We start from the raw sequence: 57,134 nt of genomic DNA, 5'->3' as shown, positions 1-57,134 counted from the left end.
CTGCATCTCGCGCCTCGCGCTGAGAGATGCCTTTCGGCGCGGCAGCCTCGTCGAGCTGCCCACTCCATGGCTGGAGCTGACGCGCGCCTATCGCTTCGTCCACCATCGTGACCGCTTCATCACCCAGGCGATGCGCGAATTCGTCGCCGGTTGCCGCAACCTGAGCGGCAGCGCCTCACGCAGTGACGAGATCATCCTGCCGCAGGTGCCGTGATTCGCACACGCTCGGCCTTCAGCAACCGAGCCTGCTGACACTACTTCCTCACGCCATGGGGTTCAAAAGAATAGCGAGCACTCACACACAGACGCCGCCAGCGTTTCCGCTGGCGGCGTCCTGGTCTCTGCATGACGGGGGAGTGATCAGTGAGTCAGGCCGGTGAAACGCGCCTTGATCTCATCAGCGCTCTCGTGGGAGAGGTCCTTGTCGACGGTTTCCGTCACCAGCTTGGCGACCGGCTTGTCGAGCTTGTCGCGCAGCGCCCCCAGGAACTTGGGCGCGGCGGCGATGATCAGCTGATCGAACTTGCCGTCATTGGCCGTCTGCTTGAGGTATTGTGCGACTTCCTTGGCGAAGAAGTCCTGATGCTTGTCGGAGGTCGCGCCATCATCGCCAGTCTGATGCAGGCTGCCGTGCCCGCCGCTGGATTCACCCTTGCCACCGGTTCTCAGGTCACCGGTATGCTGGCGGCTTTCAGGATGTACGAGGCTTTCCACTTCGGTGACCTTGCCAGCGGCACGGGCAAAGATACGTGCACGTGCGGCATCGGCAGCAACGATGTAAGTAACCATTTACACACTCCCTGTCTCTCGTGAGGCGTCGTTGATGAAGAATGACGATCATCGCTTCGCTTTCAATTGACTACATGCTGGCACCCTTGCGCACATTCAACCCTTGCCGCTCATTTCCCGCACACCGCCCCGCCAGCCCGACGCCTGAAGGTCGACAGGAAAGCAGATAACCAAAAACGCCAGGGCCGCCCCGAAGGGCGGCCCTGGCGTCTAATGCCTGTCACTGGCGACTGACAGGCTCGCATGCTGACGGCCTTACCAGGCTTGCCAATCCAGCTCCTCCGATGCGACGGGGCTGGCAGCGCGGGGACGGGAGCCCTGTACGGACAGGGTGCCTGCGCTGCGCGGCGCCATTGCGGGCGGCTGTGCAGGGCCATCCAGACGGAAGCGGCCCACCATCTCGGCCAGACGCGCCGACTGCTCGGAGAGCGCATCCGCTGCCGCGGCGGATTCCTCCACCAGTGCCGCATTCTGCTGTGTCACCTGATCCAGCTCGGCCACCGCGCTGGAGACCTGTCCGACACCGTGATTCTGCTCCTGGGTGGCATGGCTGATCTCGCCGATCACCTCACTGACACGCATCACGCTGGCAACGATCTCGTTCATGGTGCTGCCGGCCACCCTGACCTGTTCAGCACCATTGCGCGTACGCTCGTTGGCGGAGCTGATCAGCGTGGCAATTTCCCGCGAGGCCTCGGAAGAGCGCTGGGCGAGGGTACGCACCTCACCGGCCACCACCGCGAAGCCACGCCCCTGCTCGCCGGCGCGGGCCGCCTCGACGGAGGCATTCAATGCCAGCAGGTTGGTCTGGAAGGCGATGGAGTCCATGACACTGACGATCTCGGTGATCTTGCGCGAGTCGTCATCGATGCCCTGCATGGTGGTGACGACCTCTCCGATCACCTCGCCGCCGCGACGCGCGACCTCACTGGCCGACTTGGCCAGCCCGTCAGCTTCATGTGCGGAGTCCGCGGACTGGGCGACGGTGCCGGAAATCTGCTCCATCGAGGCCGAGGTTTCCTGCAGATTGGCCGCCGCCTGCTCGGTACGTGACGACAGATCCTGGCTGCCCTGGCTGATCTCGGCGGCGGCGGTCTGCACCGCGCCGCTGGCGAGGCGAATCTCGCTGAGCACGCCATTGAGAGTCGAGACGAAGCGATTGAAGGCATTGCCGATCTCGGCGACTTCATCACGCCCGCTGACCTGAATGCGCCGCGTGAGATCGCCCTCGCCCGCGGCGATATCCACCAGTGCATCACGCACCAGCGCCAGGCCGCGCAGACTGCGGCTGGCGATCCACGACATCACGGCGGCCGCCCCCAGCAATACCAGCAGCGTCATGGCCAGTGTGGTCCACAGTTGGGCATAAAGCGGTGCATCCGAGTCGGCCACATCCAGGGCCAGCGCCAGACGCCAACCGGTGTCTCCCAGCCCTGCCGAATCCAGCTCGGCACTGAACATGCGGTAATCACGCTGCTGGATATCGACCACCAGTGCCGACTGGCCAGCGGCCACCAGGCGATTGCTGCTGGCCAGGGCCTCGGGCGTCAGCGCCGATGCGAGTGCACTCATCGGCTTGAGCACGAGGGCATCATCCGGGTGGGCGATCAGCGTGCCGGTATCGTCGATCAGGAAGGCGAAGCTGTTGGGCGTCGGAGAGAGTTCGGCGACCGTGCGGGTGATGAACGCCAGCGGCAGATCACCACTGACCACGGCGACCAGCCGTGAGCCGCGATAGACCGGCGCCGCCACGCTGATTTCCAGTTCGCCACTGGTGGCACCGACATAGGGCGCCGTGATGATGGGCTTGCCGGTCGCCACCGCCGCCTGATACCAGCCACGTTGGCGCGGGTCATAACCTGCCCGCCCCGGGCGCCCATCGAAGTAACGGAAGCGACCATCAGGGAAGCCGACATAGGTCTTGCTGAAGTCGCCCTGCTTCATTGCCTGGGTCAAGGCGGCATCGGGGAAGTTCTCTAGGCTACTGGCCGCGATGCCGCTCACCGCATTGATATGCACGCTGAACCACTGACTCAGCTGGGCGGCGTTCGATCTCAGCAACTGTTGCTGGTAGTCGCTCTCATCGGCATGCGTATTGCGGAACGTGGTCCAGGCATTCAGGCTGCTGACGACCACCAGCGCCACCAGCACTATCGCCACACAGGCTAACGTGATGCGCGCACGTAACGAGGCAAACATCGCCACTCCTTGGTTCAAATCCATCGGGAAGGGGGCCGGGGGCGCCAGCGCAGAGCGCGTCGGTCTGCCCCTCGGTGGCAAGGCATGCAGGCATGCGGTGTACCGGCGTCATCATCGGTACGTGCCGCCCTCTGTATCGGCATGCCCGGCCTTTCCTTTACCCCGCCAGCCACATGCAACGCTCCTCCATCGTCGCCAGAACCGACACTGGCGTCGCGACTCCCGGACATGACGTCGATGGCGAAGTGCGTGCTAACATCCGCCCAACGCGGGGTGCCGCCTGCCCGTCTGCCACCGCTCCCCTCATCCTGTGGTCTTTTCTCGGAGAAGTTTCGATGCGCAATCTGCTCCTGATGCGCCGCCCGCTGCCCCGGCGCGTGCTGGTCACCGCTCACCTGATGCTGCAGCTGGGATTGCTGGCGGCTGCCAGCGGCTGGACACTGCAGCACTTGACGCCCATCGGGCCTGACAATTCGCTGGTCGCGCAGTGGCCGGTACTGGCGCAGGGTGTCGGCGGTTTCCTGCTGGCCTTCGTGATGACGCGCCTGCTGTTCGAGTTGCTGATGGCGCCGCATCACCTGCTGAGCATTCGCGGGGCCAATCACACCCTGGATGCCGCGGCGCTGGTGACGCGCTCCATCTCGCGCCGCCCGGCAGTGCACGACAATGACGACAGCTGGGTCGGCAAGCCACGCAGCGTCACCTGGCCGCGCGAAGGCGAAGAAGCCCCCGCTGCCACAGCGGCGGCGACGACATCTGCCGATACACCTGCCGCTGCATCGCCCAAGGCCGCGGCCAAGCCGCAGGAGCCAAGCCTGGGCAGCGATGAAGAGCTGCCAGACACCCACAGCAGCGAAGTACGCCGCACCGAGCCCAGCCTCTAAGCGAGCCTCTTTATTCAGCGGAATGAGTTGATAGTGAGCACCCACTGACTGCCTTGCGGCTCACACACGAAAACGCCCCGCGTGATGGGAATCACGCGGGGCGTTTTCTGTTTACGGCTTACAGCATCCGATCAGTCCGTGGCCTCAATGCCCCAGAATCTGGCTGAGGAACAACTGGGTCCGCTCGGACTGCGGGTTGTTGAAGAACGGCTCCGGCGCGTTCTCTTCGATGATCTGGCCCTGATCCATGAAGATGACGCGGTCGGCGACGGTCTTGGCGAAGCCCATCTCGTGGGTCACGCACAGCATGGTCATGCCTTCATTGGCCAGTTCGACCATGACATCCAGCACTTCCTTGATCATCTCCGGGTCCAGCGCCGAGGTCGGCTCATCGAACAGCATCACCTCCGGGCTCAGACACAGCGAGCGCGCGATCGCGACACGCTGCTGCTGGCCACCGGACAGCTGACCGGGGAACTTGTGGGCCTGATCGGCGATGCGCACGCGCTCCAGGTACTTCATGGCTTCGGCTTCCGCCTCGCGGCGCGGCCGCTTCTGCACCCAGATCGGCGCCAGACAGCAGTTCTCGAGCACCGTCAGGTGCGGGAACAGGTTGAAGTGCTGGAACACCATGCCGACGTTGCGACGGATCGCCTCGATCTGCTTGATGTCCTGGGTCAGCGGCATGCCGTTGACCACGATATCGCCTTCCTGATGCTCCTCGAGATGATTGATGCAGCGGATCATCGTCGACTTGCCGGACCCCGAAGGGCCACAGATGACGATACGTTCGCCCTTGCGCACGCTCAGGTTGATGTCGCGCAGCACGTGGAAGTCGCCGTACCACTTGTTGAGACCCTTGAGCTCGATCATCGGGCGCTCATCGGCGCCGGTGTTGCCCTGCGAGGCGGATGTTGTCGTTGTCATGATGAAGATTCCTTGGCGCCGTGATCAGCGCTTCTTGTGACCGGTATGCAGCAGGCGCTCGAGATACTGGCTGTAGCGCGACATGCTGAAGCAGAAGACCCAGAAGACCAGCGCCACGAAGGCGTAGCCCTCGATGGAGTAGCCCAGCCATTTGGGGTCGGCGAGACCGGCCTGCACGATGGCGAGCAGATCGAAGAGCCCGATGATCAGTACCAGCGAGGTGTCCTTGAACAGGGCGATGAAGGTATTCACGATGCCGGGAATCATCAGCTTGAGCGCCTGGGGCAGCACGATCAGCCCCATGTTGCGCCAGTAGCCCAGCCCCAGCGCCATGCCGGCCTCGGTCTGTCCCTTCGGGATCGCCTGCAGGCCACCACGCACCACTTCCGCCATGTAGGCACTCTGGAACAGGGTGATGCCGATCAGCGCGCGCACCAGCTTGTCGAGATTGACCTCACCGGGCACGAACAGCGGCAGCATCACCGAGGCCATGAACAGCACCGTGATGAGCGGCACGCCGCGCCAGAACTCGATGAACACCACACAGATGCTTTTCACGATCGGCATCTCGGAGCGACGCCCCAGCGCCAGCAGGATCCCCAGCGGCAGTGCCGCCACGATACCCACCACGGCCAGCACCAGTGTCAGCATCAGGCCGCCCCACTCGTGGGTACCGACGATCTCGAGGCCGAAGCTGCCGCCATGCAGCAGGAAGTAGGCGATGAAGGGGAACACCGCCAGGCTGACGATGGCGACCCAGCCCTTGGCCGGCAGCTTCGGAATCGCCAGCCAGGCGATCAGAGCCGCAAAGACGGCGAAGACGATATCGACCCGCCAGGTTTCCTCACTCGGGTAGAAGCCGTAGATGAACTGATCGAGACGCGCACTGATGAATACCCAGCAGGCGCCCTCCCCCGTGCAGTCCTCTCGTGAGGTGCCGCTCCAGCTGGCATCGATCAGCGCCCATTGCAGGCTGGGCACCACCAGCAGATAGACCAGATACAGCGCGAACAGCGTGAACAGCGTATTGATCGGTCCGGCGAACAGATTGCTGCGCAACCAGGCCACCGCGCCGATGCTGTCGCTCGGCGCCGGACGGGAATCGATCATCTTCTCGGTGACCCGTGACAGGGTCTTTTCAATCGACATGGGCAGACCCTCAGCGCTCGACCAACGCCATGCGGGCGTTGAACCAGTTCATGAACATGGAGACCAGCAGACTGATGGTCAGATAGACCAGCATCGTCATGGCGATCACCTCGATGGCCTGACCGGTCTGGTTGAGCGTGGTACCCGCGAAGACCGAGACCAGATCGGGATAGCCGATGGCCGTGGCCAGCGACGAGTTCTTGATCAGGTTCAGGTACTGGCTGGTCAGCGGCGGGATGATGACGCGCAGCGCCTGCGGCACCACCACCAGACGCAGTGTCATGCCACCGGACAGCGACAGCGCCCGTGACGCTTCGGTCTGGCCGTGCGGTACCGCTTCGATGCCGGAACGCACGATCTCGGCAATGAAGGCAGCGGTATAGACCGACAGCGCGACCCACAGGGCGAGGAACTCGGGGACGACCGTGATACCGCCACGGAAGTTGAAGCCCTTGAGCTCCGGCAGCTCCCAGCTCAGCGGCATGCCCATCGCGAAGTAGGCCAGCAGCGGCGCCACGATGATCAGGCCGAGCGAGATCCAGCCCGCCGGCAGGCGCTGACCGGTACGTGCCTGACGCTGACGGTTCCAGTAGCTAAAGATGCCGCTGGCGACGACGGCCAGCACGAACACGGCAATCACCACCGAGAAACCGCTGGAGGTGATGGGGGCCGGCACGAACAGACCGCGCACGTTGAGGAAGAACGCCTCACCCAGCGACAGAGAGCCACGCGGACTCGGCAGGGTTCTCAGGACGGCGAAATACCAGAAGAAGATCTGCAGCAGCAGCGGGATGTTGCGGAAGACTTCGATATAGACCGCCGCCAGCCGCGAGATCAGCCAGTTGGGGGACAGGCGCGCGACCCCCATGACGAAGCCGATCACAGTCGCGGCGATGACACCCAGTGCGGATATCAACAAGGTATTGAGCAGGCCGACGATGAAGGTATCGCCATAGGTGGATTGCTCGGAATAGTCGATCAGGCTCTGCAGAATGCCAAAGCCTGCGGTGTTGTCCAGAAAGGCAAAGCCGGTGGTGATGCCACGGCTTTCGAGGTTGGTCAGGGTATTGCTGACGATGATCGCCAACACACCGAACACGCCTGCCAGCATCAATAGCTGGAAGATCAGTGCCCGCTTGGCCGGGTCACGCCAGAATGGCGGCTTGACCGTGGCCGGCGGGCGAGAAGCAGGTTGTGTCATACAGGCAATCTCCGCCGGAAAGCTATGCGACTTCCGCCTGCCGTCCTATCGAACGGCAGATCAGTTATCTCTCGGCACTCGATGAATGGGTCACGAGGCACAGGCTGGGCCTTATTAACTGGGCCCCACATGACGCTGGCCAGAGGAATCGGAGCAAGCGCTCACTTCCCCTGGCCAGCGTCCTTGCTCAGCCTGTCATGAGGGGCAAGGCCCACCCGCAGTACAGGGCGGGCCCGCGCATCAGCGAACCGGCGGGGCGTACTGGACGCCGCCATCGGTCCACAGTGCGTTCAAGCCGCGCTCGATACCCAGTGCGGAGCCGGTACCGACGTTGCGCTCGAACATCTGGCCGTAGTTACCGACCTGCTTGATGACCTGGTAGGCCCAGTCAGCCGGCAGCCCCATGGCTTCCCCGTAGTTGCCATCGGCACCGACCAGGCGCGCGACGTTCGGGTTGGTGTCCGACTTCTTCTCTTCGATGTTGTCGGAGCTCAGCCCCATCTCTTCGGCGTTGATCTGGGCGAACAGGGTCCATTTGACGATGTTGAACCACTGGTCATCACCCTGACGGACGACGGGGCCCAGCGGTTCCTTGGAGATGACTTCCGGCAGCACCATCGCGGACGCCGGATCGGAGAGCTTGATACGCAGCGCGTAGAGCTGGGATTGGTCGGAGGTCAGGACGTCACAACGACCGGCTTCGAAGCCCTTGACGGTCTGGTCGGAGGTATCGAAGACGACCGGCTCGAAGGACATGTCGTTCATGCGGAAATAGTCCGCCAGGTTGAGCTCGGTGGTGGTGCCGGACTGGATGCAGACGGCTGCCCCGTCCAGCTCCTTGGCACTGGAGACGCCCAGGTCCTTGCTGACCATGAAGCCCTGACCGTCGTAATAGTTCACGCCAGCGAAGTTGAGGCCCAGTGAGGTGTCACGGGTCGCCGTCCAGGTGGTGTTGCGGGACAGGACATCAATCTCACCGGACTGCAGCGCGGTGAAACGCTCCTTGGCCGTCAGCGGTACATAGCGCACCTTGCTGGCATCGCCCAGCACGGCTGCCGCGACGCCGCGGCAGACGTCGACATCGAGGCCCTGCCAGTTACCGGCGTCATCCGGTGCCGAGAAGCCCGGCAAGCCGGTGCTGACGCCACACTGGACAAAGCCCTTTTCCTTGACGCTATCCAGGGTCGCGGCACTGGCGCCTGTCGCCATGGAGGCGGCCAGGACAGCGGCGCTAGCGATCAGCAGTGGCTTCTTGTTGTTATGCATCGTGATTCCCTCGCGAAAGTCTGGAGTCCGCTCGATCAGCCTCGAGTCAGAAGTGGTGCAATGCATTGCATGGCACCTATCGACAATAGCAAGCCGCGTTCCAATTTCCGCCTATCGCGTGATCCGCTGCGTTCAACGCTGAAAAAAGCGCTAAAACCCAGTGTTATAGGCCAAAGCCTCGGGATGGGGCGGCGGATCATTCCGCGCGATTGCCGCGCAGTTAGGCTCATGGCGAGACCAGTTCGCCTCATATCGGTGCAAAATAAAAACGGCCGTTTCATTGCGAAACGGCCGTTGGCGGTGCAGCGATGTGGCGCGAGTGGCAGATTGCGACCAATGTCTCGGTCTGACTGACTCAACGCTTGTTCATCCCATCAGGCACGTTTTCGTGCCTGATGGGACTCCCTTGCCACCGCAAGGTGCATGCAGATCACTTCTCCAGCAGGCGCTGCATGAAGGGCGGCAGCACCAGGGCGGCGCGATGGCCTTCGACGGTATAGAAGTCACGCGCGAAGGTGGCGGCAGCGGCATCTTCCTCGCGGAAGGACTTCACGTCACATCCTTTGCCCGCCAGGGTGCAGCTCCACCAGCCGGACGGATACACCGGCTGCGGGAACGGCAGGGTCGCGACGCTATCAAAGCCCGCTTCGCCCATGTCGTTGCGCAGGTCCTTGATGATGGAATCGGTGTGATAGAGCGGGGACTCGCTCTGCTGCACCATCAGGCCACCCTGCTTGAGGATACGATGGCAGCGCTTGAGGAAGTCGGTCTTGAACAGACCTTCCGCCGGGCCGACCGGGTCGGTGGAATCGACGATCAGCACGTCGATGCTCTCGTCCGGGCAGTTGTCGACCCACTTGACGCCATCCTCGAACAGCAGCTCAGCGCGCGGGTCGTCATTGGACTCGACCAGCGCCGGGAAGAATTGCTCGGAGGCACGCGTGACCGCCGGATCGATATCGATCTGGGTGACCTTCTCCACGCCCGGGTGCTTGAGCACCTCACGCAGGGTGCCGCAATCGCCACCGCCGATGATGACGACACGCTTGGGGTCTGCATGAGCGAACAGCGCCGGATGCGACATCATCTCGTGATAGAGGAAGTTGTCACGGTCAGTCAGCATCACGCAGCCGTCCAGCACCATCAGGTTGCCGTAGGTCTCGGTGGCATAGACTTCGAGGTGCTGATAAGGAGTCTGCTCGTCATGCAGCTTGTGGCTGACCTTGAGCGAGAAGGCGCTGCCGTGGCGATCGAAGATTTCGGTAAACCAGGAGCCATCGAGACGTTCGGTCATGGGGGACCCTCGCATTGGATATCACAGACGGGATATCAAGGTATGGATAGAGACGGCACGATGGCCATCGGAAATTGCGCCAATCAGCACTGCGACAGCGTCAGGCCGGCAGTTCACGGCCCGCATGACGACCATACGGCGTGATGTCGTGATACGCGACATGCCGGGCAAGCGCCAACATGGCGCAGGCGCTGCACCATAGCCAAAGACGGCCGGAGTGGAAAGTGTTGATGCATGACAATTTCAGACAGGCCGCGTATCGATGACACGCGGCCCGGGGGAGAGGCTCAGCGAGAAGCCGGCCCGAGGCGGACCAGATGCAGAATCAGTCGGACGCACTGGAACACTCCCAGTCCGATGAGGATGCCGGCGAGGTCCGCCAGTGCATCCAGCACCTCAGCGCCGCGATAGGGAATCGCCAGCTGCAGACATTCGATGGCGACGCCCAGCAGCAGCAGGAGCGGCAGGATGAGCAGGCTGGTCAAGCCCGCCAGCCGTGTCGTCAGCGCCAGCAACGCGAAGGCGGAGAAATGCTGCAGCTTGTCCCAGGGGAAGGTCTGCTCCGGGTGCGGCACGCCCGGGGAGAGCGTGCCGAACAGGATCAGCAACAGGCACAGCAGCGCCACGAATGCCCAACCGCGGCGCGGGACGAGACGCTGCTCGACCGGCGTCATGTTGACACCCCCGCTGCCCGGCGCCCTTCTGCTTGCCGCCCTGCTGCTTGCCACCTTCTATAGGCAGCAACAGGGGTGACAGCAGAGAAGACCATGACGGGCACTCCCATCAGCCGCGGGCGACCGGTGTCGCATTGGCGGCGTCATCCTGATGGTAGGCCGGGCTCAGCTCGTGCAGCGCGTCCATCAGGGCATTGACGTTGCCCGGGTCGGTGAACTGGCTGATGCCGTGACCGAGGTTGAAGATGTGGCCCGGGCCCTGGCCGTAGCTGTCGAGGATACGCCCGACTTCGGCACGAATGGCGGCCGGCGTACCGAACAGCGCATTCGGGTCCAGGTTGCCCTGCAGGGCCACACGATGGCCGACACGCTCACGCGCATTGGACATCTCGGTGGTCCAGTCGAGGCCGACGGCATCACAGCCGGTGGCGGCGATGTGTTCGAGCCACTGGCCACCATTCTTGGTGAACAGGATCACCGGTACACGGTTGCCTTCGCTGTCCGGCTTGAGGCCAGCGACGATCTGCTCCATGTAGCGCAGCGAGAACTCGAGGTAGGCCGGCGTGGACAGGGTGCCGCCCCAGGTATCGAAGATCTGCACCGCCTGAGCACCCGCGGCAATCTGGGCGTTCAGGTAGTCGGTGACGGCCTGCGCCAGGGTATCGAGCAACTGATGCATGGCTTCCGGATTGGAATACATCAGGCCTTTCACATGACGGAAGTCCTTGCTGGAACCGCCCTCGACCATATAGGTGGCCAGTGTCCACGGGCTGCCGGAGAAACCGATCAGCGGCACGCGGCCGTTCAGTTCACGGCGGATGGTGGACACGGCACGCATGACGTAATCGAGATCACGCTCGACATTCGGCACGCTCAGCGCCGCGATTTCCTCGGCAGTCCGCACTGTCTTGCGGAATTTCGGGCCTTCGCCAGTCTCGAAGTAAAGGCCCAGCCCCATGGCATCCGGGATGGTCAGGATGTCGGAGAACAGGATGGCGGCATCCAGCGGGAAGCGCTCCAGCGGCTGCAGCGTCACCTCGCAGGCACGCGCGGTGTCCATGCACAGGTCCATGAAGCCACCGGCCTGACCGCGGACTTCGCGATATTCCGGCAGATAGCGGCCAGCCTGGCGCATCATCCAGACGGGAGTACGGTCGACCGGCTGACGGGCCAGCGCGCGCAGGAAGCGATCATTCTTCAAGGTCATCGGAATCACACATCAGCTCGGGGAATGTCTCGGCATTCTATCAGAGCCTGAGAAAAATCCCGCCCATCGTGGTGATGCAACAAATGCATTGGCAAATCGCCCCGCCTTTATAGTTCCTTTGCTGGCGTCATCCGACCATTGTGGTGGTGGCGGCAACAACGCTTTTCCATACAGAGCGATGAGTCATCGGCCACAGACTGGTAAACTCGCCACATGACTGCATGCTGGCCGCCGGTATCTCGAGCGACTCATCGAGACATTGCCGGACCACCGCATGCCCGCGCTTTTTCAGCCCGGCGATTGTTCGGGCGTTCGAGGTGAACAGTGACCATTCGATTCATCGCCGCCTCGCGGCTGCCAACGCCCTGGGCGACCTTCACCATGCACGGTTTCGAGGATGAGACCACCGGCAAGGACCACATCGCCCTGACTCTGGGCGACATCGATGACGGCGCGCCGGTGCTGGGCCGCGTGCATTCCGAGTGCCTGACCGGCGACGCCCTCTTCTCGATGCGCTGTGACTGCGGCTATCAGTTGCAGGAAGCGCTCAAGCGCATTGCCGCCGAAGGTCGCGGCGTGCTGCTCTATCTGCGTCAGGAAGGCCGCGGCATCGGTCTGCTCAACAAGATTCGCGCCTATGAGCTGCAGGATGGCGGTGCCGATACCGTCGAAGCCAATGAGCGTCTCGGCTTCGGGGCTGACATGCGCCGCTACGATATCTGTGTGCCGATGCTGGAGCATCTCGGCGTCAGCACTCTCAAGCTGATGACCAACAACCCGCGCAAGGTCGATGCCCTGACCCGTGATGGTGTCACCATCAGTGAGCGCCAGCCGATCACCACCGGCCTGAATCCGCACAACGAGCACTATCTCTCGACCAAGGCGGGCAAGCTGGGCCACATGATGGCACTGGATGATTTCACCCAGGCAAGCGACGTGGATATCGAGCGCAGCGAGTAGCCGCGCGCAGGGGGAGCCTGATGGGCTCCCCCTTCCTTTATAGGCAGATTGACTGGCTGGCACAGCGAGCGTGACATGACGACGTCACCCGCCAGGGAGTAGGCTGGAGTCGAACCCGCGCCGGAGACATCGCCATGCGCAAAGACTCAGCGGCTGCATCATCACAGCCTTCTTCATCGCACCCTCAGTCATCACAGCCTTCGTCAACACGGCCCGCCTCGACACCTCCTCAGGCATCGCCCTCTTCCAGCGCATCGCCTGCCGATGACGCAGATTCACGCGACACCTCCGCGACGCCTGCTCTCTATACCCGGCTGGAGGAATGGCTGCACAGCGCCAGCCACGGCATCGGCGCCGTCATGGGCCTCGTCGGCATGATCGTGCTGATCGTGATGGCCAGCCTCGCTGCCGAAGTCGACCCCTGGAAGATCGTCAGCGTCAGCCTCTACGGCCTGACCCTGGTGGTGCTGTATGCGGCCTCGACGCTCTATCACGGTATCCGTCATCCGCGCCTGAAATATGCCTTCCAGCTGCTGGATCACTGCGCCATCTATCTACTGATCGCCGGCACCTATACGCCCTTCCTGCTGGTCAATCTTCGCGGCCCGACCGGCTGGACCCTGTTCGCCATCATCTGGTCGCTCGCGCTGGGCGGCATCTTCCTCAAGCTGCGCTGGCCTGAACGCTTCAGTGCCCTGCGCGTGAGCGTCTATCTGCTGATGGGCTGGTTGATCGTGTTCGCCTCGCCGATGCTGGTCGAGAAGCTCTCCGAGACGGGGCTCATCCTGCTGGTCGCCGGCGGCATCACCTATACCCTGGGCGTGATCTTCTTTCTGATGACGCGCCTGCGCTATCACCACGCCATCTGGCACCTGTTCGTGCTTGGCGGCAGTACCTGCCACTTCTTCGCCATCTATACCGCAGTGCTGCCGTATTCCGTGTGACGTGATCGGGAACCGCCACGTTGGCCGACGCTCTTGAGAACACGGCACTGAGAACACGGGCAAGCCACCTCAAAAAAGCGGGAAGGGTCGTCATGACCCTTCCCGCTTTTTTTCGCGATTTTTTTGACGCTTCAGGGCTCGTATCTCACAGGGCTATCTTCCTGAGGGGCAAAGACCGGCAAGCGATACCGGGTGCCACGCCCGACACCGTAGCTTTCCAGTACCTGCTTGGCGGTCAGATCGGCGAGATCGCGGGCGGCGGTAGGGTCGGAGGTATCGACCAGGGCGCGGTATTCGGCGCGCCCCACGCCCTCTTCGTCGTCTCGCTCCAACAATGTCAGTACCAGCTCGCGCTGGCGGGCATTCAGCGGCGTACGCGCGTGCTCCAGCCACAGTCGCTCGGCGCGCTGGACGCGCTGGTAATGGAAGGCCGTCCGACGACCGGCGTCACGCAGACGCATAAGCCACCACTCGGCCCAGACATTCATGTCACCGGGCGCTGCATCCTCCACCTCACCATTGAGCGCGCGGTCCAGCTGCGGCGGCAGCTGATGGCTGCTGGCCGAGGTCTGGGGCTTGCCGAGATAACGCTGCTCCAGCTCGCGCAATTCATCCTGATGCTCGAGCACCACCGAGAACAGCGCCTGGCGGCGCCAGCAGAGTTGCTCCAGCGCTTCCGGCTCCCAGCGCTCGGCGACCTTGCCGACAAACTCGCCCTGCTGCTGCAACGCGGCCAGGGCATCGATTCGTGTCAGCCAGCGCATCAGCAGCAAGCGCCCGATCAAGCCGTTGCCCAAGGCCAGCGGTGCGAGCGCCTGCCAGTGCGCATGCAGCTGCAGGGCATTCAACACCCCTGAGTTATCCACATCCGGTTCTTCCGTCGCCAGACGCTGCCAGAAGACATCCAGCTCCCGGTCCAGCGCATCGGGATTCTCCGCTGGGGCGCGATAGCGCAAGCGCTTGAGACCGTAACGACCGCTGACCGCTTCGTAGCGCGCCTCGCGCCATGCACCGAGTGGCTGACCACTGCTGCGCGGCAGGAAAGGCCCCAGACGCCGATGCCACTCGAGCACCTGTTGGCGGGTCAGCGGCTGAAATGCCGTGCGCACGACTTCCAGCGTCACATCCACGAAGACGTCGACACCAGGCGCCGGCCCGCGCGGTGACTCCTGATGGCCGGACTCCAGCCCCAGCGCCTGATACAGCGCATCACGCAACGCCGCCCGCCCGAGCACCACGCCGGACAGCTGGGCACTGGCTTCCATCTCTTCGCTGAGGAGCGTCGCCTCGAGACGCAGGCGTTGTCGGGGATAGAGATTCTGTCCCTGAGCGACTAGCGGCGACATCACCGCCTGGGTCGCCGCCAACTGCCCCATCAAGGGCATGACCTCCAACCGCCCCCGTGGCCAGTCAGGCTGCTGCCAGATCCACATAAGTTGTTATTCCCATTGAGGTTTTCATCAACATCTTATCAAAAAGATCCGCAATAAACCACATATCGAATCAATTAATGATTCGCAAAATAGACAGGATGCGATCATCGCTTTTTATTTGATCAATATCATGTCATGAAAATCTAATAAACCTCTCAACCCCATGATTTTCATCGGATATGTCGCCACTCACAACGCATGAGTACTGCCCTCGCCCACATCACGATCAACACTTGACCACCATTACGAAAACAACCAATTACCGAATCATTAATAGATACGCAAAAGATTCAACAGCGCATCATTCACCACCGGATGCCTGAAACCCGCCCTCGATCGAGGGCCTGCCTCGCGCCGCCCTGCCTCGAACTGACCTGTCTCGAACTGGCCTGCCTCTAACCGACCTGAGTCAGCCCGCCACCAGCAGCCTGGGACGCGCCCCAGACAGTTGACGCCGCTGAACGAGCAGGGCGCCCCCTCAACCTCGTCAGGCGCCCTGCAAGCGCCTCTGAGGCCCAGAAACGCAAAAGGCACCACCCTGATATCAGGATGGCGCCTCGTGGCGTGTGCGCGCTCTCAGAGCGCTCTCATGGCTTTACTACAGGATATGCAGGACAGGTCAGCCCGTCAGCTTGGCCTGTGGCGGCGTTCGATGACGTTTCCGGCAACAGGGCTCAGTGTTGCTGACGCTCCTCGGCGGCCTGTTGCTCGCGCTGGCGGGCCCGCTCGCAGGCAGGACGCGCTCGCACCTCTTCGCCCCAGTGCTCAAGCACGGCCGGCAGAGGTTGCCCGGCCATCTTCGCCCAGCTGAGGGTCTGGGCGAGAAAGATATCGGCGACACTGAATTCCTCGGCCACCAGCCAGCCCTGGCCATCGAAGCGGCGCTGAAGTGTCTTGAGAGCACGCTGGAATTCCCATTGGGCTGTCTGCTTGATGGCATCACAGCGCTGGTCCTCCGGCAGCGCGAAGGTGTGCTTGGCCAATGTCCACAACGGCTGCTCAAGCTCGGTGGTCAGAAAACTGAGCCATTGATCCATCTGGGCCTGCCCGGCCAGCGATTGTGGTAGCAGGCGCCCCTCACGCGCCGCCAGGTAGCGACAGATGGCACTGGACTCGAACAGAGACAGCTCACCATCCACCAGGGCTGGTGCCTTGCCATCGGGATGAATGGCCAGATATTCAGGGCTGTGCCCCTCACCGGCCTTCAGATCCAGACTATGAATCCGGTAATCGAGCCCCAGTTCCTCGAGCGTCCAGGCGACCCGCAGCGAGCGGGAATTCGGATAGCTGTAGAGAGTCAACATGGTCGGGCGCACTCCGTGGCGTTGCGGTGGTGACTGGCGCAGGTGAAGGCTTTCGCGCCAGCCAGGCCCTGGCTGCTTGAGCAGAGGGCTTGATGGTCATCCAGCATGGGCGGGAAGTCGCGGAGTTTCCATGCATCCTTCGCCGTCTCGCCGCAGGCAGTCACGCAACGAAAAACGCCTGTGGACAACTCGAACTCTCGAGTCATCCACAGGCGTTTCGGTATTGCATGCCACCAGGATCAGCTGCCGAGGCGAGCCTCGATACTGGCGCGGATGCCGGCGGCATCCAGACCGCAGTCACGCAGCAGCTCGACCGGCTTGCCATGCTCGACGAAGCCATCCGGCAGCCCCAGCAGCAACATGGGTTGAGCCAGTCCCGCGTTCAGGTAGAGCTCGGCCACGCCGGCTCCCGCGCCACCCGCGATGGCATTCTCTTCGACGGTCACGACCAGGTCATGCTCCGCGGCGATCTCGAGCAGTGCCTCGCGGTCCAGCGGCTTGATGGAGCGCAGGTTGAAGTGGGTCGCGTCCAGCGCCTCGGCGACCTCGGCCACCGGCGTGTTCATGCTGCCCACGGCGACGATGGCGACACGCACCTCGGGGCTGCCGCTGATACGACGGCGATATTCCCCCTGACCGATGGCCATTGGCGTCAGGTCGGCATCGGTGGCCACCCCCGGCCCGGTACCGCGCGGATAGCGCACCGCAGCCGGCCCGGGGTGGGCCAGTGCCGCGCTCAGCATGCCACGGCACTCGGCTTCATCGGCCGGCGCCATCAACACCAGCTCCGGCACGCAGCGCAGGAATGACATGTCCAGGCTGCCGTGATGCGTCGGGCCGTCTTCACCGACCAGACCGGCACGATCGATGGCAAAGGTCACGTCCAGTTTCTGCACCGCGACATCGTGGATCAGCTGATCATAGCCACGCTGCAGGAAGGTGGAATAGATCGCCACCACCGGCTTCATGCCTTCACAGGCCATGCCCGCTGCCACTGTTACCGCGTGCTGCTCCGCGATGGCGACATCGTAGTAGCGATCAGGATATTCCTTCGAGAAGCGCACCAGATCCGAGCCTTCCCGCATGGCCGGCGTGATGCCGATGACGCGCGCATCCGCGGCGGCGGCATCACACAGCCAGTTGCCGAAGACACTGCAGTATTTCTGCGGCTTGGGAGCCGGCGCGTCGGTGACGGCAGGCGCCTGCTCGGCTGCCTGAGGCGCTGCCTTCTCGAGCTTGGTGATGGCGTGATAGCCGATCGGGTCACGCTCCGCCGGCAGGAAGCCCTTGCCCTTGCGCGTCACCACATGCAGGAACTGCGGGCCATCCAGATCACGCATGTTGCGCAACGTCTGCACCAGCGCCGGCAGGTCATGGCCGTCGATGGGGCCGATGTAGTTGAAGCCCATCTCCTCGAACAGCGTCGCCGGGCTGATGAAGCCCTTCATGTGCTCTTCGGTACGCTTGGCAAGCTCCAGCGCACCCGGCAAGGGCGACAGCAGTCGCTTGCCGTTGGCGCGCATCTGGGTATACGGCTTGCTGGCCAGAATACGTGCCAGATAGCTTGCCAGGCCGCCGACGTTCTCGGAGATCGACATCTCGTTGTCGTTGAGCACGACCAGCATATTGGCCTTCACGTGCCCGGCATGCGCCAGTGCCTCGAACGCCATGCCAGCCGTCAGGGCGCCATCGCCGATCACCGCACAGGCACGCCGTGACTCACCCGCCGTGCGGGCGCCGAGCGCCATGCCCAGCGCCGCACTGATCGAGGTGCTGGAATGGCCCACCCCGAAGGTGTCGAACTCGCTCTCGGCACGCTTGGGGAACGCAGACAGGCCGTTGTACTGGCGCATGCTGTACATGGCTTCACGACGGCCGGTCAGAATCTTGTGCGGATAGGCCTGATGACCCACGTCCCACACCAGACGGTCATGGGGCGTTTCCAGCGCATGATGGAGGGCCACGGTCAGCTCGACCACACCGAGCCCGGCACCGAAGTGCCCGCCGGTACAGCCGACGCTGTAAAGCAGGTAGGCGCGCAGTTCGTCAGCCAATTGGCGCAGCTGTGCCGCGCTCATGGCGCGCAGCGCTTGAGGTGTCTCGACCGCATCGAGCAGTGGCGTCGCGGGGCGCGCCTGAGGTATCTCGTCAAACAGCTTCATAGGCGTCAGGAATCAGTGGTCTCGCTCGATCATGTAGCGCGCCAGCACCGCGAGTGGCTCTGCGGCCTCTCCCAACGGTGCCAGGGCATCCAGGGCCTCTTGCAGTAGCTGACCTGCTCGCTCTTGAGCACCTTCGAGTCCAAGCAGCGAGGGATAGGTCGGCTTGTCGCGCGCAGCGTCAGCACCGGCCGTCTTGCCAAGCGTTGCGGTGTCGCCCGTCACGTCCAGGATGTCATCCTGGATCTGGAAGGCCAGGCCGATAGCCGAAGCGTAGCGCTCCAGGGCAGCAAGACGCGAATCCTGCTCGTCGACTGCCACCAATCCGCCCAGACGGACCGCGGCGCGAATCAGCGCGCCGGTCTTGTAGGCATGCATGCGTGACAGCGCCTCTACCTCACGGAACTGCCCGACCGCCTCGAGATCCAGCGCCTGACCGGCCACCATCCCGCGCCGCCCGGAGGCCTCGGCCAGGGTACGCACCAGGGCAGGTGTCCGTACATGGCCGGTCGTCGCCATCACTTCGAAGGAGAGCGTCAACAGGGCATCGCCCGCGAGTATGGCGGTCGCCTCATCGAAGGCGCGATGCACGGTGGGACGGCCACGACGCAGGTCGTCATCGTCCATGGCCGGCAGGTCATCATGGACCAGCGAATAGGCATGCACCAATTCGAGCGCCGCTGCCGCCGCGTCCAGCGCAGCGCGGTCAGCGGCCTCTTCATCGCAGCCCAGGGCACGACCCACCGCATATAGCAGCACGGGGCGCAGACGCTTGCCGCCACCCAGCACGCTGTAGCGCATGGCGTCCTCGAGACGCTCACTCACCGCCGCACTGCCGGGAGTCAACAACGCCTCAAGCACGGCCTCACTGCGCGCCTGTCCAGAGCGGATCAGCTCGCTGGCCTGCGATGCAGTCGGCGTGACTTGCGTATTCAATCCACCTGACATCACCAGTCCTTCTCCTCGTCCGCTTCACCCGCCATGCTGCCTGCGGCATCGGGCGCCGTAAACGCCGTGGGCGTCAGCGCTCCCTCCGGGCCTTCCACCAATGCCTGCAGGCGCAACTCGGCGCTGTCGAGCCGCTGCTGCGCCTCACGCGCCAGGCTCACGCCCTCTTCAAAAGCGCCCAGTGACGCTTCCAGCGACATGTCGCCAGCCTCGAGCCGCGTCACCAACCCTTCAAGACGGGCCAGGGTGGCGGCGAAATCCTGTGGCACTTCCTTTTCGGCCATGGGTGCTCTCGCTCATCCGACCGGGCGGGCCCGGTGTCTCTGTGTGGAGCGCCAGTATAACCCGAAGGGCTTCACGACGCTGCCCACCCCCTGCGTACGGAGGAAGAGTCACATCAAACGGCTGTGCTGTGAATTTTTCATGCCCGGCACGCGGACATTTCATCCGGAGGCCCCGTCGGCTGTGATATTCTTTGCTCCCCTGTTGACAGCACGCCCCGCTGTTTCTCTGGCATTTTCTTGAGGTGTGACACGCCAGCAGGTCATGAAAAAGACCAAACGAACAGAAACGCCGGCATGACCGGCGAGAGGGTTGATCCGACAATGGCCAAGACGTCCCTGGACAAGAGCAAGATCAAGATTCTATTGCTCGAGGGTGTCCACCAATCCGCCGTGGATAATTTCCTCAACGCGGGTTACACCAACATCGAACTGCTTCAGACCTCGCTGGCCGAGGAAGAACTGATCGAGAAGATCCGCGATGTGCACTTCATCGGCATTCGTTCCCGCACTCAGCTCAACGAGCGCGTGATCTCCGCTGCCGAGAAGCTCACCGCCATCGGCTGCTTCTGTATCGGCACCAACCAGGTCGACCTGGAAGCCGCACTGAAGCGCGGTATTCCCGTGTTCAACGCGCCCTACTCCAACACTCGCTCGGTCGCCGAGCTGGTACTGGCCGAAGCCATCATGCTGATGCGCGGCGTGCCGGAGAAGAGCGCCAAGGCACATCGTGGCCAGTGGATGAAATCCGCCAAGAACAGCCATGAAGTCCGCGGCAAGACGCTGGGCATCGTGGGCTACGGCAGCATCGGCTCCCAGCTGTCCGTGCTCAGCGAATCCCTGGGCCTGGACGTCATCTACTACGATGCCGTCACCAAGCTCGGCATGGGCAATGCCCGTCAGGTGGCAAGCCTGGAAGAGCTGCTGGCGCGCGCTGACATCGTCACCCTGCATGTGCCGGAAATCCCCTCCACCAAGTGGATGATGGGCAAGCAGCAGTTCGCGCTGATGAAGCAGAACAGCGTCTTCATCAATGCGGCACGCGGCACCACCGTCGTCATCGAAGACCTGGCCGAAGCCCTCTCCAGCGGCAAGCTGCTGGGCGCCGCCATCGACGTCTTCCCGGTAGAGCCGAAAGGCAACGGCGAAGAGTTCGTGTCTCCGCTGCGCGAGTTCGACAATGTCATCCTGACGCCGCACGTCGGTGGCTCCACCATGGAAGCCCAGGAAAACATCGGCGTCGAAGTCGCCGAGAAGCTGGTGACCTACTCCGACAACGGTACCACCATCGGCTCAGTCAACTTCCCGGAAGTCGCCCTGCCGGCGCACCCGGAAAAGCACCGTCTGCTGCATATCCACGACAACGTCCCGGGCGTGCTGTCACGCATCAACCAGGTGCTGTCCGAGGAAGGCATCAACATCTCTGGCCAGTACCTGCAGACCAACAACACGGTCGGCTATGTGGTCATCGATGTCGACAAGGCCTACGGCAAGAAAGCGCTCGAAGCGCTCAAGACCGTCGACCATACCCTGCGTATCCGGACCCTCTACTCGGAAGCTGATTTCGAGAACTGAGTCCGTGCTCTGCTTCATGGCCGTGGAGCAGAGGGCAGGCAAATGAAAACGCCGCAGCCAGAAATGGCTGCGGCGTTTTTTTGTTCCGGATTACCAGGCGTGTTGCTGGTCCCGTGCCTTGCGTCCCACTCCCCTCTGTCATGCCTCAGCCGGTTTCCCATAGACTGGCAATGCCGGGCCAAGACCAAAGGCGTGTTTCACGTGGAACATCTCAACTCCTCATAAAACACCCTCTGAATCAGATAGTTGAGAACAAGTGGCCAGTTGAAACTTCTTCTCTCAGCGCTCTGACAATAGCGTGCCAGCGACGGCCCAGTTTTCCGGCTCCACTTCCTTCAGCACCACCCAGACGGACTGCTCACGCACGCCCAATACGCGAGCCGTCTCGCGAGTCAACGCCTCCACCAGCTCCCGCTTCTGTTCCTGTGTCTTGCCCGTCAGAAATTCCGCACGAATCATCGGCATGGTTTTCTCTCCTTGTTGTTCAGATCTCTTTTTCTGCATGCCAGATCAGCCTGGCCAGCCGCCTTGCTCGCTATTGCCACAGCCGCTTTAAGGCGCTGTGGCCAATGGGCTCTCGCAAATCGCTCCTGAAGCCATTGTTCCACGTGAAACATCTGCCGGCAGCAAACAGCGATGTCACTCTGCGGCATAGGCTGGTAAAGAAATTGGCTGCTTTACGATAAAGCAGCCAATTTCTCTCCATACGTCATCCAAAAAATCGCTTGGCTATCAGCCTGTTGGCGCGCTTTAGCCAAATATCTCAAGCATCATGTTCCACGTGAAACACTGCTTAGGCGTAGCAGGAATCGCCCAGCAGCACCTCTTCGACGCGACCGTTCAACAGCATGCCAAGCAGCGGCGTGTTATGGCCGGCACTGACCAGCGTCTCGCTTGAGACTCGCCATTCCTGTTCCATATCGATCACCGCCAAATCACAGTACTCGCCCACTTCCAGCATGCCGCCCTTGAGTCCGAAGCGTCTGGCACTGAACGTCAATGTCTCGATCAGGCGAGGCAGGCTGAGCAGCTCGGCCTCCACCAGCGCCAGCCCCAGCGGCAGCATGGTTTCCAGGCTGGTCATGCCGGGCTCGGATACTGCAAAGGGTGCGCTCTTGGCAGCGGCTTCATGGGGCAGATGATCACTGACGATGGCGTCGATGGTGCCATCGACCACACCAGCCCGCAGCGCATCACGGTCTGCCGCGCTGCGCAGTGGCGGCTCCAGATGGAAATTGGCGTTGAAGCCTTCCAGCTGCTCATCGGTCCAGTGCAGTTGCGCCATCGACACATCCGCGCTGATATCCAGCCCTCTGGCCTTGGCATCACGTACCAGCTCCACGGCCCGAGCACTGGAGAGCAGCGACACATGCGCCCGTACACCGGTCTGCTCGATCAACAGCAGCCACTGGGTCAGAGCGACCGTTTCGGCAGATTCCGGAATGCCGGCCAATCCAAGACGCGAGGCAATGGCGCCCTCATGGGCGCAGCCCTGCCCAGCCAAGGCGGCCTCCTGGGCCTGGAACACGACGGTGATATCAAAGGTCCGCGCGTACTCCAGACAACGGCGCAGTACGCCGAGATCGCGTATCGGCTGGCGCAGGTTGGTAAGCGCCACACAGCCTGCGGATTTGAGCGCGGCCATATTGGCGAGCAGATCACCTTCCAGCCCCTGCGTCAGTGCCCCCAGCGGAGCAAGACGCACCCCCGCCACATCACGCGCGCGGTCCAGCAGCGTGCGAATATGCGAGGCGCTGTCGAGCACCGGGCTGGTGTCGGGGCGCGGCAGGATGGTCGCGTAGCCACCCGCCAGTGCGGCAGCCGACTCACTGACCAGACTGCCCTTGTAGCGCGGGCCCGGGTCACGCAGGTGCGCGCCAAGATCGATGAAGGCCGGCGTGACCAGCTTGCCCGCCAGATCATCGCGCTGCTCGGCACTGAAATCCGCCGGCGCTTCGCCGATCGCGATCAGGCGACCGCCGTCGAGGTGCAGGTCGTACTGGCCATCGCGGCCGTTGGTCGGGTCGATCACCCGTGCATTGATCAGGCTGCGTTTCATGCGCCAGCTCCTCGTGAACGTTCACCCCTGCGCTCGGCGCGCGCCTTCATCTGTCCGGAGACCGCCATCGACAGTACCGCCATGCGCACCGCGATGCCGTTGGTGACCTGATCGAGTATCAGAGAACGCGGGCCATCCGCGACGGCGGATTCGATCTCGACACCCCGGTTGATCGGCCCCGGATGCATCACCACGGCGTCAGGGTGCGCGTGTGCCAGGCTTTCGCGGGTCAGGCCATAGCGGCGGTAGTATTCCGATTCCGAGGGCAGCAGCGCGCCATCCATGCGTTCCTTCTGCAGGCGCAGCATGATGACGACATCGACATCCTTCAGTCCTTCTGCCAGCTCAGTGAAGACCTGGCAGCCCAGCGTCTCGACCCCGATGGGCAGCAGCGTCTGCGGCGCGACCACCCGCACCTCCGCTGCGCCCAGCGTATTGAGCGCCTGAATCTGCGAGCGAGCGACGCGTGAATGCAGGATGTCACCGACGATCGCGACGCGCAGATTGGCGAACTCGCCCTTGTGGCGGCGGATGGTCAGCATGTCGAGCATCGCCTGGGTCGGGTGCGCATGGCGACCGTCGCCGGCATTGATGATCGCCACATGCGGCGTGATCTGGCTGGCGATGAAGTGCGCCGCACCGGAGTCGCCATGACGCACCACGAAGGCATCCGCCTGCATGGCCTCGAGATTGACCAGGGTATCCATCAGCGACTCGCCCTTGGCGGCCGACGAGGTCTTGATGTCCAGATTGAGCACATCCGCCGACAGACGCTTGGCGGCCAGCTCGAAGGTGGCACGCGTGCGGGTCGAGTTCTCGAAGAACAGGTTGGCCACCGTACGCCCGCGCAGCAACGGCACCTTCTTGACCTCGGCATCGCCGATGCCACGGAAGTGATCGGCGGTGTCGAGAATCTCGGTCAGCACGCTGCGCGGCAGGCCTTCGATATCCAGAAAGTGACGCAGCCGGCCCTGCTCATCCAGCTGGACCTGTGCCGGCGAGGCAGCCCGCACATCCGCGCTGGCCTGCGAGAGATCAAACAGGTTCATGCCGTCACCTCTCCGGTATCGACCAGTGTCAGGCGCAGGTTGTCGGGGCCTTCCAGCTTGATGCGCTTGCCGGGCGCCAGCGCCAGATTGGCGCCCAGGGCGTCCGGCTGCACCGGCAGCTCACGCCCCGGCAGCTCTACCAGGCAGGCCAGCAGCACGCGGCGCGGACGGCCATAGTCGAACAGCTCATTGAGCGCCGCGCGCACGGTACGTCCGCTCATCAGCACATCGTCCACCAGCAGCAGATCGCGGTTCTCGATATCCGGCAGCTGTGACCCCTGGCCGCCATCCGGCAGGCCCTTGTGGCCGAAGTCGTCGCGCCAGAAACCGATATCCAGTGTCGCGAGGGGCTCTTCCAGCCCCAGCCGCTCACGCAGTGCCTGGGCGACCCAGACACCGCCGGTATGAATGCCGACCGGAATCAGACGTTCACGGTCGAGTTCACGGCGCTCGAACAGCAATTCGAGCTCCTCGGTCATGGCCTCGAGCAGTGCCTCGACCTCTGGCAGTGCCTCATGTTCTTCGTGCATCTCAGACTCTTGCATGGATATCGCTTCCTATCTTCCCTGCCGGATGGCGGCAAACAGACAAAAAAAACCCGCTTCCGGAAAGGAAGCGGGTGGAGTATTCAGTAACCGACAAGGTCGCCCTCGCCTCGCTGGCTTGCAAACCAGCTCTCGAGAATCAGCTGAGCGGCGAGGCCGTCCACGCCATCATCGCGATAATTGCCGCGGTGGCCGCGCTCGCGCGCCAAGCCCTTGGCCGCCTTGGTGGAGCCACGCTCGTCCCACATTTCCAGCGGCTTGCCGTAGCGGCCATACAGGCGCTTGCCGAACTTGCGGGCTCGGCTGCACATCAGTGTCTCGCTGCCGTCCAGCTCGAGCGGCAGGCCGACCACGAACAGGTCGGGCTGCCATTCCTCGATCAGGCGATTGACGACATTCCAGTCCGGAATGCCATCCCGCACATGCAGCGGCACCAGAGGCGTCGCGGTGCCGAGCATCTCGGTACCCACCGCGACACCGATGCGGCGCGTGCCGAAGTCGAACGCCAGCGCCGTACGGCTGACTTGCCGCTCAGCCATGCCCGATCTCCCGCGACATCAGATTCATGTCGACGCCCAGCTTACTGGCAGCCGCTTCGAGACGGGACTCGCTGTCGGCATCGAAGAGGATGCCGCTGTCGCCTTCGACGATCAGCCAGCTGTTTTCCTTCAGCTCGTTGGTGAGCTGGTCCGGCTCCCAGCCAGCGCAGCCGAGGCAGACCATGAAGTCATCAGGGCCTTCGTTGCCGGCTATCGCCTTCAGGATGTCCAACGAGGTGGTCAGCGCCAGCTCGTCGGTCACCTGCAGGCTGGAATCCCACTCGCTGGCCTTGCCGCGATGCAGGATGAAGCCGCGGTCCTTGTGGACGGGGCCACCGTAATAGACCACCTCATCGAGGCGCTCACAGCTGTCGGCAGCGATCTCGAGCTGCTCGAACAGACCGCGCATGGTCAGCTTGATCGGCTTGTTGACGATGACACCGAGGGTGCCCTTGTCATCATGATCACAGAGGTAACTGAGCGAGCCGGAAAAATTGTCATCATCGAGATGCGGCATCGCCAGCAGGAAATAGTCTCGCAGACTTTGCATGGTCCTCCCGAGGCGTCAGGGCGCGCCAGAATCGTTGCCGGGGCCGAATCGCCAGATGCGGGTGATGGTCAGCTGGCTCATCCCCTTGAGACTTTCATCAAAGGGCGCATAAGGAGCCGCGCCGTAGACCGTATCCAGAGCCGCCTGGTCGAGTTCAGCATGTCCCGAGGATTGTAACACTTCCGCGAACTCAAGCTGACCGCTGGGCAGCACGACGGCACGAATCCGCAGCTCGCCGCTCAGATGGGCAGGCGCCGGATAGTGCTGATTGCCGAATGCTTGTACCGTGCCGGTCCAGTCATTGATATAGCGCGCGCGGGCCGAGGCACGCGCCGCCTTGCGTGAGGCGATGTCACCCACCACCTCACGCGACTGGCCGGAGGCCTGGATTCGCTGGACGTCCTGCTCGCTGGCCTGCTGTTCGTTGTCCGGCGTATCCGGCAGCAGTTCGGAGCGCGTCACCTGCTGTGACGACGCCTGCTGGGTCGCGATGACCTCGGGGATGCGCTCCGGCATTACCAGCGCCTGCGTGGCCGGGGCCGGGGCTTCCGCCACGGCCGGCTCGCTGGCCTCGGACGCACTCTGCTCACCCGGCTGCGGGGGCGCCTGATTGGTTGGCCCGGCCTGCACCGCCGCCTCGCGCCCGCTGCCACTGGCCTGCTGGTCCTGCTCGGCCACCACCTGCGAGTCGACGGCAGTGGCGCTGGCCTGGCTGACCAGCGTCACATCGAGCATCACCGGCTTTGGCATCGGCGGCACCTCGGGCGGCGTCAGCAGGCCGCTGCCCAGCAACCACCAGCCGATGACGGCATGGACGGCCAGTGCCGCGCCCCATGCCACCACACGGCGATGCACCCGCGTCACCGGCACATAGGTGATCGGGTCGGTGACGCTATGATTGCCTGCCCACCATTCGACGGGTGCTGCCATACCCCACTCCCTGTCCACGGAACCTCATTGGCAGCTTCGGCTTCCCTGCCGTTTACTGCGAATCCATCGCGGGTCAGCCAACTGGTGCCGACCTCACCGCGAGGTTGATCAGGCGGAGGGCTGCGCCGCCAGACGCGCTTCGATGGCATCCATCAACAGACCGGCGATATCAGTGCCGCGCTGGGTATCGATCTCGCGCACGCAGGTCGGGCTGGTGACGTTGATCTCGGTGATGTAGTCGCCGATCACGTCCAGGCCGACGAACATCAGCCCCAATGATTTCACCACCGGCTTGACCTGCTCGATCAGCCAGTAATCGCGGTCGGTCAGCTCACGCGATTCGCCACGTCCGCCAGCCGCCAGGTTGCCGCGCGTCTCGCCGGCGCTGGGAATGCGCGCCAGGCCGAAGGGCACCGGTTCGCCATCCACCAGCAGAATGCGCGTATCGCCGGCACTGATTTCCGGCACATAACGCTGGGCCATGATCTGACGGGTGCCCCGCAGCGTCAGCTGCTCGATCACCGAGCCGAGATTGCGGCCATCTTCGGCGACGTGGAAGATGCCACTGCCCCCCATGCCATCCAGCGGCTTGAAGATCACGTTGCCATGCTCGGCGTGGAAGGCGCGCAGCACCTTGTCGTTGGCCGACACGGTGGTCGGCGGGATGCACTGCGGGAACTGCTGAGCGAAGAGCTTCTCGTTGCAGGTCTGCAGCGCGGCCGTCGGATTGACCACCAGCACGCCTTCCCGCTCGGCAAAGCCCAGCAGATGAACGGCATTCAGGAAGTGTTCGTCGACGGGCGGATCCTTGCGCATCAGGATCACGTCAAGCTCGGCCAGCGGAGTCGCGACGACCTCGCCCAGCTGATAGAAGTTGTCCGGGTCGTGGTAGACCTCCAGATCACGCATCAGGCCCATGGCGCGACCATTCTCGAGATAGAGGTCTTCCTGCTCGAGATAGTGCAGCGACCAGCCACGCTGGCTGGCGGCCCACAACATGGCCAGAGTGGTGTCCTTCTTGTAGGCGACGCTGGACATCGGGTCCATCACCACGCCGATCTTGAGCTTGCGAGCAGTCATTGAGGCAACCTTGTGACGACACTGCCAGCCCGGAACGCGGCCGGCAGCGGGGATAACGGAGACTCCCGTCGCGACATGACACCATAGCGCGGGAGCGATGGGACAAGTATGCAGCAGCGTCGTGCTGCTCACCACTGGCGAAACGCCCTTGCCGGCTCACGCTGTGTTGCCGGCAGATCAACAATTCCGCCCAGGTGCCAGATGATGGGAGATCAGCGCGGCAGGTCACCAAATCGCTGCTGCAGCAAGGTCAGCGCCACCACCGGCGCCGTCTCGGTGCGCAGGATACGCGGCCCCAGGCCGAGCACCTCACAACCGGCGGCAGCCGCTTCTGCCACCTCTTCCTGCGTGAAGCCGCCTTCCGGGCCGATCAGCAGGCTGGCACGGGTCACGCCGCCCTCGGCCTCGGCCACGTTCAGCGCCTCGGCGCCGCCCGGCTGCAGAATCAGGCGCAGCGGCTCATCACGCTCGGCCAGCCACTGCGTCATCGCCACCGGGGCATGCACGACCGGCACGACGCTTCTTCCGCATTGCTCGCAGGCGCTGGCCGCCACGCTCTGCCAGTGCGTCAGCTTCTTGTCGGCGCGCTCGCCCTTGAGCTTGACGTCGCCCCGCGCGGTATAGAGTGGCGTGATGGCAGCCACGCCCATCTCACAGGCCTTCTGGATGGCGTAATCCATGCGATCGCCCTTGGAGATCGCCTGCCCCAGATGCACCGCCAGCGGCGCCTCGCGGTCATTGGGCACCGCCTCGATCACCTGCACGCTGACGCCCTTGCGGGTCACCTCCTCCAGCAACACGCGCACCTCCTGCCCACGGCCATCGAACAGCTGCGCCTCACTGCCGACCTTGGCACGCAGCACCAGCCCGAGGTGGCGTGCAGGCCCCTCGGGGAGCGCGAAGGACGCCCCGGCGCTGACATTGAGATCAAGATCGGGGCAGTGCAGACGGATGGCCATGGACGGGGTCTCGCGGACTAAGAAGCAGTGAAAGTGAGCCGCGATGAGTCGATATAGCATCGCAGGCAAGGCGGCGGCCATTGTCGCCCAAAAACGCAGCGACGGGCCACTGGGGCCCGTCGCTGGTCGTACCTGTCATGTGGCCAATCAAGGCCGGCTCACTGATCAGTGAGCGGTCGCCTCGGCGGCGCCCTGGGCTTCACGCTGCTTGCGCTGCGCGTACATGGCCTCGAAGTTGACCGGAGCCAGCATCAGCGGAGGGAAGCTGCCACGGTTGACCAGGTTGTCGATGGCTTCACGCGCATACGGGAACAGCACGTTCGGGCAGAAGGCGCCCAGGGTGTGGTCCAGCTGCTCGGCAGACAGGCCAGCGATACGGAACAGGCCAGCCTGCTCGACTTCCGCCAGGAAGGCAGTGGTCTTGTCTTCGCCATTGGTGACCTGAGCGGTGACCTTGATGGAGACTTCGAACAGCTCCTCACCGACCTGCTGGTGCTCGGTATCCAGCTCCAGCGCGACCTTCGGCTGGAACGGCTGGGAGAAGACCGCCGGAGAATTCGGGGCTTCGAAGGACACGTCCTTCACGTAGATGCGCTGCAGGGCAAACTGGAGCTGATCCTGAGCCTGTTCTGCGCCTGCTGCAGCCTGTGCGTTCTGTTCTTCAGCCATGAGACATATCCTTGAGGGTTCGGAGATTTATTCTTAGTTGCAAGCCTGCCTCCAGCAGACCCGCAAACTTGCCCAGCCAGTGGAGCATTGACAGCTGGCAGACACGCGACGTGCGAGTCTGCGACTCAGCGAGTCACGACCGGCAGGCTGTCGGCTTCCCACTGGCCCATGCCGCCCTTGAGCTTGACGGCCTGCTTGAAGCCATCCTTCTCGAGGCGCGCCACCAGCGGTCCCGCCGTCTGGCCGTGCTTGCAGACGATGATCACCGGGCGTTCCTTGTACTTGGCCAGCGGAGTGGTCTCGCTGGTCAGCTGACTGCTGGGAACGTTGACGGCACCGGCGATATGACCGGCCTTGAATTCCTTGCTGTCGCGGATGTCGATGAAGACACCCTCTTCGCGATTGACCAGTCGCGTGGCCTCGCTGACGCTGACGCCGTGGTTGCCACGCATGGTTTCCATGACAATGAGGGCGACCAGCAGGGCGACGAAGGCGCCGACCAGCAAGGGATGATTCTGCGCGAACTGAAGCAGCTGTTCGATCATGAGACGGGCTAACTCCGCTGTGACGTGCATGCCGACGCGTACGCGGCAAAGGAAATAGACCGCTACCTGAGGTAACGGAGCCAGCATTATACATGACAGGCCCAAGCATGAATGCCGCTGCATGGCATCAAAAAGGCGTAGCCGGGCGATGCGCCGGCTGCTGTCAGCTCAGCCGGGCCGGGGCGATCCACCGATAGCGCAACCCAATCCCGGCGATACACTTGCGGCACTTGCACTCGGCACCTTACCACCCCTCTAATAGAGGGCAGAACGAGCAGGTAGTTTTATCACTACATGTCGTTTCCGCCGAGGGTTCTGCCCCACGGATGCGCCACAGCATGGCCGCAGGACATGACAGCTGCATGATGCGTCACCCGGCGAACATCATCCTGTCATCCCGGCCCCTGCTCACCCCAGATCATTCGTCATCACAGCGAGGAAGTCATGGCAGCTCAAGCACAAGGTCCGCGTCCCGTCGCCCTAATCATTCTGGACGGCTACGGTCACAGCGAAGAGGAGAAGGACAACGCCATCCTCGCCGCCGACACGCCGGTGATGGACCGCCTGCGTCGTGAATATCCCAGCGAACTGATTCACACCGATGGTGGCTTCGTCGGCCTGCCGGACGGCCAGATGGGCAACTCCGAAGTCGGCCACATGAACCTCGGTGCCGGTCGCATCGTCTATCAGGACTTCACGCGCATCACCAAGGCGGTGCGTGAGAATGCCCTCAAGGACAATGACATCCTGACCGCGCCCATCGATGCCGCCGTCAAGGCCGGGCGTGCCGTGCACCTGATCGGCCTGCTGTCTCCGGGTGGTGTCCACTCCCACGAAGACCACACCCTGGCCATGGCCGACCTGGCCGCCGAGCGGGGCGCCAAGCGCATCTATATCCATGCCATCACCGATGGCCGTGACACCGCGCCCAAGAGCGCCGAGGCCTCCATCGCGCGTGCCGATGAGCACCTCGCGGGCCTGGGCCTGGAAGACGGCCGTGTCGCCACGCTGGTCGGTCGCTACTTCGCACTGGACCGCGACAACCGCTGGGACCGCGTCGAGCAGGCCTACCGCCTGATCGCCAACGGCGAAGCCGAACATGAAGCCGCCACCGGTGTCGCCGGTCTGGCTGCCGCCTACGAGCGCGACGAGACCGATGAATTCGTCACAGCTACCCGCATCGGCGATTCCGTCGCCATGCAGGAAGGCGATGCGGCCATCTTCATGAACTTCCGCGCCGACCGTGCCCGCGAGCTGACCCGCGCCTTCGTCGAGCCGGACTTCGCAGGCTTCGAGCGCACGCCGCCCAAGCTGGCCCACGACGGCCTGGTGATGATGACCCAGTACGCCGCCGACATCCCGGCGCCGGCAGCCTTCCCGCCGTCCGAACTGCACAACACCCTGGGCGAGGTCGTGTCCGACCGTGGCCTGACCCAGCTGCGCATCGCCGAGACCGAGAAGTACGCGCACGTCACCTTCTTCTTCTCCGGTGGCCGCGAAGAGGAATACCCCGGCGAGACGCGCATCCTCGTGCCGTCCCCGCAGGACGTGAAGACCTACGACGAGAAGCCGGAAATGAGCGCCGGCGAAGTCACCGACAAGCTGGTGGAAGCCATCGAGTCCGGCGGCTACGACCTCATCGTCTGCAACTACGCCAACGGCGACATGGTCGGCCACACCGGCAAGTTCGACGCCGCTGTCCAGGCCGTCGAGTTCCTCGACAAGTGCGTGGCACGCGTGGTCGAGGCGCTGGAGAAGGTCGGAGGCGAATGCCTGATCACCGCCGACCACGGCAACGCCGAGCAGATGGTGCACCCGGAAACCGGCAATCCACAGACCGCGCACACCACCTTCGAGGTGCCGCTGATCTACGTGACGCAGCGCGATGCCAAGCTGGCCGCCGACGGGCGTCTGTGCGATCTCGCCCCGACCCTGCTGACCATGATGGGCCAGTCGGTGCCGGAAGAGATGGATGGCAAGGTGCTGGTCGATTATGCCGAGGCCTGATAGCAGGCTGCATGGCGCACCCTTCGGTGCGCCGTGCCTCTCGCCCTGCCCGAGCAAGCCGCTCGGGCAGGGCGACCGCCCCCGAATCTTCAAGCGCCGGAGCCGAGTCTCCGGCGTTGTGCTGTCTGCCTGGCTGCTGAGTCTCGCCCCGCTGGCACTCGGCCCCGTGGTGGCGACCACCGCGCAGGCCGCTGACGACACCGCCACCCTGACCCAGAAGAAGCAGGCCTCCCAGGAAGACCTCAAGCGCCTCAAGCGTGAGATCCAGGCGATGCAGGGCGAGCTCAAGGCCACGGCAGCGCGGCGCAGCGACACGCGCAACGGGCTGGAGAAGATCGAGCGCCAGCTCAACGCCACGCGCCAGCAGACCGGCAAGCTCGAGGATGAGCGTGACGACATCAAGCAGCAGCTGGTGGCACTGACGCGCAAACGTGAAGCCCTCAGTCAGCAGCAGACAGCCCAGAAGGCGGCGGTCGCCGAAGAGATGGCCGCCCTCTATCGCCTCGGTCGTCAGCCTGAACTGAAATTGCTGCTCAACCAGGATGATCCCGCACGTCTTGAGCGCCTGCAGGTCTATCTGAACCATCTGAGCGAATCACGGCGTGCTGCGCTGGAGCGCCTGGCCGAGCTGAACCAGTCACTGGCCGACACCCGCGCACAGCTGCTGGCCCGCCAGACACGCCTGGATGACGTGCAGGCAGGCCTCGAGCGGCAGGCCAGTCAGCTGATCGCGCAACAGAATGAACGCGCTGCCCTGCTGCGCAAGCTGGATGCGCGCTATGCCAGCCATGAGGCGAAGATCGCCGAACTGGATCAGGACCGCGCACATGCCAACCAGCTGATCCAGACCCTCGAGAAGCGCCTCAAGTCGATCAAGAGCGCGCCGCCACCCAAGACCCGCATCACACGTGCGATGGGCAAGATGGACTGGCCGGCGCCGGGCAAGGTGATCTCCGCCTATGGACGTGGCGAGGGCGTCAACCGTGATGGCGTGCTGATTCGCGCGACACAGGGCACCGCCGTCACGGCGCCGCACGCCGGTCGCGTGGTCTTCGCGGACTGGATGCGCGGCTATGGCAACCTGCTGATACTCGATCACGGTGACAACGTGCTGACGCTCTACGCCCACCTGGCAAGCTTCAGCGTGGGTCCGGGCGACAGCCTGTCGCGCGGCCAGCAGCTGGGCAGTGTCGGCAGCAGCGGCGGGCGTGATGGCCCGGCGCTCTATTTCGAAGTGCGCCGCAGCGGTCAGCCGACAGACCCGAGTCGGTGGCTCTCGCGCCGCTGAAGTGCCTGGCAGCGGCACCTCGCGCATCGTCTGATTGTCAGCCAGCGCTGAATGCCACCGCTAGCCAGCGGGCTAGTCGCCAGGCACTCGCGCGGGATATGCTCGCAGTAGCCTGTGACTGCGAGCATGCTGGGCGGTGTTCCCCCTGCCATGCCTCGACATCCGGCCCCGGCGCTCAGCGCATTTCGGTACCAGTCGAGTCAGTATCCGTCGAGAAGGAAATCGCATGTCTGCAATGTCGCCATTCCGTCCTGCCCCGCGCCGCCTGCGTCAGCTGGCGGTCAGCGTGCCGCTGAGCCTTGCCCTGCTGGGTGGCGGACTGCCGGCCAGTGCAGAAGATGTCACCTCACCGGCCGACAGCGCTCAGGATGCCCGTCAGGGCACGGACCTGCCGCTGGATGAGCTGCGCACCTTCGCCGAGGTCTTCGAGCGCATCAAGCGCACCTACGTCGATCAGGTCGATGACCGCACGCTGCTCAAGAATGCCATGCGCGGCATGCTCGAAGGGCTGGACCCGCACTCCGCCTATCTGGATCAGGAAGACTGGCAGGACCTGCGCGAGAATACCGATGGCGAGTTTGGCGGCATCGGTATCGAGGTCGGCACCGGCGACGATGGCCAGCTGACCGTCATCGCCCCCATCGACGACACCCCGGCGGCGCGCGCGGGCCTGCAGCCGCGAGACGTCATCCTCAAGATCGACAATACGCCGCTGGACGGCCTGTCGATGTCGGAGTCGGTCAAGTTGATGCGCGGTGAGGCAGGCTCACGCATTCGGCTGCTGATTCTGTCCGAGGGCGCCGACATGCCGCGCGAAGTGGTGCTGGAACGGGCCATCATCAAGAGCAGCAGCGTCAGTCAGCGCTTGCTGGACCCGGGCTATGGCTATCTGCGCATCAGCCAGTTCCAGAGCGCGACCGGTGACGAGGCCCACACGGCGCTGGCCAGACTGCAGGAAGACAATGATGGCGAGCCGCTCAAGGGGCTGGTGCTGGATCTGCGCAACAACCCCGGCGGGCTTCTCTCGGCCGCCGTCGAGATCAGTGACCTGTTTTTGTCCAGCGGCCGCATCGTCTACACCGAAGGCCGCCTGCCCGACAGCGAGCTGTCCTTCTCGGCCAAGCCCGATACTCCGGCGGGCGACACCCCACTGGTGGTGCTGATCAATGGCGGCACGGCCTCGGCCGCGGAAATCGTGTCCGGCGCACTGCAGGATCAACACCGCGCCATCATCATGGGCACCGACAGCTTCGGCAAGGGCTCGGTCCAGACGGTGATGCCGCTGGGCAATGGCGATGGGCTCAAGCTGACCACCGCGCTCTACTTCACGCCCAGCGGTCGCTCGATCCAGGCCGAGGGCATCCGCCCGGATGTCGAGGTCGTGCGAGGCCGCCTCGAGCGCGATACGCGGCGTGACTTCAGCGTGCGCGAGGCAGACCTCGACGGGCGCCTCGACAATGCCAACGCCGCCAGCGAATCCGCCAGCAGCAAGGCACCCGACAGCCCGGTAGTGGCGGAAAGCGACTATCAGCTAGGTGAGGCGCTCAATCTGCTCAAGGGCATGAACGTGCTGGGGCGCAGCGCGGCGCTCAAGGCCACCGTGTCCACAAGCGACGAGTAAGCATCACGCCATGATCGCCAGATCATCAGGCCACAACGACAAGGCCCCGCCAGATGGCGGGGCCTTGTTGTTGCAGGGGGCATGACATGCGCACATGTCTAGAAACATGCAGCGGCATGTGTGGCAGCGGTCGGCCATCCTGTGCCCAAGCGATGATGGTGGGCGCTCACATACCCAATGGCACAGGAATTACACCAACTTCACTCTTGTTACGGCTTGCAGCTGGCGGGCAACTCACCCCGCTGCCCCATCGCCTGACGCATCAGGATGCGCTTCAGCTCGCCCTGGCCGTCGACGAAACCAAGCCCGAAGTTGCGCAGCAGCCGCACGCCCGGCTGACGGCTGCCGAACAACAGCCGGAAGCCATCCATCATCTTGAGCATCATGGCATTGTCGCTGCGACGCCGGCGGCGATAGCGCGCCAGCCAGCGCTCGTCGCCGAGCGCCACCCCGCGGCGATGTCCTGCCAGCAGCTCGTCTGCCAACACCGCCACATCCATCAAGCCCAGATTGACGCCCTGGCCTGCCAGCGGGTGAATGGCATGCGCAGCATCCCCCACCAGCGCCAGCCCCGGCAGCACATAGTCTTCGGCGTGGCGCTGATGCAGCGGGAAACTGAAGCGCTCACTCGCCCATTCGATGGCGCCGAGCTGACCTTCAAAGGCGTCTTCCAGCTCACTACAGAAGGCCGCCGGTGACAGTGCCAGCAGCCGCTCGGCCTCTTCTGGCGTAGTCGACCACACGATGGAGCAATGCCGCTCTGCGGCCGAGGCTCCCTCGGCCGGCTGAGCCAGGGCGTCATTGACGGCCAGCGGCAGGAAGGCCAGCGGCCCGGTCGGCAGGAAGCGCTGACGCGCGACGGCCTGATGCGCGAGTTCGGTGCGCACCGTGGCCACCAGCGCGACCTGGCCGGTGTCGTGTTCCCGCGTGGCGATCCCGGCCAGCTCGCGCAGCCGTGAGCGCGCACCATCCGCCGCGACCACCAGCGCCGCGGTGACTGTCCGGCCATCGGTCAGCGTCAGGCTGGTCGCTTCCGCTGCATCGAGTTGGTAAGCATTCACTACCGATGTGGCGCCTGAGCGTGGCAGTGCCATGCCTGCCACACGCGCCCCGAAGCAGCGCGTGATTGCCGGGCAGGCATCGATGGCCTGCTCCAGCGCGGCGAGCGTGACCCGGTTCTCGACGATATGCCCCAGCACCGGCACACCGCTGTCCTCGGCGCTGAACTGGATCTCGCCATTGCCCTCCGCGTCCCACACCTGCATGCCGGTATAGGGCATCAGGCGACTGGCGGCGATCGTCGGCCACACGCCCAGACCGCTCAACAGCTGCTGAGAGACCGGCGTCAATACACTCACCCGTGGCTCGGGGGCGCTATCTGGCTGCCAGCGGGTCGCGGACTCACGCCCCTCGACCAGCATGACCCGCAGTCCCGCCTGCCCCAGCAGCAGCGCCAGGGTGGCACCGACGATACCGGCACCGACGATGGCGACATCGGCGTCATGTGCGCTACCTGCTGATCGACCGTCCTTCATGCCTGCTCCCTGTCTCGTCGTTCTGTCTCGTAGTTCAGTCTCGTAGCCTGATCTCGAAGACCAATCTCGTGCCCTGATTTCGAAGCCCCGTCGCGTGGCTCGATATCAAGGCTCTGTCAGTGACGCCCTGCCTGCGAGGCTCTGCCCACGAGCCAAGTCAGTGAGTACCCACCAACCTCAGCGCTCAATGCCCATCGAGCGTCTGGCCAACAGGCGCTTGAGCGGCGAGACCAGATTGAGCCCGATCAGCCCCGCTGCCCGTGCATGCCCCAGCCAGCGACTCTCGACCCCGAACAGGCGGATCAAACCATCGCTGAACAGCACCACATTGTCGCGATCCGCACCGCGCCGCTCCTCGAAGTCACTCAGCACGCTGGTGGCCCCCGGCGACTCGCCACGCGCCAGGCCCGCCTCGATGGCCGCGACCAGATCAGTCACGCCGCGTAGCGCCAGATTGAAGCCCTGCCCTGCCACCGGGTGCAGGGCATGGGCGGCGTTGCCGAGCACCGCAAGGCCGGGACGCGTGCCTTCGCTGGCTCGCACCAACGACAGCGGATAGGCGTGGCGCTGCCCGACGCGGCGAAAGCGGCCGGCGCGTTCACCGAAGGCGCGCTGCAGCACCTGCAGGAAGTCGCTGTCGGGCAGCGCCATCAGGCTTTCCGTGTCCGCGGGGGAGCGCGTCCACACCAGCTCCATGCGCTTGCCGGCCAGCGGCAGCAGCGCCATCGGGCCTTCGCTGGTGAAGCGCTCGTAGGCGACTCCCTGGTGAGGCTGGCTCATCTCCACCGTGGCGATCAAGGCATGCTGCTCATAGTCCTGCGCCGCACTGTGGATACCGAGGCGCTCCTTGAGTCCGGAGCGACCGCCATCCGCCAGCACGGTCAGCTCAGCCTCGATCAGACGACCATCCTCGAGCGTAAGGCGATGGCCTTGCGCCGTGACAGCGATTTCTGCCACGCGCGCAGGGCAATACCAGGCCAGCGGCAGCTCAGCCAGCTGGCGATGCAGCACCTGACCCATCCAGGCATTGGGAATCACGTGGCCGAGCGCGGCTACCTCGAGCTCGGAGGCCCGCATGCGTGTCGCGCCCAGGTGGCCGCGCTCACTGACATGGATGGTGCGAATCGGCGTGGCGTGCTCGCACATCGCCTCCCAGACCCCGAAGGCGGTGAACCGCTGGCGTGAGCCCGCCGCGATGGCGCTGGCACGTGCATCGAAACTGGGCTGGAAGCGCCGGGCATCTGCCGTCGCCGCAGGCAGCTCATTGGCCTCGATCACGGCGACACGCAACGCTGCAGCCTCACGGCCCTTCTCGTCGGCCACACGCGCCATCAGCGGCGCCAGCGCACAGGCCAGGCTGGCGCCCACCAGACCGCCGCCGATGATCACGATGTCGAAGTGTTCGGCATCACGTCCGCTCATGGCTTCAGGCTCGCTCATGGCGTCAGGCCTCCGCGCGCATCAGCGCCTCGATGGCCTCGACGGACTTGGGCACGCCATGACTCAACACCTCGTGGCCCGCGGCAGTCACCGCGACGTCGTCCTCGATGCGAATGCCGATGCCGCGATACTCAAAGGGAATGTCGCCGTCCTGCGGAATATAGAGGCCCGGCTCGATGGTCAGCACCATGCCCGGCACCAGCGGACGCGGCTCACCCGCTTCGCGATAGCTGCCAACATCGTGCACATCCAGTCCCAACCAATGCGAGGTGGAGTGCAGATAGAAGCGACGGTAGGCATCGCTGCTGATCAATTCCTCGACCTCCCCCTGCAACAGGCCCAGCTCGACCAGCCCAGTGGTCAGGTCATGCACGACCTGTTGGTGAATGCCCACCAACGTTGCACCCGGCACCACGGCGGCCACCGCGCGCTCCTGCGCCTTGAGCACGATCTCGTACAGACGGCGCTGCGGCTCACTGAAGCGGCCATTGATCGGGAAGGTACGCGTGATGTCGCCGGCATACAGGGCGTACTCGGCGCCGGCATCGATCAGCACCAGCTGACCATCCTCCAGCGGCGCGCGATTCTCGATGTAGTGCAGCACACAGGCATTCACACCCGCCCCGACGATGCTGGTGTAGGCCGGAGCCGGCGCCCCCTGCCACTGGAATTCATGCTCGATCTCGGCCTGCAGATGATACTCGTGCAGGCCGGGTCGGCTGATCTGCATCGCACGCACATGCGCGCGCGCGGAAATCTCGGCGGCGTGACGCATCAGTGCCAGTTCACGCTCATCCTTGATCAGGCGCTGCTCATGCAGCAGCGGCGCTAGATCCTCGAAGGCGGCCGGCGGCCGTGCTCCGCGACGCACCGCGGCGGCCAGCTCATCGCGCAGCGCTTGAGCCAGCGCCAGGGCTTCATCATCCTCGAACAGCACATAGAGACGCTCGCGGCCATCCAGCAGGCTGGCCATCACTTCATCACGGGCCTCATTGGTGAAGGCCTGATCGAAGCCTGCCGTGGCGACAGCACCCTCGGCGCCGATGCGGATGCCGGTCCAGGCTTCGGCCAGCGGGTCCTTCTCCTGACAGAACAGCACGCTCTCCCCTTCGGCGCGCCCGGGCAGCAACAGCAAGGCGGCCTCGGGTTCCGGCCAGCCGGTCAGATAGTGGAAGTCGCTGTTCTGACGGAAGTTGTATTCACTGTCGCGGTTGCGCTGGGCCAGGCCCGACGAGACCACCAATGCGGCAGCCCCCTGCGGCAGCTGCGCGATCAGGCGCTGGCGGCGTGCACGAAAATCCTCTGCCGTCAGGGCAGCAGGTGCGGGCAGGATGGCTGGGGCAGTCATGGCAATCTCCGTCGAGAACCCGCCGGGCATGGCGCGTTCGAGTGACAAACAGGCGTGATGCTGTAGATGGGGTCACCCGCCCCCTTGTACCAGCCTTGCATCAGACGCGGCGCAAGCGGTGGGTGACCATCGTTTCAGTGGGTATCGGTACGCGAGCTGACGCCGAGGCTGCCCTCGAGACCGCCTTCCGGCAGCTGGTCATCGCTGGGCTTCTCGACGTCCGGGTTGCCCGGGTGCTGCTCGGTATACAGCAGCAAGGCCGCCATGCGCACATGGTCAGCCAGCGCGAACAGGTCGGCCTCGTCCTCGGCATTGTCGTCGTCGAGGTCTTCGGCGTTGGCGAGGCCGCTCGAGATGGCTTCGACATCGCTCAGCGCATCCTTGAGCGCCTGGCTCCAGCCACTGCGGACATCGTCATCGGCACCGGCCAGCTCTTCCTGGAAGCCCAGCGTCCATTCGCGCAGGCTCTGACCGCGTTCGGCCAGCGAGAACATGTCATCCGGCAGCAGCGGCTCGAAGCTCATCTCGCTGGCGGCCAGACGCTCCTGATTGCGCGTGCGCCAGGTGAGGAAGACTTCACCGGCCTCACGCGTGGCCGGTTGCTCGACCCCCAGCGAGGCGCAGACGCGCGCCAGCCAATCCTCGGCACTGATGTCATCCAGCGCCAGTGCGGCCACCAGCTGACCATCGAGGAAGGAGGGATTGTTGAGGCTACCGTGAGCCAGGAAGTGGTCTGCGACGAGCGAGAAGTCGAAGGTATCGTTGATGATCGCCATGATGCGGCCCCATTGAGTCAGTGAGAAGTGGTTCTGTAGCGGGAGAATGGCATCTGAAGGATGTGCTGCAGCACAAGGCAGCCGCGCCGCGCGGCGCGTTGACCCTCCAGAAGCGGCTCTCTATAGTGGCTCGAGAATGCCCCCATCTTACCGCACTGGCCCTCCTTCTGGCTTGCCGTCCTGACTGCGACGGTGACGCACTGACAGCAGGACGTCGGCATCAATCTGGATGACGCCGGACAAGGCCCGAGAGGATCTACATGAGCGATTCCGCCACCCCACGCAATACCACCGAGATCAGCCTGCTCGGCCGCAGCTATACCGTCAGCTGTCAGCCCGGCGAGGAAGATGGCCTGACCCGTGCGGCGGCTTATCTGGATCTCGCCATGCAAGGCATCCAGCAGCGCGGCAACACCATCAGTGCCGACAAGGTCGCCCTGATGGCAGCGCTCAATATCTCGCATGAGTTGATCAACAGCCGTGACAGCGAGCGCGCCCTGCAGCGCGACTTCGAGACTCGCCTCACCGCGCTGGACCGTCAACTGGATGCCGCGCTCAGTCAGCTGCCAGCCGACTATGCCGATCAGGCGAAGGCGCGCGCTGCTGAGCGTAAAAACGCTTCAGAATCAAACAACTGATACATTCAGGCAACAGATTGTTCCCGACAGGATTAGCCCTTGGGCAGGCAGGCGGGGTTTGGTAGACTGAATGAGTTCTCTGGGGTGTACGACAGTTGCCGATGTCCCTCGAGCTTATAAGCTATTCCCAGGGAGTCCACTGCGCAGTGCTGTGTGCATGTCCGTGCGTCGGAACGCCTGATGCGCTGCGCGGGACTACCCACCTTGAACCGCTGGGTTCAAGGGCCCCCGGTAACACCGGCACCTTGGAGAACCCTGTCTGACGGAGATTGTCAGGCATGCGCAAGCCCCCCGCGGTCTATGCCGCACCCGCGAGCCCACGCTCGCCACTCCCTTCTGCAGCACTCGATACCACGCTCTGGGCGCTGCCCAGCGAGCTCGATCACCCTCAGGCCGACCGCCGTGCGCTTCGCCGTCTGCTGCGCCAACGCCGCCGTCAGCTACCACCTGCCATTCGCCTGCAAGCCGAAGATGCGCTCCTGCGTCAGCTGAAACGACTGCCGGAACTGTTGCGCGCCCGCCACGTCGCCCTGTATCTGCCCTACGATGGCGAGATCGATGCCACGCGCCTGTGCGATTGGCTGCAGCGACGGGGGGCGAAGGTCTATCTGCCGGTACTGCGTCCATTCGCGGCCAATTCGCTATGGTTCGTGCGCTATGACGATCAGACACCCCTGGTCATCAACCGCTTCGGCATCGCCGAACCGGACACCCGTCATGGTGCTTCCAGAGTGCGGCGCCTGCCTGCCTGGGCGCTGGATGTCGTCTTGATGCCGCTGGTCGGCTTCGATGGGCGCGGGGCTCGTATCGGCATGGGCGGCGGCTTCTACGATCGCAGCTTCGCCTTTACCCGCCGTCCCGGCCCCCGACCACTATTGATCGGCCTCGCCCACCACTGTCAGAAAGTCCCCGCCCTGCCGGTACAGTCCTGGGATGTCCCGCTGGACGCCATCATCAGTGATCGCGAAGTCGTACGCCCTGCCCGCCCTGAATGAGGCGCTGGGCTTTATGACGAGATCGATGGCACGACCACGAGATGTCGAGGGTGAAAGCAGGCAGAAATGGGCTATCGGTGAGAAGGAGAAGCAGCAACGCAGTGAGGCCAGCCGGGGGGGCAAGCTGAGGGAAAGCTGGGAGCAGAAACGCTGGAAAGCCTGGCAGGAGGGTCATGGCATGGGTGCGTGGCGCCAGAGAGACTGACGCCAGCAGCACCGCTACCGCCGGTGAGGGCAGCAGCGCAGGATTCAGGAACCCATTACGGTCTGGGCGTAGCCGGTTGCCACTACACCAATCCCGAAGATGAATACCAGGGCCATGACCAGATCGGGCTTACGTTTCATGAGAGCGGGCTTCTTCTTATATCGTCAGTGGCTTTCGCGTGACGGTTGTCGATGACTGTCTTCCTGACAGTGACCAGATGATAGGCATCTGACTTCTGTATGACAATCACCATGCAATCGTTTGAATGGACGCTTTTCCACGCAGCTTTTGATGTCTGGTCGCCCCAGCCGACAAGGACTTTCGTCAAAAACACCGTTCTTTTTCGCGCTCGGCATGAAATGTGGAATTTCCTGCGGCATGCCCGCCGGATACGCATGAAAAAGCCCCGGCCTTCCACGCGAAGGCCGGGGCTTTTCTATCCACGAATGTGACCAATGAAGCATGATGAGCTACGCCTCAGCTCGCCACCTTCAACGCCAATGACTCATATAGCCATCGTCGCCCCATCGCTTGCCTCGCTCAGGACAGAAACAGGCGATAGGCGGGATTGTCGCTCTCTTTCCAGAAGCGATAGCCGATCTCATTGAAATATTCCTCGACCCGCGCGCGGTCGCCATTGGGGATCTGCATGCCGATCAACACCCGCCCATGCGACGCGCCGTGGTTACGGTAGTGGAACAGCGAGATGTTCCAGTCCGCCGGCAGGTGGGTGAGGAAATTCATCAGGGCGCCAGGGCGCTCCGGGAATTCGAAACGATAGACCTCTTCCTCGAGATCGCTGGTCGTGCGCCCACCGACCAGATGACGCGTGTGCAGCTTGGCCAGTTCGTTGTCGGTCAGGTCTTCCACCGCATAGCCCGCCTCACGCAGCTTCTCGACCACAGCGGCGCGGTCTTCACCGCCCGGCTTGACCTGCACGCCGACGAAGACATGCGCTTCCTCCGGATTGGCATAGCGATAGTTGAACTCGGTGACCATGCGCTTGCCGATCACCTTGCAGAACTGCTTGTAGGCCCCCGGGCGCTCCGGCAGCGTCACGGCCAGAATCGCCTCACGCTGCTCGCCCAGCTCGGTGCGCTCGGCAATGTGCTGCAGGCGATCGAAGTTGGTGTTGGCACCGGAGTTGATGCAGACCAGCGTCTCCCCTTCCGCGCCTGACTGCTGGACATATTTCTTGAGGCCCGCCAGTGACAGTGCGCCACTGGTTTCGGAGACGGCGCGCGTATCCTCGAAGATATCCTTGACCGCCGCACACATCTCGTCGGTATTGACGGTGATGACCTCATCGACGGTGTGCTGGATGAGCTCGAACGGTGCCGCGCCGATCTGCGCGACCGCCACGCCCTCGGCGAACACGCCGACCTGGTCCAGCACCACGCGCTCGCCGGCTTCCATCGCTGCCTTGAGGCAGGCGGCATCTTCCGCCTCGACCCCGATGACGCGGATCTCGGGGCGCAGGTACTTCACGTAGGCCGCGACACCGGCGATCAGACCACCGCCCCCGACCGGCACGAAGATCGCATCGATCTTGCCGGGGTGCTGACGCAGGATTTCCATGCCGACGGTGCCCTGGCCGGCAATGACATCCGGGTCGTCATAGGGCGGGATGAAGGTATAGCCGTGCTCGTCCATCAGGGTACGCGCGTGGGCCAGTGCCTCGGGGAAGGCGTCGCCCTTGAGAATCACCCGCGCGCCGCGCTCGCGCACGGCCTGCACCTTGATTTCCGGCGTAATGCGCGGCATCACGATCACTGCCTTGACGCCCATCAGCTTGGCCGCCATCGCCAGGCCCTGCGCATGATTGCCGGCCGAGGCCGCAATCACGCCACACGCCTTCTGTTCATCCGTCAGCTGGGCCATCTTGTTGTAGGCGCCGCGAATCTTGAAGGAATAGACAGGCTGCAGGTCTTCACGCTTGATGAAGATGTGATTGCCGAAACGACGCGACAACAAGGGTGCCGGCGAGAGCGGAGTTTCATGGGCGGCTTCGTAGACACGAGCCGACAGGATTTTCTTGACGTAATGTTCGAGCATTATAGGAATGTCCTGATGTGTCACAGCGCGGGCCGCATGAGCGCGACCGAACCCCCATTGTTATCAGACCGCTGGCGAGAGCGTCCAGCGCCATCGCCAGGTTTGCCGTTATAATGTGGCGTTTTCCGGCGTTGCGCTTCACGTCAAGCCGTTTTCCAGTGCCTGCCGGCGGTAAACTGCTGGCCACGTAAGGAAGACCGCGCCAATGCCCACTTTCACCACCGCCCCACCGACCCGAGGTATCACATGACCCAGGATGAGCTGAAGCAGGCCGTGGCCCGCGCCGCCCTTGACGAGATTCGCCCGCTGCTGAGCCGCGACACCATCATCGGCGTCGGCACCGGTTCGACGGCCAATCTGTTCATCGATGCGCTGGCGGAAGTGCGCCACGACTTCGCCGGCGCCGTCGCCAGCTCCGAAGCCACTGCCGAGCGCCTCAAGGGCCATGGCATCGACGTCTTCGAACTCAACCATGTCGGCACCGTGCCGGTCTACGTGGATGGTGCCGACGAGATCGACCCGCGCCTGGCGATGATCAAGGGCGGCGGCGCCGCGCTGACCCGCGAGAAGATCGTCGCGGCCTGCGCCGAGCGCTTCGTGTGCATCGCCGATGGCTCCAAGCAGGTGGATATTCTCGGCGGCTTCCCGCTGCCGGTGGAAGTCATCCCGATGGCGCGCTCTTATGTGGCGCGTGAGCTGGTCAAGCTGGGCGCAGACCCGGTCTACCGCGATGGCGTGCTGACCGACAACGGCAACCGCATCCTCGACTGCTACAACTTCCTGATCGAGGACCCGATCGCCATGGAAGCGCGCATCAATGCCATCGTCGGTGTCGTCACCAACGGCCTGTTCGCGGCACGCGGTGCCGATGTGCTGCTGGTGGGACGCGAAAGTGGCGTCGAACGCATCACTGCCTGAGGAGCTGGCATGACGATGAATCTGCGCCCACGACTGCGCCTGGCGACCGCACTGCTGCTGGCAGCCAGCGCAAGTCCGCTGGCGCTGGCCGATAGCCTGCCGATCAGCCAGCCAGTCACCGTGACGCTCGACAGCGGCGTCAAGATCCTGCTCAAGCCGGACCACAGCTGGGAATATCAGCTGGATGAGGTGCAGGCCGTTTCCCCCCCGGCCACACGACCGTCCGTGGAAACTGGCGCTGGCAGCGCACTGGTGCCGACCTCGACGGCCGTGCCGGTGACGGCGGCGGTCGCTCCGGCTGGCGACTCGACCTCACCATCAGCCGGTGCGGCCTCTACCAGTGCCAGCAACGCAGCGCCTGACAGCGGGTCACGCCTCAACAGCAGCGCGCTGGCCAATCCGCGGCTGTTGAGTGAAGGCCACCGCGATGGTCTGGTCGCGCGTCTGTCCTCGGTGAGCGAAGAGGATGACGAGGCGCTTCTGCAGTTCAGTCTCGACAACACGGCTGGCCAGAGTGTCATCGGCGTGCAGGCCAGACTGCGCCTGTATGCCGATGATGGCCATCTGCTCGCGACGCGTGAGGTACCACTGTGGGTCGGTGAATATCGCCTGCCCCAGACCTACCTGCGCCCCGGCCAGACACGCGATAGCCGCGAGGTACGCGTCTCGCTGCCGGAGGGCGAGTGGTCACGCCAGCTGGTGCGCGTGGAAGTCACCGAGGTGGAGTTCCGCTGATCACCAGATGCCGGATGCCGGATGCCGGATTCCAGGCGTCAGATGCCACAGCAGCCAGACGAAAAACGGGAAGCCCTGAGGGGCTTCCCGTTTCTGTTTTAGCGCCGGTCGCTCAGCGAGAGCGAAGCGGTGATCAGAACTTGTAGTTGATGCTGAAGTAGTTGCCGAAGCCGGTGGTGTCCTGGCGAACGCCGGTGGCAGTGGAGCCATCGGTGAAGAATGCCATGTTGTTGTAGTACTTCAGGCCATAGCCGATCGCATAGCGCTGGGTGTGGTAGTAGATACCGTTGAACCACTCCATGCTGTTGACGCTGCGGCCCGCCTGGCTGCCCACTTCGTCGGCATCGAACTTGTAGTCCAGATAGCCCTGATAGGCGATGAAGCTGCCATCATCGAAGTTGACGAACGGCTTGAACCAGTTGGTGGAGGCCATGTAGCCATCCCACTTGCTCTCGTCTTCACCGCCGTAGTTCTCACGCACGTAACGCGCGTAGAGGTTGAAGCCCATCTTGCCGAACCACGGCACCTGCACATCGCTGCCCAGACCGACGTAGTGCTCCCAGAGACCGCCGAATGCGCCGTTGTCACCGATGTTGGTGACGGTGGCGATGTAGAGCTCATCCACCGGGCCGAAGGACAGGTCGTAACCGGTCATGGCGTCCAGCGAAAAACGCGGCGCCAGCTTGGCGAAGAAGTTGTCGCCGTCGTTCAGGTCATCGGAGCTGTCGTCCAGCAGGTCGAAGAAGTCGACATACCCGTAGAGATCGACGATGCCCGAGCGGCCGCCGAATTCCATCTCCAGGTAGGTATCTTCGCTGTTGCGGAACGGCAGGCGGTTGTCTTCACTGCGCATCAGGTTGAAGGTCAGCCACTTGTAATCATTGGCGTGGATATCGCCATTGAAGTCAGTAGCCTGCGCCGGTGCTGCAGCGGTCAGCAGCGTGGTGGCAGCCAGAGTGCTGGCCGCGAGGGTCTTGAGCATGGTCATCGCGTAACGATCCTGTCCTGAATGTTGAGACTGTTCGAATTCTTGTGGTCTTGCCCGCTGAGCGGGTCTTGTCGCTATGAAGTCCGACGAAGGCGCGGGAGTGAAACTCGCACGGGGCCCAGTCTGGAAAGGCGGCGATGTTAGCACTTCCTCGCAAAAACGACAGAGCGACATTTCGGGGGTGATCAACGTGCCTTCGACGACAATGTGAACCTTTTCACACTCTCGCCAGGCACCTTGTCACCCTCGGCTTCCCCGAGATGACGTCCCGATGTTTCCTCGCTTGCCGCCCGGCGCATGCCGGCAGGATGGCTCCCGTCGACTGACCGGGCGGAGAGCGAGGAATGCATCAGGCCGCCAGCGCCAGGAAGAAACCGGCAATCGCCGCCGACATCAGATTGGACAGCGTACCGGCGAGTACCGCCTTGAGCCCCAGGCTTGCGATCTCATGACGGCGTGTCGGTGCCAGGCTGCCCAGCCCCCCCAGCAGGATGGCGATCGACGACAGATTGGCGAAGCCGCACAGCGCGAACGACAGCACTGCCATGGTGTAGGGCGTCATCACCGCGCCGGTGGCCGCGACGATGCTGTCACCGCTGAGGTAGGGCGCCAGATTGATGTAGGCAACGAACTCGTTCACCACCAGCTTCTGGCCGATGAAGGAACCCGCCAGGGTCGCCTCGCTCCACGGCACGCCCAGCAGGAAGGCCAGCGGCGCGAACAACCAGCCGAGAATCATGTCGAGACTCAGCGTGTCCATGCCGAACCAGCCACCCACGCCGCCGAGAATGCCGTTGATCAGGCCGATCAGCGCGATGAAGGCCAGCAGCATCGCCCCGACATTGGCTGCCAGCTTGAGGCCGGAAGACGCACCGGAGGCCGCAGCGTCCAGCACATTGGAAGGCGCATCATCATCCTTGAGGGCAGCATCGGCGAGAGCGATCGAGTCGTCCGGCTTCTCCGTCTCCGGGAACAGCAGCTTGGCGAACAGCAGCCCGCCGGGCGCGGCCATGAACGATGCCGCCACCAGGTACTCCATCGGAATGCCCAGCGCCGCATAGCCGCCCAGCACCGAACCGGCGACGGAGGCCAGGCCACCGCACATCACGGCGAACAGCTCGGAGCGCGTCATGCTGGCCAGATACGGCTTGACCACCAGCGGTGCCTCGGTCTGACCGACGAAGATGTTGGCCGTGGCCGAGAGCGACTCGGTACGCGACGTGCCCAGCACACGCTGCAGGCCGCCACCCAGCAGGCGAATCACCCACTGCATGATGCCGAGGTAGTAGAGCACCGCGATCAGCGACGAGAAGAAGATGATGATCGGCAACACCTTGACCGCGAAGATGAAGCCGACACCACTGCCCGGATTAGCCAGGCTGCCAAACAGGAAGTTGATGCCCTGATCGGCATAGTTGACCACCTGACTGACGGCACCGGAGACACCGGCCAGCACTCCCTGACCGAAGGAGGTGTAGAGCACGAAGGCGCCGATGGCCAGCTGGATGGCAAAGGCACCACCCACGGTGCGCAGGCGAATGGCGCGTCGATTCGACGACAGCGCCACGGCAATGAGGATGAGCGAAGCCATCCCGACGAGACTCATGAGGGGATTCATTGGGAAGATCCTGAGGGTTCTTGTGGTTGTTATGGGTGCTGCGTGCAGGCTGCGACGACCCGTTCTCAACGTCGTGCAGTGTTATCCTGCATTCTCACCATGTTCAAAAAGTCACAGCCTGACCAAATAGTCAATACGTCCGTTTTACCTCACGCCCACTTGTCTTCCAGTGCCAGACTGGCGGTGTCAGGGGCATTTTTGAGGTTCTCCCTGTGTGTCAGTGGTTTATCATCTGCTTCTGACGTGGGACGTGGCGCTTCCGCCCAGTTTTTCGCCAACGCTCCCTCATCGGAACCGGCACCAAAGGACAAAAGCCGCATGAACAATCACAGCGCCGCCCGACTCGACCGCCTGCAGGCCATTCTGCGCGAAGGCAGCCCTCTGCAACTGAGCGACGCCGCACAGCTATGCGCCGTCTCGGAGATGACCATTCGTCGCGACGTGGCGCACAGCAACGGACTGCTGGAAATTCTGGGTGGCCGCCTGTTGCTGGTCGATTCATCCGCCGGCAGCGTCTATCGCCTGGATCGCGAGATCGACGCCAGCGCCCCGATCAAGCAAGCGCTGTGCCAGCAGCTGGCCAGTCATATCGAGGATGGCGACACCCTGTACGTGGATTGCGGCACCACGCTGGTCCATCTGGCGGCCGCCATCGACCGCCAGCAGACACTGACCCTGGTGACCTGCGCCCTGAATGTGGCCAACGCGGTCGGCCATCTGCCCGGGGTGCGGCTGGTGATGCTGGGGGGCCTTTTTCACCCGGCCACCCAGTCATTCACCGCCACCGACATGCCGGAGGCCATCCGACGCCTCGGCATCAACAAGGCCTTTCTCTCGGCGGGCGGAGTGCATGCCGAGCGAGGCGTCAGCTGCTTCCATTTCCATGAGGTCGCGGCCAAGCAGGCCGCTCTGGAAAGCGCGATGCAGCGCTTCTTGATCGTCGATGCGCGCAAGTTCGAGATGGTGCGCCCCGCCTTCATCGCCCCGCTGAGTGACTTTGATGTGGTGATCAGCAATGCCAGCCCCGCCGCACGTGATTGTCTGGGGGCACTGGAGGCAGAAATGGGCGTGACGGCCGAGCTTGTCGACTGCTGAGCTGTCGATTGCTGAGCTGCAGATTGCCTTGCTGGAAAGAGTCAGGCCACCCGCAGCGCCAGACCACTGACAAACAGAAAACGCCGCACGATTGTGCGGCGTTTTCTGTCTGACCAGACAGTCAATGCACACTTTGCGTGCGCGGGGGCGTCACAGCGGCAGGTGGTGCTCGAGCATCGCCAAGGTGCCACTCAGCGCGCCACGATTGCGCTCCACGACCTGGCTGGCCGCCTGGCCTGCCACCTGCTGCGCGGCCTGATCCGAGAACAGCGCATTCACCGCTTCGGCCAATTCCGCGTCATCCGCGACGACCTGAAGCGCGCCTTCTGCGGCCATCACCTCGGCGATCTCGCTGAAGTTGTCCAGCGATGGGCCACTCAGCAGTGGCAGCCCCAACGCAGCGGGCTCGAGCAGATTGTGCCCGCCGATGGGCACCAGACTGCCGCCGATGAAGGCGATATCACTGGCCGCATACAGCGTCAGCAATTCCCCGAGACTGTCACCGACCAGCACCGACGCGGCGTCAGCCACCTCGGTGCCGCTCTCTGTCATGGCACTGCGCCGCAGGCTGCTCTCGCCGCGCGACTGACACCACTGCGCCGCCTGAGCGGCCACTGCCTCGAAGCGTTGCGGATGGCGTGGCACCAACAGCAGCAAGGCCTGAGGATGCTGGTCACGTACCGCGGCATGCGCCGCGAGTATCTGGCCATCCTCGCCGTCATGCGTCGAGGCGGCGATCCATACCGGCCGCTGCGCGAATGACTGGCGCAGCACCTGGCCATCGGCAATGACCTGTTCAGCAATGTCCAGTTCGAACTTGAGCGAGCCGACGGCCGTGCCACGCGCTGGCGGCAGGCCAAGCGCCATGAAACGCTCCAGATCCTGCTGCGACTTGGCCGACAGACCACTGACGTGGGCGAGGCTGTCGCGCATCAGGGCGCCGATCCTGCGATAGCGCTGGAAGGCGCGCGGTGACAGGCGGCCATTGATGACGCACAGCGCAATGTCATCCCGCGCGCAGGCGGCCATCAGGTTGGGCCACAGCTCGGTTTCCACCATGATCGCCAGCGCCGGACGCAGCCGACGCACGAAGCGCCGCGCGCTCAGCGGGAAATCCAGCGGCAGGTAATGATGACGGGCCGGGGCAAGCCCTGACGAGCCCTGCGGCGTATGCAGCAGACGTGCGGCCTGTGCAGCGCCGGTGGCTGTCATGGTCGTCAGCACCAGCGGGCGCCGTGGGTAGCGCTGACGCAGCGCCTCGACGAGACTCGCCACCATCACCACCTCGCCCAGCGAGGCGGCGTGCAGCCAGATGGGGCGCTCAATGTCGGGCGTGGTGTTCGGCGTGGAGGGGATGATACCCAGCCGCTCCAGGCGCGGGTGCTGGGCATCGTGCTCGCGCCAGACCCGCTGCCAGATGAGGGGCGACAGCAGGGTCAGCGCGGTGCTGTAGAGGCCGCGGGCAAGGCTCACGCCTAGTCCTCGCGATCGAGGATGGTGGCGATCATCGCGGTGGTGGAGACGCCGTCCTCGAAACCGAGCACGCGGACTTCACCGCCATTGGCGATCACAGCCTCTCCCCCGGCGATCTCTTCGGGACGATAATCGCCGCCCTTGACCAGCACATCCGGCAGCACGGCCTCGATCAGGCGTGCCGGGGTGTCTTCGCTGAAGGGCACCACCCAGGCGACCGCACCGAGGCCCGCCAGCACCTGCATGCGGCGCAGCACCGGATTGATCGGGCGTGTCGGCCCCTTCAGGCGTGCCACCGAGTCGTCGTCATTGACGGCCACGATCAGGCGATCACCGTGGCGTGCCGCTTCCTGCAGGTAGGCCACGTGACCGGCGTGCAGGATGTCGAAGCAGCCATTGGTCATCACCACACGCTCGCCGCGTGCCTGGGCGGCCTTGACTGCCGGGATAAGCGCGGACTCCTGGATCACGCCGAATTCCGCCAGCTTGTCGCCGTGCAGCGCGGTGTAGAGCTCTGCCACCGACAGGGTCGCGGTACCCGGCTTGGCGACCACCAGACCCGCGGCCAGGTTGGCCAGCATCACGGCTTCCGGGAAGGCGTGACCGGCCGCCAGCGCCAGTCCCAGCACGCCGATCACCGTATCGCCGGCACCGGTGACGTCGTAGACCTCACGCGCATGCGTCGGCAGGTGCAGCGGCTGATAGCCCTCGCGGATCAGGGTCATGCCCTTCTCGCTGCGCGTCACCAGCAGGGCTTCCAGCTCGAGCTCGGCACGCAGTGCCTCGCCCTTCTCGGCCAGTTCCTCGTCGCTGCGGCACGGCCCGACGATGGTCTCGAATTCGGTCAGGTTGGGGGTGATGATGCTGGCGCCGCGATAGCGCGAGAAATCACTGCCCTTGGGGTCGACCAGCACACGCTTGCCCGCCGCACGCGCGGCGGCGATCAGCGCCTCGACCTGATTCAGCGAGCCCTTGCCGTAGTCGGAGAGAATCATCACGCCACTGGCGCCCAGCTCGGCCTCGACCTGGCTCACCAGCGCGCTGGTATCTACCTCGTGCAGCGGCTCCTCGAAATCGAGGCGCAGCAGCTGCTGATTGCGGCTCATCACGCGCAGCTTGGTGATGGTCGGCACGCTGTCACTGGCCTGGAAGCGCGTGATGACATTGGCGTTTTCCAGCGCGCGCGTGAGGATGGCGGCGTTGTCATCCTCACCGACGACGCCCGCGAGGGTGGCGTGTGCACCGAGCGAGGCGATGTTGAGCGCGACGTTGGCGGCACCGCCGGGGCGGTCTTCGCTCTCGCCGACTCGTACCACCGGTACCGGCGCTTCCGGCGAGATGCGTGAGGTGCCACCGTGCCAGTAGCGGTCGAGCATCACATCACCCACGACCAGCAGGCGAGCCTGTTCAAGCGCAGTCAGATCAAGCTTCATCAGGCGTCTCCGCGTGCAGAGGGGGATTGGGAAGAAGTGGTATCCTTAGAGGAGACAGCCGCGACCGGCAGACGTTCGCAGCTCTGGCCGCGAATGACGCCATCGGTGTCCGCCAGCAGCTCAGCGAGGCGCGCGATGACATCCTCGGCGCGAATCAGGCTCATGGCGTCCTGATGGCGCACGCGCTGCCCCCAGTTGATTTCGTCCATCTGCTTGTGAAGATAGGTCTTCACGGCGTCCGGATAGCGATTGACCACCAGATGCTGCCAGCAGTACGGCGCCGCGCGCTCGGGATTGGTGGTGGCGTACAGACCGATCACCGGGGTATTGAGCGCATTGCCCATGTGTACCGGGCCGGAATCCGGCGCGATCACCGCCACGGCGCGATCGATCATCGCCAGCAGGCCCTTGAGCGAGGTGCCACCGATGGCATCGATGACCGCGCCTTCGCTGACCAGCGCCTTGATGCGCGCGCCCATTTCACGTTCCTGCGGGCTGCCGCCACCGGTCATCACGCTGCGGATACCATATTGCTGCCAGGCATGATCGACGACCGCCGCATAGCCTTCCGGCGACCAGTTGCGGAAGTTGCGCAGTCGCGGATTGGCACACGGACTGATGATCAGATACGGCGCCTCGCCGGTGACGCGTGCGGCTTCGGTGTAGGCCTCGGCCGGCACATCGAGACGCCAGTCGAGGCGGCAGTCCTCGACACCCAGAGTACGCGCGAAGTCCATGAACGACTCCAGCACGTGGGCGCGCTCTCGCGGGGCCAGCTGATGGGAGGTAAAGAGGTACTGCCAGTCCTTGGCACGCGCACGGTCATAACCGATGCGCACCTTGGCCTTGAGGCCCAGCGACAGCGCACTGGCGCGCAGTGCCTGCTGCATGTGCAGCAGCACATCGAAGTGCGTGTCCTTGAGCTGTCGCCAGATGGCGCGCATGCCCGCAAGGCCGGTGGACTTGTCGTAGACCACGAACTCGACCCCGGTCAGGCCGGACAGTAGACTGTGCTCCCCCTTGCCGACGATCCAGGTAATGCGGGCCTCAGGCCACTGACGCTGCAAGGCGCGTACCGTTGGCACAAGATTGCAGACATCGCCGAGAGCGGAGAGCCGGAGCACGCAGATATGTGCGGGCTGGGCAGGGAGAGGATGCTTCATGCGGATGGCAGTTTTCCGAAATGAGAATGCCCACATTCTATATGATGGCGAAACAGCGCCACAAATGACGCCGGACTGGTTCATGCCATCGTTCTGGCGTGAACACGACGCCGTGACCGGCGAAGCACCGGGGCGCGGGGCGAGTCTGTTCCTCGATGTCTGTCGTTTGCCCGCCGAACTGCAACCCGCCAATACCACCGCGACACCGGCTCGCCGCTGGGCACTGCGCCCCTATCGTCGCGGCGGCCTGATCGCGAAGCTCGCCAGTCAGCGCTACCTCTACACCGGCCTTGAGCGCACCCGCGCCTTCGCTGAACTGCGCCTGACGGAGCGTCTGTATCGCCAGGGGCTGCCGGTGCCAGAGCCCGTCGGCGCCTGCGTGTGGCGGCATGGCCTGACCTACGAGGCCGCCCTGATCACGGTGCTGATTCCCGGCGCACGCGCCTTCGCCGATGACCTGATCGCCCTCGAAGCACAGCACCTGCCTGACGGGGCCGAGCTGCCCGAGGCCCTGCTCCGCCTGTTCGACGCGACAGGTCACGCCATCCGCGCCGTGCATGACGCCGGGCTCGAGCATGTCGATCTCAACGCACGCAACCTGCTGATCGATGAAAGTGAACGCGTCTACGTGATCGATCTCGATCGCTGCCAGCTGCATGCCGAGGCTCCCACGGATGCACGCTGGCGCGAGAGCAATCTCTCCCGCCTGGGCCGTTCGTTGGCCCGCTTCACCCCGACACATCATGCGGCGTGCCTGGCCCGCATCTGCAGCGCCTATCAAGGGTAGGCGCCCGCTTCGTCCCTCTCTTTGCTGACGCTCCGTTCAACTCTATTACTGACAAAGTGGTCATCCGGCGCGCAAAACAAGATATCATGCTAACAATATATTATGCATGATAACCATCTTGCCGCTCCCCACGCTTGATGGGTTATCGCGCTTTTTCCTATCCGCCGGATATGACCGATGACCGCAAAGACCCCTGACTCGCCTGCGCCCGCCAACGCCCGACCTCGTGACAGCCGCCGCCGCTATCTTCGCGACAGCGCCACCTTCTCTCTCGCCATCCTGGTGTTGATCTGGCTGGTCGCGACCCGCTATCTGCCCTTTACCCCACTCCCGCAAGGAGTGAGTGCCGCCAGCCTGAGCGGTTGGGCCTACCTGGCCACCACCTGGCTGGGTCACTACGGACTGCTTGCCCAGCTACTGTGGCTGCCACTTGGCCTGCTCGGCATGATATTGCCCGCGCGCAGCGCTCGCCGCTGGCTGTGGCTCCCTGCGGGCATTCTGGCCGGCAGTGCATTGAGCGCACTGATCATCGACAGCCTCGTCTATGCCCAGTACCGCTTCCATCTCAACGGCTTCATGCTGTCGATGTTCCTCAATGACAGCAACGGTGAAATCTTCGAGTTCGATGCCACGACCTGGCTACTGGGTGCCTGCACCCTGCTCGGCTTGATCGCGCTCTGCTGCGGGCTGGCTTATCGACTGAGTGGGCCTGCGGCGATCAAGCGCGCTCACCGTTTGCCGACAGGCAAGCTGCATGCCTTGCTGTTCCTCATGCTGCTGGCGAGCCACATCCAGCACATCGTGTCGGATGCCCATCACAACCTGCAGGTGACACGCGAAGCGCCAGCCTTCCCGCTGCTGTTCCCGGCCACAGCGCGCGACTTCATGGAAGACCACGGGTGGCTGGATGCCCGGACTGCAGAAGCGGCCAAGGTGCATATCCAGAATTTCGGGGCGGGTTCGCTGGCCTACCCTGCCGTACCGCTTAAACAGGATGACGATGTCATCACCAGCAGAGGTGTCGACAGCCAGCCTGCCAACATCCTGTTTCTGGTGATCGACTCCTGGCGCGCCGATAGCTTCACTGCCGAGGCGATGCCCCACTTGCACGCCGCCCTGGCGGATGGTCTGCACTTTCCGGATCACATCTCCGGCGGCAACAGCACCCGCACCGGTTTCTTCAGCCTGCTATCTGGCCTGACCGCCAATTACGTCACCCCGATGGAGAATGACGGCCTGGGCAGCGTGCTGGTCAATCAGGCACTGCAGCGCCAGTGGCCGCTGGGGCTATTCTCCTCGGCAAGCTTCAATGGTGTCGGCCTGGACCGCAGCCTCTTCCCGAAAGTGCCAGATCTGCGCTTGCGCACCCTGGGCGATAGCCCCGCCATGCGGGACCGCGTGATGACGACCGACTGGCTCGCCTGGCAGGCCCAGCGCCGCCAGACAGCGCTGCAGCAGGACGCTCATGCGCTGAAACCGTGGCTGGGCGTGCTGTTCTACGATGCTCCGCATGGTTACTCGCTGCCCAGAGGTGCCAGCACTCCCTTCCAGCCCAGCGCCACCGGCATGGACTATCTGACACTGGGTCCCGACACCGACCCGACGCCTGTGCGCAACCTGTATCTGAACTCGCTGTATCATCTGGACAGGCAATTGGCGCGCGTGATTCAGGACCTGAAAGAACACGGCGAGTGGGACAATACGGTGCTGGTCGTCACCGGCGATCATGCTCAGGAGTTCAATGACAGCGGCAAGAATTTCTGGGGACACAATGGCAACTTCACTCGCTACCAGACCCAGGTACCGCTGATTCTGCGCGGCCCCGGCATTCCTGCCGGCCACTATGGAAGCCAGCTGCCCCTGCCGCCCGTCACCGCGCATTATGATGTCGTCCCGACACTGCTACGCCATGTGATGGGCATCAGCAATCCCCCCAGCGACTACAGCATGGGCCATGACCTGCTGCGCACTCTCGACCATCAACCAGAGGTCGACAACGAATGGGTGCTCTCCGGTAGCTATCAGGACTTCGGTATCATTCAGCGCGATCGCATCTACGCACTGGAAGGCACCGGCGGCTATGCAGTGTACGATGGCGAGATGAATCGTCGGCAGGCGCTCGGCGAAGGCGCCAACCCCGTCATGAAAGTGATGGAGGCCATGCGCCGCTTCTACGCGAACTGAGCCTGCCACTGAGTCCCATCGGCGCCTGCCCCACCCCGTCGTGCTGCAGGCGCTCTTCAGACAGAGACCGTCATGAACACGAGCGACGAGGCCTCGGCCGCCCCTTCACCCGATGGCAAGCTGCGCACCGCGGTGCCCATCACCGGCTGTGTCATCACCCTCAATGAAGCCCACAACATCGAGGACTGCCTGCGCTCGCTGGCCCAGGTCTGCGATGAGCTGATCGTGGTCGATTCCGGCTCCACCGATGCCACCTGCGAGCTGGCGCGCAACATGGGCGCCGTGGTGATCGATCAACCCTACCTGGGCGACGGGCCGCAGAAGAATGTCGGGCCAAGCCATGCCAGCCACCGCTGGGTGCTGTCTCTGGATGCCGATGAGCGCCTGACCGACGGCGCCGTCAGCGCCATCCGGGAACTGGCACTCGACAGCACGCCCCATGATGGCTTCGCGCTACGCCGTCGCAACTTCATCGGCTCGCGCTGGGTGCGACATGCCGGCTGGTATCCCGATTACTGCCTGCGCCTGTATGACCGCGAAAAACTCGCCTTCCGCGATTCGCGTCAGCACAGCTCGGTGCAGGCCAACCACCCCTGCGAGCTGGACGCCGATCTCGAGCATTACAGCTTCGCCAATCTCGGTGAACTGTTCGTCAAGGCCAGTGGCCGTTTCTCGAACCGCGCCGCCAAGATCATGTATCAGAAGGGAAAACG

51 protein-coding genes and 1 other RNA gene (2 of these 52 running past the window's edge) are annotated in these 57,134 nt (G+C 63.8%); 17 read left to right on the top strand and 35 right to left on the bottom strand.

The window, feature by feature from the left end:
- Positions 1 to 214 carry the final stretch of a LysR family transcriptional regulator gene (locus AOG28_RS10765; protein ID WP_054556409.1) on the top strand. The gene continues 734 nt to the left of window position 1, outside the view, so the window shows 214 of its 948 coding nt (coding positions 735-948); the start codon falls outside the window, past its left edge; the stop codon is at positions 212 to 214.
- A gap of 146 nt (positions 215 to 360) precedes the next feature.
- Here AOG28_RS10765 and AOG28_RS10760 read toward each other — a convergent pair whose 3' ends face one another.
- On the bottom strand, positions 361 to 789 hold the full coding sequence (locus AOG28_RS10760) for a host attachment protein (protein WP_043331587.1): 429 nt from the start codon (positions 787 to 789) through the stop codon (positions 361 to 363).
- Between the two features lie 255 nt (positions 790 to 1,044).
- On the bottom strand, positions 1,045 to 2,988 hold the full coding sequence (locus AOG28_RS18700) for a methyl-accepting chemotaxis protein (RefSeq protein ID WP_054556408.1): 1,944 nt from the start codon (positions 2,986 to 2,988) through the stop codon (positions 1,045 to 1,047).
- Positions 2,989 to 3,323: 335 nt separating this feature from the next.
- Between AOG28_RS18700 and AOG28_RS10750 the strand changes: the two genes are divergently transcribed.
- Positions 3,324 to 3,872 (top strand): hypothetical protein, encoded by a 549-nt coding sequence (locus AOG28_RS10750; RefSeq protein WP_054556407.1) that lies wholly within the window; start codon positions 3,324 to 3,326, stop codon positions 3,870 to 3,872.
- Positions 3,873 to 4,016: 144 nt separating this feature from the next.
- Here the strand turns inward: AOG28_RS10750 and AOG28_RS10745 are convergent, their stop codons facing one another.
- The 7 genes from AOG28_RS10745 to hemE all read right to left on the bottom strand — a co-directional run bounded on the left by AOG28_RS10745 (position 4,017) and on the right by hemE (position 11,590).
- The gene (locus AOG28_RS10745; protein ID WP_043331784.1) at positions 4,017 to 4,745 is read right to left on the bottom strand and encodes an amino acid ABC transporter ATP-binding protein; all 729 of its coding nucleotides are present in this window, start codon (positions 4,743 to 4,745) and stop codon (positions 4,017 to 4,019) included.
- Between the two features lie 78 nt (positions 4,746 to 4,823).
- A complete protein-coding gene (locus tag AOG28_RS10740) occupies positions 4,824 to 5,948 on the bottom strand; it encodes an amino acid ABC transporter permease (RefSeq protein ID WP_043331588.1) in 1,125 nt (374 codons plus the stop codon).
- A 10-nt stretch (positions 5,949 to 5,958) separates the two neighbouring features.
- Positions 5,959 to 7,149 carry an amino acid ABC transporter permease gene (locus AOG28_RS10735; RefSeq protein ID WP_043331589.1) on the bottom strand — a complete coding sequence of 397 codons (1,191 nt, stop codon included), beginning with the start codon at positions 7,147 to 7,149 and terminating at the stop codon, positions 5,959 to 5,961.
- Between the two features lie 240 nt (positions 7,150 to 7,389).
- The gene (locus tag AOG28_RS10730) at positions 7,390 to 8,415 is read right to left on the bottom strand and encodes an amino acid ABC transporter substrate-binding protein (RefSeq protein WP_054556406.1); all 1,026 of its coding nucleotides are present in this window, start codon (positions 8,413 to 8,415) and stop codon (positions 7,390 to 7,392) included.
- A gap of 430 nt (positions 8,416 to 8,845) precedes the next feature.
- Positions 8,846 to 9,709: a polyamine aminopropyltransferase gene (gene speE / locus AOG28_RS10725; RefSeq protein ID WP_043331591.1), complete on the bottom strand. Its 864-nt coding sequence runs from the start codon at positions 9,707 to 9,709 to the stop codon at positions 8,846 to 8,848.
- 287 nt (positions 9,710 to 9,996) lie between these two features.
- Entirely contained in the window at positions 9,997 to 10,383 is a 387-nt protein-coding gene (locus AOG28_RS10720; protein ID WP_054556405.1) for a VanZ family protein, read from the bottom strand.
- A 109-nt stretch (positions 10,384 to 10,492) separates the two neighbouring features.
- The gene (gene hemE, locus AOG28_RS10715; protein ID WP_043331592.1) at positions 10,493 to 11,590 is read right to left on the bottom strand and encodes a uroporphyrinogen decarboxylase; all 1,098 of its coding nucleotides are present in this window, start codon (positions 11,588 to 11,590) and stop codon (positions 10,493 to 10,495) included.
- 324 nt (positions 11,591 to 11,914) lie between these two features.
- On the opposite strand from hemE, the gene ribA reads away from it, so the two are divergent.
- Positions 11,915 to 12,550, top strand: a complete 636-nt coding sequence (ribA, locus tag AOG28_RS10710; protein WP_043331593.1) for a GTP cyclohydrolase II — start codon at positions 11,915 to 11,917, stop codon at positions 12,548 to 12,550.
- 134 nt (positions 12,551 to 12,684) lie between these two features.
- The gene (gene trhA / locus AOG28_RS10705) at positions 12,685 to 13,494 is read left to right on the top strand and encodes a PAQR family membrane homeostasis protein TrhA (RefSeq protein ID WP_082388698.1); all 810 of its coding nucleotides are present in this window, start codon (positions 12,685 to 12,687) and stop codon (positions 13,492 to 13,494) included.
- 131 nt (positions 13,495 to 13,625) lie between these two features.
- On the opposite strand, the gene AOG28_RS10700 is transcribed toward trhA, so the two are convergent.
- From AOG28_RS10700 to xseB, 5 genes are all read right to left on the bottom strand, one after another.
- On the bottom strand, positions 13,626 to 14,927 hold the full coding sequence (locus tag AOG28_RS10700) for a DUF4172 domain-containing protein (RefSeq protein ID WP_054556404.1): 1,302 nt from the start codon (positions 14,925 to 14,927) through the stop codon (positions 13,626 to 13,628).
- 674 nt (positions 14,928 to 15,601) lie between these two features.
- On the bottom strand, positions 15,602 to 16,231 hold the full coding sequence (locus AOG28_RS10695; RefSeq protein ID WP_054556403.1) for a glutathione S-transferase family protein: 630 nt from the start codon (positions 16,229 to 16,231) through the stop codon (positions 15,602 to 15,604).
- 239 nt (positions 16,232 to 16,470) lie between these two features.
- Positions 16,471 to 18,393: a 1-deoxy-D-xylulose-5-phosphate synthase gene (gene dxs, locus AOG28_RS10690; protein WP_054556402.1), complete on the bottom strand. Its 1,923-nt coding sequence runs from the start codon at positions 18,391 to 18,393 to the stop codon at positions 16,471 to 16,473.
- A gap of 12 nt (positions 18,394 to 18,405) precedes the next feature.
- Complete coding sequence (locus AOG28_RS10685; RefSeq protein WP_054556401.1) at positions 18,406 to 19,338, bottom strand: polyprenyl synthetase family protein; 933 nt, start codon at positions 19,336 to 19,338, stop codon at positions 18,406 to 18,408.
- Positions 19,338 to 19,622, bottom strand: a complete 285-nt coding sequence (xseB, locus tag AOG28_RS10680) for an exodeoxyribonuclease VII small subunit (protein ID WP_043331600.1) — start codon at positions 19,620 to 19,622, stop codon at positions 19,338 to 19,340. Before xseB ends, AOG28_RS10685 begins: the two co-directional genes overlap by 1 nt.
- Positions 19,623 to 19,943: 321 nt before the next feature.
- On the opposite strand from xseB, the gene serA reads away from it, so the two are divergent.
- Positions 19,944 to 21,194 carry a phosphoglycerate dehydrogenase gene (serA, locus tag AOG28_RS10675; RefSeq protein WP_043331602.1) on the top strand — a complete coding sequence of 417 codons (1,251 nt, stop codon included), beginning with the start codon at positions 19,944 to 19,946 and terminating at the stop codon, positions 21,192 to 21,194.
- A gap of 279 nt (positions 21,195 to 21,473) precedes the next feature.
- On the opposite strand, the gene AOG28_RS10670 is transcribed toward serA, so the two are convergent.
- The 11 genes from AOG28_RS10670 to AOG28_RS10620 all read right to left on the bottom strand — a co-directional run bounded on the left by AOG28_RS10670 (position 21,474) and on the right by AOG28_RS10620 (position 30,119).
- The gene (locus AOG28_RS10670; protein ID WP_054556400.1) at positions 21,474 to 21,659 is read right to left on the bottom strand and encodes a tautomerase family protein; all 186 of its coding nucleotides are present in this window, start codon (positions 21,657 to 21,659) and stop codon (positions 21,474 to 21,476) included.
- Between the two features lie 328 nt (positions 21,660 to 21,987).
- Positions 21,988 to 23,253: a dihydroorotase gene (locus AOG28_RS10665; RefSeq protein WP_054556399.1), complete on the bottom strand. Its 1,266-nt coding sequence runs from the start codon at positions 23,251 to 23,253 to the stop codon at positions 21,988 to 21,990.
- Positions 23,250 to 24,302, bottom strand: a complete 1,053-nt coding sequence (locus AOG28_RS10660) for an aspartate carbamoyltransferase catalytic subunit (RefSeq protein ID WP_054556398.1) — start codon at positions 24,300 to 24,302, stop codon at positions 23,250 to 23,252. Before AOG28_RS10660 ends, AOG28_RS10665 begins: the two co-directional genes overlap by 4 nt.
- A complete protein-coding gene (gene pyrR, locus AOG28_RS10655; protein ID WP_192839044.1) occupies positions 24,299 to 24,832 on the bottom strand; it encodes a bifunctional pyr operon transcriptional regulator/uracil phosphoribosyltransferase PyrR in 534 nt (177 codons plus the stop codon). Before pyrR ends, AOG28_RS10660 begins: the two co-directional genes overlap by 4 nt.
- A 98-nt stretch (positions 24,833 to 24,930) precedes the next feature.
- Entirely contained in the window at positions 24,931 to 25,386 is a 456-nt protein-coding gene (ruvX, locus tag AOG28_RS10650) for a Holliday junction resolvase RuvX (RefSeq protein ID WP_054556397.1), read from the bottom strand.
- Positions 25,379 to 25,936, bottom strand: coding sequence for a YqgE/AlgH family protein (locus AOG28_RS10645; RefSeq protein ID WP_043331610.1), 558 nt, complete (start codon positions 25,934 to 25,936; stop codon positions 25,379 to 25,381). The genes ruvX and AOG28_RS10645 overlap by 8 nt, the downstream gene beginning before the upstream one ends.
- A 15-nt stretch (positions 25,937 to 25,951) precedes the next feature.
- Positions 25,952 to 26,866, bottom strand: coding sequence for an energy transducer TonB (locus tag AOG28_RS10640; RefSeq protein ID WP_054556396.1), 915 nt, complete (start codon positions 26,864 to 26,866; stop codon positions 25,952 to 25,954).
- Between the two features lie 108 nt (positions 26,867 to 26,974).
- Positions 26,975 to 27,946: a glutathione synthase gene (gshB, locus tag AOG28_RS10635; protein ID WP_054556395.1), complete on the bottom strand. Its 972-nt coding sequence runs from the start codon at positions 27,944 to 27,946 to the stop codon at positions 26,975 to 26,977.
- Positions 27,947 to 28,158: 212 nt separating this feature from the next.
- Positions 28,159 to 28,905, bottom strand: a complete 747-nt coding sequence (locus tag AOG28_RS10630; RefSeq protein WP_082388697.1) for a 16S rRNA (uracil(1498)-N(3))-methyltransferase — start codon at positions 28,903 to 28,905, stop codon at positions 28,159 to 28,161.
- Between the two features lie 165 nt (positions 28,906 to 29,070).
- Entirely contained in the window at positions 29,071 to 29,574 is a 504-nt protein-coding gene (gene secB / locus AOG28_RS10625; RefSeq protein WP_043331620.1) for a protein-export chaperone SecB, read from the bottom strand.
- A 125-nt stretch (positions 29,575 to 29,699) separates the two neighbouring features.
- The gene (locus AOG28_RS10620) at positions 29,700 to 30,119 is read right to left on the bottom strand and encodes a rhodanese-like domain-containing protein (protein ID WP_043331622.1); all 420 of its coding nucleotides are present in this window, start codon (positions 30,117 to 30,119) and stop codon (positions 29,700 to 29,702) included.
- 444 nt (positions 30,120 to 30,563) lie between these two features.
- Between AOG28_RS10620 and gpmI the strand changes: the two genes are divergently transcribed.
- The 3 genes from gpmI to AOG28_RS10605 all read left to right on the top strand — a co-directional run bounded on the left by gpmI (position 30,564) and on the right by AOG28_RS10605 (position 35,035).
- The gene (gpmI, locus tag AOG28_RS10615; RefSeq protein WP_043331623.1) at positions 30,564 to 32,126 is read left to right on the top strand and encodes a 2,3-bisphosphoglycerate-independent phosphoglycerate mutase; all 1,563 of its coding nucleotides are present in this window, start codon (positions 30,564 to 30,566) and stop codon (positions 32,124 to 32,126) included.
- Positions 32,113 to 33,414: a murein hydrolase activator EnvC family protein gene (locus tag AOG28_RS10610; RefSeq protein WP_160317871.1), complete on the top strand. Its 1,302-nt coding sequence runs from the start codon at positions 32,113 to 32,115 to the stop codon at positions 33,412 to 33,414. Before gpmI ends, AOG28_RS10610 begins: the two co-directional genes overlap by 14 nt.
- 235 nt (positions 33,415 to 33,649) lie before the next feature.
- Entirely contained in the window at positions 33,650 to 35,035 is a 1,386-nt protein-coding gene (locus tag AOG28_RS10605) for a S41 family peptidase (RefSeq protein ID WP_054556393.1), read from the top strand.
- Between the two features lie 209 nt (positions 35,036 to 35,244).
- On the opposite strand, the gene AOG28_RS10600 is transcribed toward AOG28_RS10605, so the two are convergent.
- The 4 genes from AOG28_RS10600 to AOG28_RS10585 all read right to left on the bottom strand — a co-directional run bounded on the left by AOG28_RS10600 (position 35,245) and on the right by AOG28_RS10585 (position 40,134).
- Entirely contained in the window at positions 35,245 to 36,570 is a 1,326-nt protein-coding gene (locus tag AOG28_RS10600; protein WP_054556392.1) for a UbiH/UbiF/VisC/COQ6 family ubiquinone biosynthesis hydroxylase, read from the bottom strand.
- A gap of 177 nt (positions 36,571 to 36,747) precedes the next feature.
- Entirely contained in the window at positions 36,748 to 38,010 is a 1,263-nt protein-coding gene (gene ubiH / locus AOG28_RS10595) for a 2-octaprenyl-6-methoxyphenyl hydroxylase (RefSeq protein ID WP_054556391.1), read from the bottom strand.
- Positions 38,011 to 38,014: 4 nt separating this feature from the next.
- Positions 38,015 to 39,358 (bottom strand): Xaa-Pro aminopeptidase, encoded by a 1,344-nt coding sequence (pepP, locus tag AOG28_RS10590; protein ID WP_054556390.1) that lies wholly within the window; start codon positions 39,356 to 39,358, stop codon positions 38,015 to 38,017.
- 134 nt (positions 39,359 to 39,492) lie between these two features.
- Positions 39,493 to 40,134, bottom strand: a complete 642-nt coding sequence (locus AOG28_RS10585) for a UPF0149 family protein (protein ID WP_064503223.1) — start codon at positions 40,132 to 40,134, stop codon at positions 39,493 to 39,495.
- A 260-nt stretch (positions 40,135 to 40,394) separates the two neighbouring features.
- Between AOG28_RS10585 and AOG28_RS10580 the strand changes: the two genes are divergently transcribed.
- From AOG28_RS10580 to AOG28_RS10575, 3 genes are all read left to right on the top strand, one after another.
- Positions 40,395 to 40,772, top strand: coding sequence for a cell division protein ZapA (locus tag AOG28_RS10580; RefSeq protein ID WP_064503224.1), 378 nt, complete (start codon positions 40,395 to 40,397; stop codon positions 40,770 to 40,772).
- Positions 40,773 to 40,845: 73 nt separating this feature from the next.
- A non-coding RNA gene (ssrS, locus tag AOG28_RS17535) (6S RNA) lies at positions 40,846 to 41,028 on the top strand.
- Positions 41,029 to 41,050: 22 nt separating this feature from the next.
- Positions 41,051 to 41,767, top strand: a complete 717-nt coding sequence (locus tag AOG28_RS10575; protein ID WP_082388695.1) for a 5-formyltetrahydrofolate cyclo-ligase — start codon at positions 41,051 to 41,053, stop codon at positions 41,765 to 41,767.
- A 745-nt stretch (positions 41,768 to 42,512) separates the two neighbouring features.
- Here the strand turns inward: AOG28_RS10575 and ilvA are convergent.
- Positions 42,513 to 44,036: a threonine ammonia-lyase, biosynthetic gene (gene ilvA, locus AOG28_RS10565; protein ID WP_263643043.1), complete on the bottom strand. Its 1,524-nt coding sequence runs from the start codon at positions 44,034 to 44,036 to the stop codon at positions 42,513 to 42,515.
- A gap of 237 nt (positions 44,037 to 44,273) precedes the next feature.
- Here ilvA and rpiA point away from each other — a divergent pair, with 237 nt between their 5' ends.
- A complete protein-coding gene (gene rpiA / locus AOG28_RS10560) occupies positions 44,274 to 44,945 on the top strand; it encodes a ribose-5-phosphate isomerase RpiA (RefSeq protein WP_054556388.1) in 672 nt (223 codons plus the stop codon).
- A 9-nt stretch (positions 44,946 to 44,954) separates the two neighbouring features.
- Positions 44,955 to 45,680, top strand: coding sequence for a DUF3157 family protein (locus tag AOG28_RS10555; RefSeq protein WP_054556387.1), 726 nt, complete (start codon positions 44,955 to 44,957; stop codon positions 45,678 to 45,680).
- 133 nt (positions 45,681 to 45,813) lie between these two features.
- On the opposite strand, the gene AOG28_RS10550 is transcribed toward AOG28_RS10555, so the two are convergent.
- A complete protein-coding gene (locus tag AOG28_RS10550; RefSeq protein WP_082388693.1) occupies positions 45,814 to 46,668 on the bottom strand; it encodes an outer membrane protein OmpK in 855 nt (284 codons plus the stop codon).
- Between the two features lie 349 nt (positions 46,669 to 47,017).
- Complete coding sequence (locus tag AOG28_RS10545) at positions 47,018 to 48,286, bottom strand: NupC/NupG family nucleoside CNT transporter (protein ID WP_043331634.1); 1,269 nt, start codon at positions 48,284 to 48,286, stop codon at positions 47,018 to 47,020.
- A 318-nt stretch (positions 48,287 to 48,604) separates the two neighbouring features.
- On the opposite strand from AOG28_RS10545, the gene AOG28_RS10540 reads away from it, so the two are divergent.
- Complete coding sequence (locus AOG28_RS10540) at positions 48,605 to 49,381, top strand: DeoR/GlpR family DNA-binding transcription regulator (protein WP_054556386.1); 777 nt, start codon at positions 48,605 to 48,607, stop codon at positions 49,379 to 49,381.
- 150 nt (positions 49,382 to 49,531) lie between these two features.
- Here AOG28_RS10540 and waaA read toward each other — a convergent pair whose 3' ends face one another.
- From waaA to AOG28_RS10525, 3 genes are read right to left on the bottom strand one after another with little or no spacing between them, the layout of a single operon-like run.
- Positions 49,532 to 50,854, bottom strand: coding sequence for a lipid IV(A) 3-deoxy-D-manno-octulosonic acid transferase (waaA, locus tag AOG28_RS10535; protein WP_054556385.1), 1,323 nt, complete (start codon positions 50,852 to 50,854; stop codon positions 49,532 to 49,534).
- Positions 50,855 to 50,856: 2 nt separating this feature from the next.
- Positions 50,857 to 52,287 (bottom strand): bifunctional D-glycero-beta-D-manno-heptose-7-phosphate kinase/D-glycero-beta-D-manno-heptose 1-phosphate adenylyltransferase HldE, encoded by a 1,431-nt coding sequence (gene hldE / locus AOG28_RS10530; RefSeq protein WP_043331637.1) that lies wholly within the window; start codon positions 52,285 to 52,287, stop codon positions 50,857 to 50,859.
- Positions 52,287 to 53,450: a glycosyltransferase family 9 protein gene (locus AOG28_RS10525; protein WP_082388692.1), complete on the bottom strand. Its 1,164-nt coding sequence runs from the start codon at positions 53,448 to 53,450 to the stop codon at positions 52,287 to 52,289. Before AOG28_RS10525 ends, hldE begins: the two co-directional genes overlap by 1 nt.
- Here AOG28_RS10525 and AOG28_RS10520 point away from each other — a divergent pair.
- The 3 genes from AOG28_RS10520 to AOG28_RS10510 form a co-directional block, all read left to right on the top strand.
- Positions 53,449 to 54,237, top strand: coding sequence for a 3-deoxy-D-manno-octulosonic acid kinase (locus tag AOG28_RS10520; protein WP_082388691.1), 789 nt, complete (start codon positions 53,449 to 53,451; stop codon positions 54,235 to 54,237). The two genes, AOG28_RS10525 and AOG28_RS10520, sit on opposite strands and share 2 nt — an antisense overlap.
- A 177-nt stretch (positions 54,238 to 54,414) precedes the next feature.
- Positions 54,415 to 56,421, top strand: a complete 2,007-nt coding sequence (locus AOG28_RS10515; RefSeq protein ID WP_054556383.1) for a DUF3413 domain-containing protein — start codon at positions 54,415 to 54,417, stop codon at positions 56,419 to 56,421.
- A gap of 72 nt (positions 56,422 to 56,493) precedes the next feature.
- Positions 56,494 to 57,134, top strand: partial view of a glycosyltransferase family 2 protein gene (locus tag AOG28_RS10510; protein WP_082388690.1) — the 5' portion only. The gene runs 205 nt beyond the window's last position; the window shows 641 of its 846 coding nt (coding positions 1-641); the start codon lies at positions 56,494 to 56,496; its stop codon lies off the right edge, out of view.

It is taken from the genome of Cobetia sp. UCD-24C, from assembly GCF_001306765.1.
GTDB classification, from domain to species: Bacteria; Pseudomonadota; Gammaproteobacteria; order Pseudomonadales; family Halomonadaceae; genus Cobetia; species Cobetia amphilecti.
The sequence above is the reverse complement of the archived record's forward strand: the minus strand, read 5'-3'. Positions and strand labels throughout refer to the sequence as shown.

Bases quoted from the DNA above. Each gene is read 5' to 3' on its own strand.
- AOG28_RS10600 (WP_054556392.1), bottom strand. From the start codon at position 36,570: ATGAAGGACGGTCGATCAGCAGGTAGCGCACATGACGCCGATGTCGCC.
- AOG28_RS10525 (WP_082388692.1), bottom strand. From the start codon at position 53,450: ATGAAGCATCCTCTCCCTGCCCAGCCCGCACATATCTGCGTGCTCCGG.
- serA (WP_043331602.1), top strand. From the start codon at position 19,944: ATGGCCAAGACGTCCCTGGACAAGAGCAAGATCAAGATTCTATTGCTC.
- AOG28_RS10555 (WP_054556387.1), top strand. From the start codon at position 44,955: ATGACGATGAATCTGCGCCCACGACTGCGCCTGGCGACCGCACTGCTG.
- AOG28_RS10665 (WP_054556399.1), bottom strand. From the start codon at position 23,253: ATGAAACGCAGCCTGATCAATGCACGGGTGATCGACCCGACCAACGGC.
- AOG28_RS10735 (WP_043331589.1), bottom strand. From the start codon at position 7,149: ATGACACAACCTGCTTCTCGCCCGCCGGCCACGGTCAAGCCGCCATTC.
- AOG28_RS10630 (WP_082388697.1), bottom strand. From the start codon at position 28,905: ATGGCCATCCGTCTGCACTGCCCCGATCTTGATCTCAATGTCAGCGCC.
- AOG28_RS10585 (WP_064503223.1), bottom strand. From the start codon at position 40,134: ATGGCGATCATCAACGATACCTTCGACTTCTCGCTCGTCGCAGACCAC.
- AOG28_RS10580 (WP_064503224.1), top strand. From the start codon at position 40,395: ATGAGCGATTCCGCCACCCCACGCAATACCACCGAGATCAGCCTGCTC.
- dxs (WP_054556402.1), bottom strand. From the start codon at position 18,393: ATGAAGCTGTTTGACGAGATACCTCAGGCGCGCCCCGCGACGCCACTG.
- AOG28_RS18700 (WP_054556408.1), bottom strand. From the start codon at position 2,988: ATGTTTGCCTCGTTACGTGCGCGCATCACGTTAGCCTGTGTGGCGATA.
- AOG28_RS10745 (WP_043331784.1), bottom strand. From the start codon at position 4,745: ATGATCGAGCTCAAGGGTCTCAACAAGTGGTACGGCGACTTCCACGTG.
- AOG28_RS10685 (WP_054556401.1), bottom strand. From the start codon at position 19,338: ATGTCAGGTGGATTGAATACGCAAGTCACGCCGACTGCATCGCAGGCC.
- AOG28_RS10760 (WP_043331587.1), bottom strand. From the start codon at position 789: ATGGTTACTTACATCGTTGCTGCCGATGCCGCACGTGCACGTATCTTT.
- AOG28_RS10645 (WP_043331610.1), bottom strand. From the start codon at position 25,936: ATGCAAAGTCTGCGAGACTATTTCCTGCTGGCGATGCCGCATCTCGAT.
- pyrR (WP_192839044.1), bottom strand. From the start codon at position 24,832: ATGCACGAAGAACATGAGGCACTGCCAGAGGTCGAGGCACTGCTCGAG.
- AOG28_RS10700 (WP_054556404.1), bottom strand. From the start codon at position 14,927: ATGTGGATCTGGCAGCAGCCTGACTGGCCACGGGGGCGGTTGGAGGTC.
- AOG28_RS10545 (WP_043331634.1), bottom strand. From the start codon at position 48,286: ATGAATCCCCTCATGAGTCTCGTCGGGATGGCTTCGCTCATCCTCATT.
- AOG28_RS10740 (WP_043331588.1), bottom strand. From the start codon at position 5,948: ATGTCGATTGAAAAGACCCTGTCACGGGTCACCGAGAAGATGATCGAT.
- AOG28_RS10640 (WP_054556396.1), bottom strand. From the start codon at position 26,866: ATGGCAGCACCCGTCGAATGGTGGGCAGGCAATCATAGCGTCACCGAC.
- hemE (WP_043331592.1), bottom strand. From the start codon at position 11,590: ATGACCTTGAAGAATGATCGCTTCCTGCGCGCGCTGGCCCGTCAGCCG.
- AOG28_RS10660 (WP_054556398.1), bottom strand. From the start codon at position 24,302: ATGAACCTGTTTGATCTCTCGCAGGCCAGCGCGGATGTGCGGGCTGCC.
- AOG28_RS10750 (WP_054556407.1), top strand. From the start codon at position 3,324: ATGCGCAATCTGCTCCTGATGCGCCGCCCGCTGCCCCGGCGCGTGCTG.
- trhA (WP_082388698.1), top strand. From the start codon at position 12,685: ATGCGCAAAGACTCAGCGGCTGCATCATCACAGCCTTCTTCATCGCAC.
- AOG28_RS10610 (WP_160317871.1), top strand. From the start codon at position 32,113: ATGCCGAGGCCTGATAGCAGGCTGCATGGCGCACCCTTCGGTGCGCCG.
- AOG28_RS10540 (WP_054556386.1), top strand. From the start codon at position 48,605: ATGAACAATCACAGCGCCGCCCGACTCGACCGCCTGCAGGCCATTCTG.
- ruvX (WP_054556397.1), bottom strand. From the start codon at position 25,386: ATGGCTGAGCGGCAAGTCAGCCGTACGGCGCTGGCGTTCGACTTCGGC.
- gpmI (WP_043331623.1), top strand. From the start codon at position 30,564: ATGGCAGCTCAAGCACAAGGTCCGCGTCCCGTCGCCCTAATCATTCTG.
- hldE (WP_043331637.1), bottom strand. From the start codon at position 52,287: ATGAAGCTTGATCTGACTGCGCTTGAACAGGCTCGCCTGCTGGTCGTG.
- secB (WP_043331620.1), bottom strand. From the start codon at position 29,574: ATGGCTGAAGAACAGAACGCACAGGCTGCAGCAGGCGCAGAACAGGCT.
- gshB (WP_054556395.1), bottom strand. From the start codon at position 27,946: ATGACTGCTCGCAAGCTCAAGATCGGCGTGGTGATGGACCCGATGTCC.
- pepP (WP_054556390.1), bottom strand. From the start codon at position 39,358: ATGACTGCCCCAGCCATCCTGCCCGCACCTGCTGCCCTGACGGCAGAG.
- AOG28_RS10520 (WP_082388691.1), top strand. From the start codon at position 53,449: ATGCGGATGGCAGTTTTCCGAAATGAGAATGCCCACATTCTATATGAT.
- AOG28_RS10605 (WP_054556393.1), top strand. From the start codon at position 33,650: ATGTCGCCATTCCGTCCTGCCCCGCGCCGCCTGCGTCAGCTGGCGGTC.
- speE (WP_043331591.1), bottom strand. From the start codon at position 9,709: ATGACCGAACGTCTCGATGGCTCCTGGTTTACCGAAATCTTCGATCGC.
- AOG28_RS10730 (WP_054556406.1), bottom strand. From the start codon at position 8,415: ATGCATAACAACAAGAAGCCACTGCTGATCGCTAGCGCCGCTGTCCTG.
- xseB (WP_043331600.1), bottom strand. From the start codon at position 19,622: ATGGCCGAAAAGGAAGTGCCACAGGATTTCGCCGCCACCCTGGCCCGT.
- AOG28_RS10620 (WP_043331622.1), bottom strand. From the start codon at position 30,119: ATGATCGAACAGCTGCTTCAGTTCGCGCAGAATCATCCCTTGCTGGTC.
- AOG28_RS10575 (WP_082388695.1), top strand. From the start codon at position 41,051: ATGCGCAAGCCCCCCGCGGTCTATGCCGCACCCGCGAGCCCACGCTCG.
- rpiA (WP_054556388.1), top strand. From the start codon at position 44,274: ATGACCCAGGATGAGCTGAAGCAGGCCGTGGCCCGCGCCGCCCTTGAC.
- AOG28_RS10550 (WP_082388693.1), bottom strand. From the start codon at position 46,668: ATGACCATGCTCAAGACCCTCGCGGCCAGCACTCTGGCTGCCACCACG.
- AOG28_RS10515 (WP_054556383.1), top strand. From the start codon at position 54,415: ATGACCGCAAAGACCCCTGACTCGCCTGCGCCCGCCAACGCCCGACCT.
- AOG28_RS10670 (WP_054556400.1), bottom strand. From the start codon at position 21,659: ATGCCGATGATTCGTGCGGAATTTCTGACGGGCAAGACACAGGAACAG.
- ubiH (WP_054556391.1), bottom strand. From the start codon at position 38,010: ATGAGCGAGCCTGAAGCCATGAGCGGACGTGATGCCGAACACTTCGAC.
- AOG28_RS10695 (WP_054556403.1), bottom strand. From the start codon at position 16,231: ATGTTGACTCTCTACAGCTATCCGAATTCCCGCTCGCTGCGGGTCGCC.
- AOG28_RS10720 (WP_054556405.1), bottom strand. From the start codon at position 10,383: ATGACGCCGGTCGAGCAGCGTCTCGTCCCGCGCCGCGGTTGGGCATTC.